The sequence below is a fragment of the Bradyrhizobium sp. LeoB3 genome, assembly GCF_055456055.1.
In genome coordinates this window covers 1-57,671 of record NZ_JBVBEF010000044.1, presented here as the reverse complement: position 1 = coordinate 57,671, position 57,671 = coordinate 1, and the positions used below count along the sequence as shown (strand labels likewise).

Annotated in this window: 49 protein-coding genes and 3 pseudogenes (1 of these 52 running past the window's edge); 23 read left to right on the top strand and 29 right to left on the bottom strand. The window is 58.2% G+C overall.

The annotated features are described in order from the left end of the window. From ACZXDY_RS25595 to ACZXDY_RS25580, 4 genes are all read left to right on the top strand, one after another. On the top strand, window positions 1–1,942 hold the 3' portion of the coding sequence (locus ACZXDY_RS25595; protein WP_464347413.1) for a glycosyltransferase. 464 nt of this gene lie to the left of the window's left edge; the window shows 1,942 of its 2,406 coding nt (coding positions 465–2,406); its start codon lies off the left edge, out of view; it ends in the stop codon at window positions 1,940–1,942. An 8-nt stretch (window positions 1,943–1,950) separates the two neighbouring features. Beyond that, on the top strand, window positions 1,951–3,084 hold the full coding sequence (locus tag ACZXDY_RS25590) for a glycosyltransferase (protein ID WP_464347412.1): 1,134 nt from the start codon (window positions 1,951–1,953) through the stop codon (window positions 3,082–3,084). 60 nt (window positions 3,085–3,144) lie between these two features. Next, complete coding sequence (locus ACZXDY_RS25585; RefSeq protein WP_464347411.1) at window positions 3,145–4,119, top strand: GDP-L-fucose synthase family protein; 975 nt, start codon at window positions 3,145–3,147, stop codon at window positions 4,117–4,119. A 1,599-nt stretch (window positions 4,120–5,718) separates the two neighbouring features. Then, on the top strand, window positions 5,719–7,506 hold the full coding sequence (locus tag ACZXDY_RS25580; protein ID WP_464347410.1) for a hypothetical protein: 1,788 nt from the start codon (window positions 5,719–5,721) through the stop codon (window positions 7,504–7,506). Window positions 7,507–8,096: 590 nt separating this feature from the next. Here ACZXDY_RS25580 and ACZXDY_RS25575 read toward each other — a convergent pair. The 11 genes from ACZXDY_RS25575 to ACZXDY_RS25525 all read right to left on the bottom strand — a co-directional run bounded on the left by ACZXDY_RS25575 (window position 8,097) and on the right by ACZXDY_RS25525 (window position 20,823). Further along, window positions 8,097–8,390: a glycosyl hydrolase family 28-related protein gene (locus tag ACZXDY_RS25575; RefSeq protein WP_464347409.1), complete on the bottom strand. Its 294-nt coding sequence runs from the start codon at window positions 8,388–8,390 to the stop codon at window positions 8,097–8,099. Between the two features lie 249 nt (window positions 8,391–8,639). Beyond that, window positions 8,640–9,758, bottom strand: a complete 1,119-nt coding sequence (locus ACZXDY_RS25570) for a glycosyltransferase (RefSeq protein ID WP_464347408.1) — start codon at window positions 9,756–9,758, stop codon at window positions 8,640–8,642. A gap of 5 nt (window positions 9,759–9,763) precedes the next feature. Next, window positions 9,764–11,566, bottom strand: coding sequence for a glycosyltransferase (locus ACZXDY_RS25565; RefSeq protein ID WP_464347407.1), 1,803 nt, complete (start codon window positions 11,564–11,566; stop codon window positions 9,764–9,766). Between the two features lie 549 nt (window positions 11,567–12,115). Continuing rightward, the gene (locus ACZXDY_RS25560; RefSeq protein ID WP_464347406.1) at window positions 12,116–13,468 is read right to left on the bottom strand and encodes an FkbM family methyltransferase; all 1,353 of its coding nucleotides are present in this window, start codon (window positions 13,466–13,468) and stop codon (window positions 12,116–12,118) included. A 261-nt stretch (window positions 13,469–13,729) separates the two neighbouring features. Then, window positions 13,730–14,707, bottom strand: a complete 978-nt coding sequence (locus tag ACZXDY_RS25555; protein WP_464347405.1) for a GDP-mannose 4,6-dehydratase — start codon at window positions 14,705–14,707, stop codon at window positions 13,730–13,732. 27 nt (window positions 14,708–14,734) lie between these two features. Further along, on the bottom strand, window positions 14,735–15,982 hold the full coding sequence (locus tag ACZXDY_RS25550; RefSeq protein ID WP_464347404.1) for a class I SAM-dependent methyltransferase: 1,248 nt from the start codon (window positions 15,980–15,982) through the stop codon (window positions 14,735–14,737). Between the two features lie 50 nt (window positions 15,983–16,032). Next, complete coding sequence (locus ACZXDY_RS25545; protein ID WP_464347403.1) at window positions 16,033–16,788, bottom strand: ABC transporter ATP-binding protein; 756 nt, start codon at window positions 16,786–16,788, stop codon at window positions 16,033–16,035. 4 nt (window positions 16,789–16,792) lie between these two features. Then, window positions 16,793–17,608, bottom strand: coding sequence for an ABC transporter permease (locus ACZXDY_RS25540; protein ID WP_464347402.1), 816 nt, complete (start codon window positions 17,606–17,608; stop codon window positions 16,793–16,795). Between the two features lie 230 nt (window positions 17,609–17,838). Continuing rightward, window positions 17,839–18,876, bottom strand: a complete 1,038-nt coding sequence (locus tag ACZXDY_RS25535) for a GDP-mannose 4,6-dehydratase (protein WP_464347401.1) — start codon at window positions 18,874–18,876, stop codon at window positions 17,839–17,841. A gap of 103 nt (window positions 18,877–18,979) precedes the next feature. Beyond that, window positions 18,980–20,071, bottom strand: a complete 1,092-nt coding sequence (gene gmd / locus ACZXDY_RS25530; RefSeq protein ID WP_464347400.1) for a GDP-mannose 4,6-dehydratase — start codon at window positions 20,069–20,071, stop codon at window positions 18,980–18,982. Window positions 20,072–20,586: 515 nt separating this feature from the next. Further along, window positions 20,587–20,823, bottom strand: coding sequence for a hypothetical protein (locus ACZXDY_RS25525; protein WP_464347399.1), 237 nt, complete (start codon window positions 20,821–20,823; stop codon window positions 20,587–20,589). A gap of 284 nt (window positions 20,824–21,107) precedes the next feature. Here ACZXDY_RS25525 and ACZXDY_RS25520 point away from each other — a divergent pair, with 284 nt between their 5' ends. Both ACZXDY_RS25520 and ACZXDY_RS25515 read left to right on the top strand, forming a co-directional pair. Further along, on the top strand, window positions 21,108–22,262 hold the full coding sequence (locus tag ACZXDY_RS25520) for a glycosyltransferase (protein ID WP_464347398.1): 1,155 nt from the start codon (window positions 21,108–21,110) through the stop codon (window positions 22,260–22,262). A 178-nt stretch (window positions 22,263–22,440) separates the two neighbouring features. After that, a complete protein-coding gene (locus ACZXDY_RS25515; protein ID WP_464347397.1) occupies window positions 22,441–23,745 on the top strand; it encodes a hypothetical protein in 1,305 nt (434 codons plus the stop codon). 229 nt (window positions 23,746–23,974) lie between these two features. Here the strand turns inward: ACZXDY_RS25515 and ACZXDY_RS25510 are convergent, their stop codons facing one another. Next, window positions 23,975–24,967, bottom strand: coding sequence for an NAD-dependent epimerase/dehydratase family protein (locus tag ACZXDY_RS25510; protein WP_464347396.1), 993 nt, complete (start codon window positions 24,965–24,967; stop codon window positions 23,975–23,977). Window positions 24,968–25,550: 583 nt separating this feature from the next. Then, the gene (locus tag ACZXDY_RS25505) at window positions 25,551–25,856 is read right to left on the bottom strand and encodes a hypothetical protein (RefSeq protein WP_464347395.1); all 306 of its coding nucleotides are present in this window, start codon (window positions 25,854–25,856) and stop codon (window positions 25,551–25,553) included. 1,070 nt (window positions 25,857–26,926) lie between these two features. On the opposite strand from ACZXDY_RS25505, the gene ACZXDY_RS25500 reads away from it, so the two are divergent. Then, window positions 26,927–27,400, top strand: coding sequence for a hypothetical protein (locus ACZXDY_RS25500; RefSeq protein ID WP_464347394.1), 474 nt, complete (start codon window positions 26,927–26,929; stop codon window positions 27,398–27,400). Between the two features lie 165 nt (window positions 27,401–27,565). Here ACZXDY_RS25500 and ACZXDY_RS25495 read toward each other — a convergent pair whose 3' ends face one another. The 3 genes from ACZXDY_RS25495 to ACZXDY_RS25485 form a co-directional block, all read right to left on the bottom strand. Beyond that, window positions 27,566–27,979, bottom strand: coding sequence for a hypothetical protein (locus ACZXDY_RS25495; protein WP_464347393.1), 414 nt, complete (start codon window positions 27,977–27,979; stop codon window positions 27,566–27,568). A gap of 53 nt (window positions 27,980–28,032) precedes the next feature. Then, window positions 28,033–28,482, bottom strand: coding sequence for a flagellar biosynthesis repressor FlbT (locus ACZXDY_RS25490; protein WP_464347392.1), 450 nt, complete (start codon window positions 28,480–28,482; stop codon window positions 28,033–28,035). Window positions 28,483–28,645: 163 nt separating this feature from the next. Next, complete coding sequence (locus tag ACZXDY_RS25485; protein WP_464347391.1) at window positions 28,646–30,208, bottom strand: flagellin N-terminal helical domain-containing protein; 1,563 nt, start codon at window positions 30,206–30,208, stop codon at window positions 28,646–28,648. A gap of 1,052 nt (window positions 30,209–31,260) precedes the next feature. Between ACZXDY_RS25485 and ACZXDY_RS25480 the strand changes: the two genes are divergently transcribed. The 5 genes from ACZXDY_RS25480 to ACZXDY_RS25460 all read left to right on the top strand — a co-directional run bounded on the left by ACZXDY_RS25480 (window position 31,261) and on the right by ACZXDY_RS25460 (window position 36,111). Then, a complete protein-coding gene (locus tag ACZXDY_RS25480) occupies window positions 31,261–32,445 on the top strand; it encodes a CgeB family protein (protein WP_464347390.1) in 1,185 nt (394 codons plus the stop codon). A gap of 117 nt (window positions 32,446–32,562) precedes the next feature. Next, entirely contained in the window at window positions 32,563–33,009 is a 447-nt protein-coding gene (locus ACZXDY_RS25475; RefSeq protein ID WP_464347389.1) for a cupin domain-containing protein, read from the top strand. Next, entirely contained in the window at window positions 33,006–34,127 is a 1,122-nt protein-coding gene (locus tag ACZXDY_RS25470) for a DegT/DnrJ/EryC1/StrS family aminotransferase (protein ID WP_464347388.1), read from the top strand. Before ACZXDY_RS25475 ends, ACZXDY_RS25470 begins: the two co-directional genes overlap by 4 nt. Next, window positions 34,124–34,897, top strand: coding sequence for a class I SAM-dependent DNA methyltransferase (locus tag ACZXDY_RS25465; protein ID WP_464347387.1), 774 nt, complete (start codon window positions 34,124–34,126; stop codon window positions 34,895–34,897). Before ACZXDY_RS25470 ends, ACZXDY_RS25465 begins: the two co-directional genes overlap by 4 nt. Next, window positions 34,816–36,111 carry a glycosyltransferase gene (locus ACZXDY_RS25460; RefSeq protein ID WP_464347386.1) on the top strand — a complete coding sequence of 432 codons (1,296 nt, stop codon included), beginning with the start codon at window positions 34,816–34,818 and terminating at the stop codon, window positions 36,109–36,111. The genes ACZXDY_RS25465 and ACZXDY_RS25460 overlap by 82 nt, the downstream gene beginning before the upstream one ends. Before the next feature lie 15 nt (window positions 36,112–36,126). Here ACZXDY_RS25460 and ACZXDY_RS25455 read toward each other — a convergent pair whose 3' ends face one another. Then, complete coding sequence (locus ACZXDY_RS25455; protein ID WP_464347385.1) at window positions 36,127–37,692, bottom strand: MATE family efflux transporter; 1,566 nt, start codon at window positions 37,690–37,692, stop codon at window positions 36,127–36,129. Between the two features lie 322 nt (window positions 37,693–38,014). On the opposite strand from ACZXDY_RS25455, the gene ACZXDY_RS25450 reads away from it, so the two are divergent. Next, window positions 38,015–39,208: a CaiB/BaiF CoA transferase family protein gene (locus tag ACZXDY_RS25450; RefSeq protein WP_464347384.1), complete on the top strand. Its 1,194-nt coding sequence runs from the start codon at window positions 38,015–38,017 to the stop codon at window positions 39,206–39,208. 5 nt (window positions 39,209–39,213) lie between these two features. Here the strand turns inward: ACZXDY_RS25450 and ACZXDY_RS25445 are convergent, their stop codons facing one another. From ACZXDY_RS25445 to ACZXDY_RS25430, 4 genes are all read right to left on the bottom strand, one after another. Further along, on the bottom strand, window positions 39,214–40,725 hold the full coding sequence (locus tag ACZXDY_RS25445; RefSeq protein ID WP_464347383.1) for a tripartite tricarboxylate transporter permease: 1,512 nt from the start codon (window positions 40,723–40,725) through the stop codon (window positions 39,214–39,216). Window positions 40,726–40,747: 22 nt separating this feature from the next. Next, a complete protein-coding gene (locus tag ACZXDY_RS25440) occupies window positions 40,748–41,290 on the bottom strand; it encodes a tripartite tricarboxylate transporter TctB family protein (RefSeq protein ID WP_464347382.1) in 543 nt (180 codons plus the stop codon). 69 nt (window positions 41,291–41,359) lie between these two features. Continuing rightward, window positions 41,360–42,457, bottom strand: coding sequence for an S-methyl-5-thioribose-1-phosphate isomerase (gene mtnA, locus ACZXDY_RS25435; RefSeq protein ID WP_464347381.1), 1,098 nt, complete (start codon window positions 42,455–42,457; stop codon window positions 41,360–41,362). Then, window positions 42,454–43,329, bottom strand: coding sequence for an S-methyl-5'-thioadenosine phosphorylase (locus tag ACZXDY_RS25430; protein WP_464347380.1), 876 nt, complete (start codon window positions 43,327–43,329; stop codon window positions 42,454–42,456). Before ACZXDY_RS25430 ends, mtnA begins: the two co-directional genes overlap by 4 nt. 100 nt (window positions 43,330–43,429) lie before the next feature. Between ACZXDY_RS25430 and ACZXDY_RS25425 the strand changes: the two genes are divergently transcribed. After that, a complete protein-coding gene (locus ACZXDY_RS25425) occupies window positions 43,430–44,071 on the top strand; it encodes a class II aldolase/adducin family protein (RefSeq protein WP_464347379.1) in 642 nt (213 codons plus the stop codon). Between the two features lie 30 nt (window positions 44,072–44,101). Here ACZXDY_RS25425 and ACZXDY_RS25420 read toward each other — a convergent pair whose 3' ends face one another. From ACZXDY_RS25420 to ACZXDY_RS25405, 4 genes are all read right to left on the bottom strand, one after another. Continuing rightward, complete coding sequence (locus ACZXDY_RS25420; RefSeq protein ID WP_464347425.1) at window positions 44,102–45,049, bottom strand: Bug family tripartite tricarboxylate transporter substrate binding protein; 948 nt, start codon at window positions 45,047–45,049, stop codon at window positions 44,102–44,104. A 408-nt stretch (window positions 45,050–45,457) separates the two neighbouring features. After that, window positions 45,458–45,583, bottom strand: coding sequence for a hypothetical protein (locus tag ACZXDY_RS25415; protein ID WP_464347378.1), 126 nt, complete (start codon window positions 45,581–45,583; stop codon window positions 45,458–45,460). A 669-nt stretch (window positions 45,584–46,252) separates the two neighbouring features. Further along, the gene (locus ACZXDY_RS25410) at window positions 46,253–46,384 is read right to left on the bottom strand and encodes a hypothetical protein (protein ID WP_464347377.1); all 132 of its coding nucleotides are present in this window, start codon (window positions 46,382–46,384) and stop codon (window positions 46,253–46,255) included. A gap of 170 nt (window positions 46,385–46,554) precedes the next feature. Continuing rightward, window positions 46,555–47,028 carry a hypothetical protein gene (locus tag ACZXDY_RS25405; RefSeq protein WP_464347376.1) on the bottom strand — a complete coding sequence of 158 codons (474 nt, stop codon included), beginning with the start codon at window positions 47,026–47,028 and terminating at the stop codon, window positions 46,555–46,557. Between the two features lie 84 nt (window positions 47,029–47,112). On the opposite strand from ACZXDY_RS25405, the gene ACZXDY_RS25400 reads away from it, so the two are divergent. The 4 genes and pseudogenes from ACZXDY_RS25400 to ACZXDY_RS25385 all read left to right on the top strand — a co-directional run. Further along, window positions 47,113–47,238, top strand: coding sequence for a hypothetical protein (locus tag ACZXDY_RS25400; protein ID WP_464347375.1), 126 nt, complete (start codon window positions 47,113–47,115; stop codon window positions 47,236–47,238). Between the two features lie 103 nt (window positions 47,239–47,341). Further along, entirely contained in the window at window positions 47,342–48,571 is a 1,230-nt protein-coding gene (locus ACZXDY_RS25395; RefSeq protein ID WP_464347424.1) for an AAA family ATPase, read from the top strand. A 1-nt stretch (window position 48,572) separates the two neighbouring features. Further along, window positions 48,573–48,818, top strand: a complete 246-nt coding sequence (locus tag ACZXDY_RS25390; protein WP_464347374.1) for a hypothetical protein — start codon at window positions 48,573–48,575, stop codon at window positions 48,816–48,818. A 345-nt stretch (window positions 48,819–49,163) separates the two neighbouring features. Then, window positions 49,164–49,562 (top strand): annotated as a pseudogene (locus ACZXDY_RS25385) (ATP-dependent DNA ligase); the annotation flags it as partial. A 174-nt stretch (window positions 49,563–49,736) separates the two neighbouring features. Here the strand turns inward: ACZXDY_RS25385 and ACZXDY_RS25380 are convergent. Continuing rightward, a complete protein-coding gene (locus ACZXDY_RS25380) occupies window positions 49,737–50,843 on the bottom strand; it encodes a porin (RefSeq protein WP_464347373.1) in 1,107 nt (368 codons plus the stop codon). Here ACZXDY_RS25380 and ACZXDY_RS25375 point away from each other — a divergent pair. Next, window positions 50,835–51,617 carry a hypothetical protein gene (locus ACZXDY_RS25375; RefSeq protein ID WP_464347372.1) on the top strand — a complete coding sequence of 261 codons (783 nt, stop codon included), beginning with the start codon at window positions 50,835–50,837 and terminating at the stop codon, window positions 51,615–51,617. The genes ACZXDY_RS25380 and ACZXDY_RS25375 overlap by 9 nt on opposite strands. Before the next feature lie 796 nt (window positions 51,618–52,413). Next, window positions 52,414–52,866 carry a MarR family transcriptional regulator gene (locus ACZXDY_RS25370; RefSeq protein ID WP_464347371.1) on the top strand — a complete coding sequence of 151 codons (453 nt, stop codon included), beginning with the start codon at window positions 52,414–52,416 and terminating at the stop codon, window positions 52,864–52,866. A gap of 124 nt (window positions 52,867–52,990) precedes the next feature. Here the strand turns inward: ACZXDY_RS25370 and ACZXDY_RS25365 are convergent, their stop codons facing one another. Beyond that, complete coding sequence (locus ACZXDY_RS25365; protein ID WP_464347370.1) at window positions 52,991–54,592, bottom strand: porin; 1,602 nt, start codon at window positions 54,590–54,592, stop codon at window positions 52,991–52,993. 416 nt (window positions 54,593–55,008) lie between these two features. Then, window positions 55,009–55,749 carry a hypothetical protein gene (locus tag ACZXDY_RS25360; protein WP_464347369.1) on the bottom strand — a complete coding sequence of 247 codons (741 nt, stop codon included), beginning with the start codon at window positions 55,747–55,749 and terminating at the stop codon, window positions 55,009–55,011. 91 nt (window positions 55,750–55,840) lie between these two features. Between ACZXDY_RS25360 and ACZXDY_RS25355 the strand changes: the two are divergent. Together ACZXDY_RS25355 and ACZXDY_RS25350 are read left to right on the top strand one after the other, a co-directional pair. Beyond that, a pseudogene (locus ACZXDY_RS25355) lies at window positions 55,841–56,149 on the top strand (SOS response-associated peptidase family protein); the annotation flags it as partial. 139 nt (window positions 56,150–56,288) lie between these two features. Then, window positions 56,289–56,429: a hypothetical protein gene (locus tag ACZXDY_RS25350; protein WP_464347368.1), complete on the top strand. Its 141-nt coding sequence runs from the start codon at window positions 56,289–56,291 to the stop codon at window positions 56,427–56,429. Window positions 56,430–56,569: 140 nt separating this feature from the next. On the opposite strand, the gene ACZXDY_RS25345 is transcribed toward ACZXDY_RS25350, so the two are convergent. Beyond that, window positions 56,570–56,953, bottom strand: a complete 384-nt coding sequence (locus ACZXDY_RS25345) for an NUDIX hydrolase (RefSeq protein ID WP_464347367.1) — start codon at window positions 56,951–56,953, stop codon at window positions 56,570–56,572. 258 nt (window positions 56,954–57,211) lie between these two features. Here ACZXDY_RS25345 and ACZXDY_RS25340 point away from each other — a divergent pair. After that, window positions 57,212–57,671, top strand: a pseudogene (locus ACZXDY_RS25340) (transposase); the annotation flags it as partial.

Here is a 57,671-nt window from a genome sequence, read left to right as displayed (position 1 = left end):
CGACTTGATCGCCTACCGTCCTGACTTGAACCCGGCACAAATCACGGTCATTCCGTTGGCAGCCGGCACTTGGTTCAGGCCGTGCAGCGACTTATCCGAAGTGATGAGGATACGCCAAAAGTACGGGATTCCAACCGCAGCTCCGTATGTGCTCAGCTTGGCGACCCTTGAAATCCGCAAGAACCTTCACCAGGTGGTCCAGTCTTTCCTGGCCTATGTTGAGCAAAACCAGGCGACCGACATGCATCTCGTTATGGTCGGTATGGTTGGATGGAAGACCAAAGAGCTCGATCGTATTCTTGCCAATGCTGGGCGCTGGCGTCACCGCATTATTCTTGCGGGCTTCGTGGAAGACAACGACCTCTCGGCAATCTATAGCGGGGCAACGAGCTTCATTTACCTTTCGCGCTATGAGGGCTTCGGCTTACCCCTGCTAGAAGCGATGGCGTGCGGGACGCCCGTCATCTCAGCCAACAATTCGTCGTTGCCTGAAGTCGTTGGCAATGCTGGTTTGATGTTTGACTGCGATGACGTGGACGGGGTTGCTAACGCGATCGACAAACTGGCCTCGTCTCCAGAATTGCGGAGGAAGCTCTCCGCGCACGGTATCGAGAGAGCTCGACTGTTTAATTGGGACCGCTGCGCCGACATTATTTGCAATGTTCTTTCTCAAGCTCACCGTCGCCGTGTCGAGCTGCTACAAGAACCACCGATCGCGAAAGCCAACGAAGCAGGCACCAAATACTGGCCTAGAGACAAGAATGGGTCGATTCAGGCGAGTCCGCTTGGATACCTGAACGGATGCGAAGGGCCTGAGTTTCCAAGGCGCCGACCTGCAGTCGCAACCGAATGGCCAATCTGGCGAGATCAACTCCCCGTGCCCGCAACCAATAGCAAGCGGATCGAAGGCGGCTTGCGAATTCGCAGTCAAATGAAGGAGGGAACACCCGAGAATCCATTGGTGAGTTACGTTACCGTCGTTAGAAACAATACCGAAACTCTCGCCCGAGCTCTCGAAAGTGTTCAGCGGCAGACTTATAAAAACGTCGAGCATATCATCCTCGATGGCGCCTCAACCGATGGGACGCTGGCGCTCATCCAACGCTACGCTGATCGGCTTGACTATTTTGCTTCCGAGCCCGACCGAGGTTTGTACGATGCACTTAACAAGGCGATACCGCTGGCGCGCGGGCAATTGATTTGCGTGCTGAACTCGGATGATTGGCTTGAGCCATCCGCGGCTGAGATTGCCGTCCAGCGATTACGAAATCGACAGGATGCGGCGCTTTTGTTCACCGCGGCAGCCGTCAGTTTATCCGACAACAACGCAATCGTTTGGGCTCCGGCTTTCGTGCACCCCGGCAGCTATTTTACCTGCGCGAATGACTGTCACAACGCCATCTATGCAACGCGAACAGCGTATGAAGCCTCGGGCCCGTATGATACATCGTACAAAATTGCGGCGGACTTCAGGTGGATAATGAGCTGCCTAGATGCCGGCGTTCGCAACGTTTACACACGAGAAGTTACCGTCAATTATTCACTTGGTGGAGTATCTAGCGATACTTACGTTCACTCGATGGAGTGCATTCGAATAGTTCGAGAACGATTTCCGATGCTGCTACCTGCTGAAGCTCACGGGCTTCATCATAGTTTTTTTGCGCTTCACAAGCAGATCGCCCACCTGATTCCGAACCGCCCACACGACGCCAATGAATTCATTTCCAAGTTACTGACGAAATATTCGACCTCCGAAGATCTTATTGGGTCGCTGACCTGGGCTCTTGTCGGAAGCGAAGTATTCAACCGCCTCGAGGTGACTGGCGCTCCTACCTCGGATATTCGGCGGGCATTGAAAGCTTTACTGAAGGCTGCGCTGCAAAAGACTCCAAGGGCGTATGCGCTGGCGAGGAAGCTATACCCGTTGCTCAAGAAGAGGTAACAACGTTGATGCGCGCCGCCTATGTCGATCATTCATTCCATCAAAAAACGCGCTCGACGCAGTTTTTGATTGATGTGATGAGGCGACACGGACTCGTTGTGGATTGTTTTTGGGACAATTCATGGCAAGGCGGAGCCCCAGTGGCTTGGGAAGACGTATGCACTTACGACGCCGTGATAATGTTTCAGGCTTTCTGTCCGATTTCCGCATCGCACTACAGAACATTACACCCGAACGTCACATATATCCCGATGCTCGACCAATTCGGATTGTCGCGCGGACCCATGTATAACTTGACGGGTTTTTGGGAACCCTTCCAGGGTTCGAAGATCCTGAACTTCTCGATCGGCTTGCATTCGATGACCCTAGCATTTGGTATTGCAAGTTACCTTGCACGGTATTACCAGCAACCCAAAGCGCTGCCTGCGTCGTTTGAGGGCGGTCTTCACGGTTTCTTCTGGCTTCGCCGCGAGCGCGAGATTTCATGGTCGACGATCAGGGCCCTGATATCTCGCAATCAGCTTGCAAGCCTCCACCTACATCTCGCAGCCGATCCAGGTAGCCCACCTCCCCAGCTTCCTACCAAAGCGGAGATGGATCAACATAACATGACGATTTCAACCTGGTTTGAAGACAAAGCAGACCTCAATCGTTTGCTTGAAAGGGCAAATGTATTCTTTGTCCCCCGAGCCGAAGAAGGTATCGGTCAATCGTTTCTTGAAGCGTTTTCACGCGGTCAATGCGTAGTGGCGCCGAGGAACGGCACGATGAACGAATACATAATCCCGGGTGTCAACGGGCTTCTGTATGATCTCACAAATCCTGCTCCACTGGATTTTGCGTCGGCCGCCGAAATGGGACAACTGGCAAGGAAAGCTTCGGCGGTTGGTTCGCTTGCATGGACAGCCTCGGAGCGACAACTAATCGATTTCATTTTAACCCCGAGCGAAAAACTCTATGTCGGGAAGTATAATCATCCAGCGTTAGCGCGCGAACACCCATCTAAGATAGAGCAAGCACGGCGAAAGCTGCTTCACCGACTTGTTCAGATATCGCGCAACAATCAAGTTTTTCGCGCTACGCGAGCATTTTGGTACCCTTTGATCAGGTTCGCACGGAACCACCTCGGCACAAGAAACTAGCTTCGCTCTTTGCTTACGCAAGAAATGAAGGCCGAGCGGTACCGAGCTCGCGAGATCGGAATGGAGAGGCTGTTGACGCCGAAGAAAGTATTTGTTGCGGGACATAATGGCCTTGTTGGATCGGCAACACTGCGCGCTCTTCGCGAGCGAGGTTGTTACGACATTGTCACTTGCCCACACGAACAGCTGGATCTGGAAGATCGCGAAGCAACGTATGACTTCTTCATGCGATCTCAACCGGACTACGTGGTGATGTGCGCCGCCAAAGTTGGAGGGATTCTCGCCAATTCAATTTATCCGGTAGATTTTCTACACAATAACCTGCGGATCCAATTAAATGTCTTCGATGCAGCTTACGCTAGCAACGTACACCGGATGATTTTCCTTGGATCGTCCTGCATTTATCCGCGAGACTGCCCGCAGCCGATACGGGAAGAATATATTCTGACCGGACCGTTGGAATTGACTAACCGCGCCTACGCTCTTGCAAAGATTGCGGGAGTTGAGGCCTGCCAGTCATTCAATCGTCAATTTGGCACTAGCTATCTCGCATTAATGCCAACCAACCTGTACGGTCCAGGGGATAACTATGATCCTCAGAACTCTCACGTCATACCAGCCCTCATTCGGCGATTTCACGAGGCTAAGCACGCGTCGGACTCCTCCGTGGTCGTTTGGGGTTCTGGCAGGCCACGTAGGGAATTCATGTTCTCGCTGGACCTTGGCGATGCCATAGCACACCTACTCGGCTTGCCCGACGAGCAGTTCGATAGACTGGCCCACCCTGATGTTACACCGTTACTCAATGTCGGAGTGGGCGAGGATATGACGATCGCGACGGTTGCATCATTGCTCCGATCGATCGTCGGGTTTGAAGGTCACATCGAATTCGACACCTCGAAGCCCGACGGCACACCACGCAAGCTCTTGGACATAAGTAAGATGTCGCGGCTGGGCTGGAAAGCAAAAACCGGGATCAATGCGGGCTTGACGCTCGCTTACGAAGACTTTTTGCAGAAGACCTTCCGGGATTGAAGGCCACGGGTACCAACGCTCTTTCGAAGGACCTAATGTCCTGGCATTTGCGATTTCGGCGAATTCGGATCGGGGCCGAATGCAACAGTGGTGGCGGGTGGCTGCACCGGGTCGTCGACGCTGGTGCATACACGGTCTGACCTGAGTCCCTTCTTTCATCCAGCGATGAGCTGAGTCCCAGGTTGATTTGAGCCCATTTGTTAAGCACCCGGACGGGGTGCGGAGCCCTCGGTGTAGCGCAGCGTCTCGTCCCATTCTGTGTCGGTGCGCTGCGGTGGCGTGTGCGCATCCGGCGACGGCCCTTAGTTGGAGTATTCCCGCCCTCCCGCCCCACATGGCGCCGGTTTTTTTATCCGATTGATACTGGATCAGTCATAGGCACGGCTTCGTATTTGCCCGGAATGGGCATTGAAGCCGCGGATCGAACTTCCGTGGGGGAAACCGGATGCCTGGATGTTGGAGTGCTTACCCCTTATGCAGGGGTTAATTCTCGGCGAGGTCGTGGGCTAGCTGTCGACGATCGATCGGCTGGGAAGCCCATCAATAAATGTTCGGAAGACTGCCTGTTGTTGGCGCGACCAAGCCATTTCGACTGGCACAGATGCATTCTGCCGCCGCTCGGTGGCCGCGATCTCCACGGCAATCGGCTCGCCGGTCGGGCAGGTTTGGCAACGTCTCGATTGCGACGGCAGATGGCAATACAAGCAGGATGAGGCAAGCGAACAGGACTACATCGACAACGCCTGGTGGCCGCGTCGGCCATTGCCGGGAACTGGCATCGAGGGGTTGCTCGGGGTGGTTGTGGCGGTATTATTGTGTGGAACTAGTCCGCCGCCCGCTTGCGCGGACCGGTTGTGGCCGATAGGGTCCGCACCGTCCGAAAGGGAGCAATTGGAAGTGGTTACACAGGCAGAGCTTGACGCCTTTTCATGGCACCACACGATAGATTTCGGTGGTGGGTTCTCTCAAAAGGAAACTGCAAGCTTGACGTTCTGCAGGCCCAGGCAGATATCTACTTTGATGGCACAATCCGCGGCAAAAGCTTCCTCGATATCGGTTGCTGGACGGCTTCAACAGTATCGAAGCATCGAGGCGAGGCGCGAGCCGGGTTCTCGCAACCGATCATTTCGCATGGTCTAATCAGTGCTGGGGTGACCGGCGCGCATTCGAGTTAGCCCGCGCCAACACCGACCCATTGATTGATGTCAAAGATATCGAGCTTCCCGATCTTTCCCCCGAGACAGTTGGCACATTTGATACCGTTGTTTGCCGGTGTGTTCTACCATCTCCGCCATCCTTTCCTCGCGCTTGAAAATCTAACGAAGATAGCGAAGGAATGGTTCATCATCGAAACCCACCTCGACGCTCTGGATATCACAAGGCCGGCTATGATCTTTTATCCCACAACAGAACTAGCCAACGATCACACCAATTGGTGGGGACCGAACCAGGCTTGCGTGGAAGGGATGCTTCGTGATTGTGGCTTCTCAACAGTCACGTTTACGGCGCATCCAATGTACCACAATCGAGGCATCTTCCACGGTCGGCGTTGACATCATTTCTTGGCGGTACATACGCCGCCTCGGGGGTGCACTTCAAATGAAGGCGTGGCGCGATATCGCGGATAGGTCTCACCGCGCGTCAGTTATGGTGATGCCTCACCCCTGCTTGATTGATCGTCCGATGCTCTGGTTGTGCGTCGGCCTAATCGGATCGTTAGCACTTCTTGGCTTTCAAAGCCTGCAATTCGGAAGACCGATATCCTTAGAGGGGGATCACGTTTTTGCGCTGAAGGTCGCCAAAGAAATGATGGATGGCACCTTCCGCTTCAATACCAAGCTCGGCGCACCGTACTTCAACGACAATCTATACTTTCCGCAGTTCGATTTTTCCTACAAGGCCCTGTCGTGGATCTTCGGTAGATTCACATCGAACATTTTCATCGTGATCGACGGCCTCTATCTCGTCGGCGTCTCTCTGATCTATATCTTCGCGTTCTGGTCACTGCGAATGCTTGGCATTGCCCCTGCTCTGTCTTGCATAGCCAGCATTGCGTTTGTGGCGTCGCCATTTTTCGTGCTTCGCTCATTTAACCACGACTATCTATCGCTCTACTATGCAGTACCGCTCGGTGCCGCCTTCCCTCTCGTAATGGCACGACATCCATTTACAAAATCGGCACTTGCCTTTTTTCTAACGACCGTCCTGATCGTGGGCACATCCGGCGTATACTATGGAATGCTCACCTGCATATTCGTAATGGTCGGAACTATGATGCTCGCGGCAGAGCGCAGAAGCTGGACGCCTCTGCTTGTTGGCGGCGCCACATCACTCGCAATTGTCGCACTTTTAATTCTGACCACATACGGACCATGGACGCTCGGACTATTGACTGGATCAACGCCTAGACTGCCCGATCGAGGCGCGGTCTCTCAGCTCTACCATGGATTACTACTGAGTAACGCCATGTGGGACTATTATAACCTGGGGCTCTGGACCGAGAAATTCACAGTCTATCTTAATGACCCGTCGCTCAGCACAACTCCCGGAGAATCCTATGCGCCTGAATGGCCTGGTCCACTGCTAACCACCACAATTCTTGCCTCGGTCTGTGTCGCTCCAATCGTCGCGTTCGTTCGCCCGCAGAATCTTGGCGACGCCGGGATGACGGTTGCGATGAGCGTGCTGCTTATTGCCTTCGGAGTAATTTTCTCGCTGCGTGGTGGAATTGGCTACATCTTCAATTTCATGGTGTTCGGCGGCATTCGAGCCCAAGAGCGAGTGCTGCCATTCCTTACGTTCTACGCGATGGTGATACTGTGCGTGTCCATTCAATCGTTGGCGGTTCGCCGCCTCTGGGTTGCGGTATGCGCGGCGGCTATCATGGTGATTTGCCTCATTCCTGGGGGCAGATCAGCATTCCAGATAATTGCCAAGAAACAGGCCGCCACGCTCAGCAATCCAGTGACAACAGGCAGAGAACAATCTGTGCTGGATCTACTTGCAGCAAAAGATGCAGCTGCGCTCAAAACCGTCCTTCAGTTGCCGATGATTCCGTGGCCGGAATACCCACACGTCCATAATTTCGATCCGTACTATCACTTTCTACCGTACCTCCTAGATGCGAAAGCATCTCCTACAAGGTGGAGTTACGCGTTGTCATGGTGGCAAACTGAATTCCATGAACTTGCCGGTGCAACAAAGAGCGACAACCCGGCGCTGCTTCGCCGTGCGATTCAGTTTGGGTTTGACGGCATCCTGATCGAGAAGACCGCATATACAGCGGAAGATCTTGCGACCCTAGAGGCGAACATCTCGTCGGCAACATGCCGAATTTACAACGACGCCTCCAGAGAACTCTTCACGCTCACGGCTTGCTCGCATTGAGTCGGTTCTATTTTTTTGCGCGAACAAAATCAGTTCAGGTTCGCGGGCAACATAGCTCATTCAGTGTATGAACCGAATGTGGGTCCGTTCCACCGAACCCGCTGATGCCCGGCACCCCATTTGGGGGCAGACTAACCGGGAAACAACACCAGAGGCCACAACCATGGGAAGGATGCTGTTTCCGTTAACCGACGCCCCCGTGATAGTGCCTGCACTCACCGAAATATAAGCCGTCTCCGGAGTTGACCCGAACGGGCGAGTGACGCCGTCCCAGTTGCAAACAACACTGTCAAGCTCCACGGCAACGCCGCCGTTAAGGCGAATGCCTATGGTGTTCGAGCTTATCGACCCATCCGAGACGTGGACGCCAGAAACATCCTGGACAGGAATAGCCCCTGGTAAGCTCTGAACATGAATATTTTTTTGAGTCGAAAGGAGGAGGCTAAGACATTGATGTAATTCCCGCCAGTCCGCGTCACCGACGAATTAAATTGAATATTCTCGATCGTCACGAACCCGTTGAAAATCGTCAGCGCATCGCTCGTTGCTGACGTAGTTCGGATGGTGGTGTTGCTTTTAGATTCTCCGATTCAATGCGCCGCAGTAGCCGTTGTCAGCGCGCTCGAAACGTTGTACGTGCCCCCAGGGAAATAAAGCGCCTTACCTAACGAGGCTGCGATAGCGTCAGCCATCACGATGGCCGCTGTATCATCGATCGATCCATCGCCCTTCGCGCCGAAATCCTTGACGCTGAGAACGTCGCGCGCCTTATCCTGGAACGATCGCGAGACAGCGTCGGCTCCGGCTTGGATGAATGTGCCAGCATAACCTTTGAGGGTCGATCGCGGATTGAGCGGCAGCGGCGGCCGATGCTTCTGCAGCATCTCCGCATCGAGCGCGTCATTAAGGACCCAGACGCAATCTAAGATCTGGCACTAGACCCTCAATCTTGCTGCCACGAGAGCCTCGACAACCTTACGCCCGCCAACGTTTACGACCAGGCGTGGCCGGACCATCCTCTAAATGCCGTCGTTCGATTGTCCAAGCCGCCTCATTCCACCAAGCTTTTATGACCGCGCGAACTTCATAGACCTCCCCCCGACAAGGTTCTAGAAGCACACGCTCCATACCAACTACTCGGATTGCATCCAATCTGCGGCCTGACGAGCGAAGGCGTCCCAACTGACCAACGTCAGCTGCCCCGCCTCGTCCCAGAGCCGTGCGGCCGCGGCATCGTCGGACAACATCAGTACGGCGTCGGCGATAGCCTCCGGCGTCATCTCAGCTAGTCGTACTTGGCCAGCGGCGGGCAGGTCGGCGAGCGAAGGCAGCGAAGCCGAGCAAATCACCGGTAGTCCAACATGTAGGCTCTCAATCGGCGGAAGTCCGTAGCCCTCGATTTCCGAGGCATAGATCGTGCCGCGGGCGGCACCTAAGAGGTTGCGTACCTCCTCGTCCGCGGCGTGGCGGAGCCAAGAGAACATCGGATGTGAGCGCGCCTCCTCGAATTCAGATACATCTAGCTGCGCAAAAGCATTGCCTACGATGGTAAGCGGGACCTGATGCCCTTGTCCCCAGATCATTTGGAAGGCGCGCAAAACGCGGTCTTGATTTTTGCGTCCGTCGATCGAGCCTATGCACAAGAAGCCGCGCCGATCAGGCGCGAACGTCTGCCTCGGCAACCCGAGCCCATCACATCCAAGGGTCAAAACCGGCCCATCCACGCCCCGCCCCCGCATCACACGCCGCAAATAGTCGTTGCGTGTAGCTTTGCTGATAAAAGAAAGGCGCCGAGCCGAGCGCAGTAGCCTGAGATAAGGCATCAGCGGTGCCGATTGCCTCACGCCGATGTGAGCCGGATACAGCCATGGAATGAAATCATAGACGATGAAGCCTACGGCGTTAGGATCAGCTCGCAGCCGAGCTTCATGGTAGGCACAACGGCGTTCCTCAAAGAACACCTCTGGCACGAAGATACGGCCAGCAATCGGTAGCTCTGTCGTATGGCGGTCCAGCTCGCGGCCTAACCGAAGCGCAAGTTCGTTAGCGGGTAGCCCCGCAACGTTCGGTGCACGATCGGTGATGAGTTCAATCGCGGCATGCGATACCGCGACCAACCTGTCGGCGCCATTGTAGCGCACCACCTGCATCGGGACGTCTTCCGGCCATCGAGAAATCAACTCGCGTACAACCCGTTGGATTCCGGTGCGAGCAGGGTTGCTGACAAGCTCAGTGACATCAAGCACAACCATCATGCTCATCCAAAGCCGAGCGCCGCGAGTAGTTGGCGGCTGTAGTTATCGAAGTTGCGTAATTCCAACACGTCATGCCGTTCGGCCAACGGCCGATCCAGATGACCGCCCTCGTCGACGATGGCAGCGATGGCCTCAGCTAGAAGCACCGCGCTAAGTGCATCGGGGACCCGCGCAACATAGTTCGGCGCGTCCATCGCCGCAGCGAGGTGTTCGTTGCTCACCGTAGGGAGCCCTGCGGCGATGCAGTCGAGCAGCGCTCCAGACAACCCACCTAGTCCGTACGTGCGGAGCTGAACGCCCACATCTGCGCCGATCAGCCAGTCGCGATACGTGCCTTCATCGCGACTATTGTCCACGATCGAGACATAAGGCGCGACCTCGGCGTCTCGAGCGACGTCGGCAAGCATCCGCGCTACGTGTGACGTTGCTTCGCCCACGAACGCTAGATGCGCTTCGAACCCCCAGGCGCGAAGCTGGTCGACCGCCCAAATCAATTCGAACGGCGCGCGGTCTAGGGAGACGTTGCCGAAAGTCGCAATCACCAGGGCTTCTTTTGATAACCCGAGCCGGACGCGAACCTCCGTACGTGCCACAGGAGATAGCTCTGCGTCTGCAAACTTGCGGTATGGTGCAAAGGGCAGCACAGTGCTGGATCGTCTGTAGAGCTGCTGTACCAGCGTTTTCGTAATTGGCGAATGGATCAGCAGTGGCCGCGAGGCGGCTGCGATCTCGCTGAGAAACAGTATAGGAAGCTTACCTGGATTGCCCAACCAAGTCTCAAGTTCGTCGTTGGAGACGGGTCGTCCCGCTTCGATCGAAGCAATTTCGCGAGCGCGCTCGCGGCCAAGCAGGTGACAGTAAAAGTCCAACATGCGGGCGTCGTGAGCGATACATGCACCACCGTTCTCAAGCAGCAGCTCAAACTCGCGTTTGTGAAAATGCGAGTTCCCAATAACGCTTATCACCGCATCGAAGGTAGCCGCGAGATGCGCTAACCGACACGGCTGGCCAATATGTACTACGCCCGCAGGAACCGCGGGCCGTTCGGTCTCAGTGAATAGTGCAATCTGCGCGTGCCGGCCGAGGCTTTCCAGGGTGGCGGCCGAATACTCCGCACAACCGGACGGCGTCGGCGGCATGGGCGTGAGAAAGGCTAGAGACGGGCGCCGCCCGATAGACACATAGGCGCGAGGCAGCTCTACCCGCGCCTGTGCAACAACGTGGGCAGCAAGTACGCCAGACCAGAAGCGTTCGCTCACCTGTTTCGAACAGAAAGGCTCCCATATCTTCGCCTGGCGTTGCCGACGCATCTTCCGAACCGATTCGTCAGCCAGCGCCTCTTCGAGCAACGTCTGCAAGCACTTGGCATCGTCGGCACCAAAGCGGTCACGTGGGTCAGGAACGAGTTCGCAATGAGCAGCACAGTCACTTGCCAAGATCGCCGCGCCCTGTCCGCTGGCTTCCACTATTGGGATAGAGAATCCCTCGATACGCGACGGCACCACTACGGCGAAACTTTCACGATATGCTTGCCGGAGTGCCGCATCGTCAAGAAATGGCATGAACTCCAGCAAGCTGGGCATACCCCCGCAGCTGGCAGCGAGGTCACGCAGAGCCTGCTGTTGCCGAGAGCCATGCAGCCCGGTTATCCTCAGCTTGACATCTGATCGCTGCAGGACGGTACTAGCAGCGTGCGCCCGCACCACAACTTCGGGATTTTTGCGCCAGTCGTCCCCCGCCGTGACTAGAATAAATCTACCATCACCGATTAATCCGTCCACATCCGGTCGCATACTGTCGCGCAAGGCGACTCCAGTCACTACGACCCGCCGCGTCGCAGCTGGGACCACAGATTCTAGTCTCGCACGCGTATACTCCGAAATTGGAAATAAGACGTCGTAGTGCCGCAAACGAGCTAACCGAGCATAGTACGCTATTCGCTCGGCCGCTCTATTCAGGTAACGAACCGGCTCATCATGAGGAATGAAGTCATACACAACTGCTACTGCAAGTCCTCCAGGCCGGTTTTGCAACCGCGCTACGAAGAATGGATCATGCGTCATGGGTGAGGGCGAAAAGAACACAGGTCCTGGCTCGATTGTATCGTACCCGACACTTCGCAGTTCGGCGAAGAGAGCGCGATGATCTGGTGACAACGCCGGTAATGTTCGATCGATTAACCCCACGAAACGAAAAGCGCGACTCACCTCCGCCATCTCTTGCCCGCCTGCGAGTAGCGATACAGCATGACTTCCAATCCCACGCCGAGAAAAGGCGTGATCCTGCAGACAGCGTGCATCAACCAGCAGGTCAGTTGGCACGAGTGCCCGGTCAGACAAAAAGGACATTTAGACCTATTCCGCGTTCGGTCGAGAATCGAGCGCGATTGTGAGCAGTACTGTTTCCAACATGCGCGCAAGATCGCGTAGATCCGCCGCATCGGCACCGTCCTTATAGGACATATCACGCGAGGATAGGGCGGCGCTGATTCCATCCAGTTTTGCTGCTACCAGTGCCAGCTCTGCGCGGACTTCGCTCGTCATAAAGCTGCGTATACGTAAGGCAACTGGCCGCGATACGGGGCGCGCCGAGCGATGAAGCGCGCGCGCTAACTGTTTAGCTGCTGCTTTTACAGGCGACGCCAAATTCACCGGGATCGGTGACGACAACCCGGGCGCCGTCTCAGCAGGAGGCGCTGGCGCCGTCGTTGGAATTGGCGTCCTCGCCATCCAGCGGAGCAGCCGGGCCATTGGCAGCACAGACCTCAGCGCGGCCGGACCGTCTGGCCAGCGTAGTTCGTACATAAGCTTGTCCAAGAGCGCTGCCCGTGCAGCCAATCGTCCATTCTGTTCACGCTCGGCCGTCAACGCCGCAGTGCGCTCCGATAACGTCAACTTAACCTGACCCTCTCGAGCTTGCGCAGCCGACAGGTCAGACTTGGTCACCTCCAATTCGCCGCGCAACACGTCAGTCTCCGCGCGCAATTGCTTTAGCTCAGCATCGAGAGCATCAAGCTGCTCTTTCAATTCGATACGGCCGCGGTCAAACGGCACCCAGTTATCGAGCACGTTAATCGGCAGAGCGAAATGGTGCAAAAGATCGTCGCGTTCTGCCGGAAGATAGAAGCAATTGATGCCATCAAACCAAACGCGCTTGTAGTCATGAGCCAGTAGTATCGGCTCCCAATCTCCGTTCGCAAGCTCGTGCGTCCAAGGATACGTTGCCTCGATCACCAGCACCGTGGGTCGAATAGCGCGCCAGTCAGTGCTACGCACAATGGCGGTCTCGGACCCTTCAACATCGATCTTAAGAAAGTCAATTTTCCGGTCGGGCGCATGCATTTTCAGGATGGCGCTTAAAGTATCACACGGAACTTCTCGGGTTATGCCACCAGTCGGTCCAGAACCCTGCACAACGTACGATTGCCCCGCATCGACACCGTGCTGCACAAACGTCACCGTCCCATTTCGATCGAGAACAGCCATGCGCAAATTTGTGTCACGCGGACGGGCCTCCGCCAACCGCTCGAATATGTCGCCGGGCTCGACGTTAATCCCGCTCCAGCCGCGATCCGAGAATGCCTTGCTAACTGATCCTTCTATGGGATCGTATGCCCCGATATCGACATAAAAGCCGTTTGCTGCGCCAGCAAATACTCGGTTCAGTAGTACGTCCTCACCGTTCTGCGCATAAGAGATAAATTGCATCTGGGACGTCTCGAATGATTCTAGATTTCGGCTAGACGGAATTTCGCGGCTCGCCTTCAGCAAGGAACCTAGCCGCAGACGTTACACGGCTCCAAGCACACCCTGCAAAGGTCTCTGCACATGGCGTTGCGCTCCGGACGACTTCACGCTCGGCTAGTTTAGTATCACGACTTGTTCGGTCGCTACAGACGTCCGGTACGCTATCGAGCTTGCTCGCTTAGCGCATTTCTGGCTGAGACACCGATAGCGAACCTCGTCTCTTCAGAGTGTTTGTCCCCTATGTTCGTGGTTAGGGGCCGCAACCTGTCGAAAAGAATTGAGCACGTCTCCCAGCGTTTCATCAATGTGGAATCGAGGCGACCAAGTCAGCAGATGTCGCGCCCGCGTTGCATCGCCCCAATATCGTGGGGTATCATTTACTCGCATACGTGTGGGATCCTGTTCGATGCGGATCGCACACCCGCTGAGATTTATCAACTTATCTAACAACTCGCGAATCCGAATCGGAACACCGGACGCGATATTGAGAACGATATCGTGGGGCAGATGATTCGAGACTTGAATTGCAGAAACATAGGCGTCGACAACATCGCGCACATCGAGAAAGTCTCGCTCAGCCTCCAAGTTCCCAACCTTCAGAATGGGCGGCAGCAGGCCAGATTCAATATCTGCAATCTGTTTTGCAAAACTGGGAATGACAAAACGTTCCGATTGTCGAGTCCCTGTATGATTGAAAGGGCGCAACCGAATCGACCGCAATCCCTTTTGAGCCATCGCGCCAAGCGCGAGATCTGCTGCGGCTTTTGTCGCGGCATATTCACTTAGTGGCGCGAGGATCGCCCCCTCGTCGAGGGCCAGGCCAGATCGCGCAGTTGCCCCGTAGACTTCCCCAGAACCAACAAAGAGAAATGCACAGTCCGGCGCAAGCTCTAGAATTGCATTCGCAAGATTCAACGTGCCGAACAAGTGGATGTTCCAGGTCGCATGATAGTCTGCCGCCGCGGCGGCCAAAGTGCTCAAGCCGGCCAGATGAACGACATGGGTTGGCCGAAATTGGCTGATCGCGTTCCGAGCTGCAAGGGCATCAGTTACGTCAAGAGGATCGAGCCGGTAGCCATCACGCGCCGCCCTTGACCGCAACGCAGTTGCGCAGACTTCTGCATCTGGAAGCCGCCTCCCTAACGCCTCAATAAGATGACCTCCAACGAAGCCGCCCGCGCCGGTGATTAGAATTTTCAACCTAGGCATTTTTTCGAGCCGTGATGCTCAGATGATCTCGATTTCGGGGAAGGGAAAAATCATCTTTCCGCCGCCATCCAAGAAAGCCTGCTCACGCTTGAGAATTCCTTCCTTGAAATGCCAGGGCAGAACCAGAAAGTAGTCCGGGTTCATGGAGCGCGCTTCCACCTCCGAAACAATAGGAATCCGAGTGCCGGGTGTAAACGCACCGAACTTGTCAGGGTTGACCTCGGCGACGGCGCAGACCTCTTTTTCGGTAATTCCACAAAACTGCAAGACAACATTGCCCTTAGTGGAGGCGCCATACCCAACGATGCGCTTGCCGTCCGCCACTAGCGATTGCAGCAATCGCCGCAGGTCCTCACGGTGGCGATAGACGCGATCCTCGAACTCACGGTACGGCCGCGGCGTATGCAACCCCATCCGCTCTTCCTGCTCGAGCAGCCAATGAATGACGGCATCATTCGCTTTGACCGCACTTTTCTGTTTAGCGGCTGTGACCGCGAAACTTCCACCGTTGATTGCATTCATCTGGACATCGACAATCCTTAAATCCGCAAGATCAAGAATTCTCTTGATAACGGACAGGGAATAAAACTCCAGATGTTCGTGGCAGATTGTATCGTAAGATGTCATACGAAGCATCGACGGCATGTAGCTTTGTTCAAAATGCCACAAGCCATCCGGCGCGAGAATGCTCTCGACATCGCGAGCGAAGGCCACCGGATCTTCGAGATCATAAAACATCGCAATCGACGTCACGATCTTTGCTGGTGCCTGGCTGACACCACGAAAGGTTTCCGCAGAAAAAAAGTCCGGCACGAGTCTCACGTCGTCGGGATAGTGACTTTGAAATTTTCGCCCGGTCGGATCGATGCCGATGCGAGTCAGTGCTGCCACAGGATAGGCCCTCAGCGAGGTACAATCGTTCGAGCCAATATCGAGTACAGTATCACCGGGCTTGAGATCTGCCCTCCGCGACAGCTGACCGATTTTCCGTGTGAGGTGATCGACCATCGACTGGTTAAGTCCCGAGCGGTAGCCGTAGTTTTCGCCATACATTTCCTGCGCTTCGAAGGAGTGCGCGAGCTGCAACAACCCCGAGTCCGGACACCACACCAGTTCCAACGGACCCGAAGTGAGGTTCTCGTCCCGATGCCTCGGAAACACGCCAGTGAGCTGCTGATGGCCAAGATTGAGGACCGAAATAAGATTCCGACTGTTGCTAATCCTGCAGCAGTCAATCTTTTTGTAACCTGGCTTTCTAGAATTCATCTGCGCATCCCGGCTCGAAATCTACTGACAAGGTCCCGATCTAAGGTGCATTAGATCGCTGCCGCTTGATAACTCTCAATTACACTCGCAATCTCGCCAAATGATCGAACCTGGCCCTGCTGCAGCCAGAGCCCCTTATTGCACCACCTGCGGCAGACGTCGAGGTTGTGTGATGCCAGTACCAGAACGCTTGCCTTTTGAACAAAGGAATCGATGCGCGCTTGCGCCTTGTCCATGAAATGCGCGTCACCGGCAAGGATCCACTCGTCCATTAGCAGAATCTCCGGCTCAAAGCAGGTCGCAACGGCGAAGGTCAGCCGCAGCGACATACCCGATGAATAAGTCCTCACGGGCATGTCAAGATAGTCACCCAGTTCCGTGAATTCGGCGATACCAGATAACAGCCCATCAATCTCGCCTGACGACAATCCTAGCAGCAGGCCACGCAGGCGGATATTGTCATAGCCACTCAGATCGGCATCAATGCCCAGCCCGATATCGAACATCGGCGAAATGCGCCCGTGCACAGTCACAGTGCCGGCCACAGGCTCGTAAATGCCTGCCATTACGCGCAACAACGTGGTCTTGCCAGCACCATTCGCCCCGATCAGCGCAAGTCGATCACCGCTATCGAGCGAAAAGGATACATCGCGCAGCGCATCGATCGTAATCCGATCGTTAGCGTCACGGGCGATCCGGCCCGCCGAGCTGCGAGACAGGAGACTTTTCTTCAGCGATCGCGAGCCGCCATGGTAGACTGGAAACGAGACGCTGACGTGATCAAGACCGAGAACAGGTAACGGCATCAACTCAGACCCAGTACGAGATACGCGCCCGGAAGCGGACGAAAAATGCGGCAGCTAACAGAAAGTTGGCTGCCGTGATGAGGATTGCCGCGATATAGTTGATTGTAGAAGGCCCTTGGCCCAACAGCGGCGCACGAACCAATTCGACGAGATGATAGAACGGATTCAAGGTCATCAGAACAGAGCCGCCCCCGAGCAATTCTGGCTTCCACATGATCGGCGTCAAAAAGAAAAGGATCTGCACCACGCTGGCAATAATCTGCGGAACGTCGCGAAAGCGCGCCGAAACCATGCCGAGATAAAGGCTGGTGAGCGCGCCGTTGAATACCACCACGAGAAATCCGGGAATAGCAGAAAGAGCAGTGCCGCCCGGCCAGATCTGGAAGTAGAGCAGGATGCCAAAATAGATGACAAAGTTGTGCGCGAAGATGATGACTTTGGCCCAGATGAAACGAAAGACGTAGACTGAATACGGCAGCCGGATCTGCTTGATATAGGATTCCGCCCCCGTAAACAGCGTTCCCGCTTCGATCAGCACGGAGCTGACGAGTCCCCAGACTAGCAACCCCACGCAAAGAAACGGCATGAAATCGTGCAGCGCGATCTTGAAGATCTGCGCATAGATGACCCCCAGCGCCACCACCATGATCGCCATGCTGGCAGTGAGCCACAGCGGGCCGAGCAGCGAGCGCCGATAACGTTGCAAAATATCGTTCCAGCCGAGCTTGGCCCACAGCGGCCACAGCGCGGCGCCATCGATGACGTCCTGGATCGCAAGGTGCAACTGCCCCTGCCCTTGTGCGATCATCGGCACTGCCATCTCAGTTTGCGATCTGCTACCGCTCATTTGCCTTGATAAAGTTGTCATGGAACCGCAGGCCGCCTTAGCAGCTTCCCTCCAGAGCGTCTGCATCGGTTGCAGAAAAACTGATTGATCTTATCCGGCGCGTTCGCGGCCGGCTGCACCTTTCCAGCGAGCCAACTCTGACGTCCGGCAGATAGATCCTGAAGGTGCAAAGAACACGCATCGAGACATCCATCCGCGATATATCAGGCCAGCTTCATACCCGGATTGTAAGATCGCTCCAACGCCATATCATCCTGAACCCTCTTGACCTGCGCCTCGACCATCGTCGAGACGAGCTCCGGGAATGTGACCTTCGGACGCCATTTGAAAACGGACCGGAGTTTCGCCGGGTCCGCATGCGTATAGTGACTGTCCGTCTTTCGAATAAGTTTTGGGTCGACGCTGACATAATCGGTCCAGTCCAGTCCGACCGATTGGAAGGCAAGCTCGCAAAACTCCTGGATCGAGTGATCCTCGCCGGTGCCGATCACATAATCATCCGCCGTCGGATGTTGCAGGACCATGTGCATGACTTCGGCGTAATCCCCGGCAAAGCCGAAATCGCGCCGTACGCCCAGATCGCCGAGCAGTAGCTTACCACCTGAGAGGATAGGACGGCCGCGCTCATCGAGTTCGGGCGTATCTTTCAGCCCGCACGCCGCGGCGGCGGCCGCGTAAGCGATCTTCTGCGACACGAATGACAGCGGTCGATAAGGGCTCTCGTGATTGAACAGGATACCCGAGCAGGCATGAAGGCCATACTGCTTCCGATAGGCACCGATAATACGATGGCCGTAGAGCTTGGCGACAGCATAAGGCGATTTCGGCACACAATGGGTCTGCTCATTCTGATGCTCGCTGAAGCCGTCGCCAAAGATGTCTGACGACGACGCCTGGAACAGCCGGCACTCCGGCTTATGCTTTAGCAGTAGCTCGCAGATGCTCTGCGGCAAGAGGGCATTGAGCTCGGCGGTCTCTCGCGGAACCCGCCACGACATGATCGGCCGCGAGACCGCGGCGAGATTATAGATCTCGTCCGGCTGCGTGTCGGCGATGAGCTGCTCGAGAAATGCGCCGCTCGTGAGATCGCCCACATGCCATCTGACCCCGTCACCGGTCGCGCCGGGGGGAGGCGCTCGCCGCGACTGTGCATGCACGACATAGCCGTACCCCCGCAGCAGATCGAGGAGATAGCGGCCATCCTGTCCGGTCGCGCCAGTTACCAATGCGATTTTCGCCAACGAATTGTCCCCATCCGCCTGTGTTAGTTCCTTGGCCCGCCCGCGCCAGCTCGCGCACGCTGCGATCACAAAACCGTCTCCACTTCAGCGGACTGAGCGGATTCTACTCGTGATAGTTGAAGTGGCTGTAGCCGTGCTGTTTGACGAGCTCATCACGTTTCGCGGACTTCAAATCCTCCTGCATCATCTCCCTCACCAGCTGTGAAAACGATGTCGAGGGTGACCAGTCGAGCTTGCGCTTCGCCTTGGACGGATCACCAAGCAGCGTTTCGACTTCGGCCGGCCGGAAGTAGCGCGGATCAACCTGCACGATGCACTTGCCGGTGGCTGAATCAAAGCCTTGCTCCTCGACGCCGGCGCCTTGCCAGCGAACGGAGATACCGGCTTCCTTCGCAGCGACTTCGACGAATTCGCGTACCGAGTGCTGCTCGCCGGTGGCGATCACATAATCCTCCGGTTCCTTCTGCTGCAGCATCAGCCACTGCATTTCCACATAGTCGCGAGCGTGTCCCCAGTCGCGCCGCGCATTGAGGTTACCGAGATAGACTTTCTCCTGCAGGCCGAGCTTGATGCGCGCCAGCGCGCGGGTGATCTTGCGGGTGACGAAGGTCTCGCCGCGGATGGGCGATTCATGATTGAAGAGGATGCCATTGCACGCGTACATGCCGTACGCCTCGCGATAGTTCACCGTGATCCAGTAGGCATAGAGCTTCGCAACCGCATAGGGCGAGCGCGGATAGAACGGCGTGGTTTCCTTCTGCGGCACCTCCTGGACCAGTCCGTAAAGTTCTGACGTCGAGGCCTGGTAGAACCGCGTCGTTCTTTGCAGCCCGAGAATGCGGATCGCCTCCAACAGACGCAGGGTGCCGAGCCCGTCGGAGTTGGCGGTGTATTCCGGCTCCTCAAACGACACCGCCACGTGGCTCTGCGCCGCAAGGTTGTAGATCTCGTCGGGCTGCACGTGCTGTACTATGCGAATAAGGCTCGACGAATCGGTCAGATCACCGTGATGCAACGTGAAGTCGTGACCTTTTTCATGAAGGTCATGATACAAGTGATCGATGCGGTCGGTATTGAACAGCGAGGTTCGCCGCTTGATGCCATGCACTCTGTAACCTTTAGAGAGCAACAGCTCTGCGAGGTAGGCTCCGTCTTGTCCTGTGACTCCGGTGATCAGGGCGGTTTTCTTAGACATTCAGGTTTCAGTCCCTGGTTACAATGGATTATGATCTTCCGCGCACCTGTGGACGCATCGGCCCAAACGAAGTCCGGTCCCCAGAAAGGAGACCAAAGCATTAGCTGGTGCAGCGAGCATTTACAATTGCCCGCTGGAGGGTATCCCTTTGATAAATTTCGCTTGCGATTTCGGTCTATTAGGCGAGTGACGCGCAGGAAGGGAGTAGGAACTTTTTCACATAAAGCATTTGGGCGGGCTTTGTTGGCACAACGTGGGCGGAAAAGTGGCGAAAATGAGCGCGCCGTGGAAACCCCAGCGCCGCTCGCTGCTTTATGCCGTCTGCGAAGACCGGCCTGATGTTTATAGTCCGTGCTTTCTTTCGCGGTGTGGAGCATGGCGAGCGGACACCAAAGTAGTTGCTTCCGCCAATGACGCTTCAGGTAGTTGAGGCTCACGATCGCCGACCTGCTTGCTGGTCACGTAGACAAACAAGATTTATTGGTCTCTCCGGCGGCCGACACGTGCTGCAAGAGTTAGAAGGTGTGCACCGGGCTTTCGACTCGCACAGTGATGCCGTTCATTTCGAACTCATCGTACAGACTCAGACGAGCGACCTGGTTGGGCTCAGCTTCAATCATCTCGCGCCGAACCGCGTGTTCGCATTGCATTCCGCCATGGGCGTTCCTAAAATTCAATACGAGCGCAAAGCCTTCCTCGGGAATGGCGTTTGTCGCAAGCCAACGCTTCACCATGAGTGTCAACTCGTCCATTTCTCCCTCCCGACCTACTGGTCTCTTTTTCGCATGCGCGCCCCCCATCCGAATCACTCCGGCGCCGCGCGGTTTGCCGCGAGGCCCCTTGCTATGATCCGTGCCGACGGCAGCAAAATTCGCGCGGTAAGTCTAGCACCCCAGTTGAATTACGTATAAAATTGACAGGAATCCGTAGAAAAGACCTCCATTCCTCTGGCGTGAAGATCGGGAACGACAGCCGCGTTAACCGACCGTACCCTCAGTTTGCTAGGTCCACAGCATATGTACTACAGCTCGGACCAATGACGATTGAGCCGCTCAAAATTCTCCACACCTATAAGGTATATCGCGGCGACCTGGAGGGTGGAGTGCCCTCCGTTATCTCCGTTCTAAGTCGCGAATCCAGAGAGTCGATCGACAATCGCGTGCTCGTCGCCCGTACGCGTGGCCGTTTTCGGCGCGAGACCATCGATGGCACGCCCGTAGAGGCTGTGGGGTCCCTGGGTACATTGTTTTCGACGCCTTTGGCGCCGACCTACCCTTTTACCCTTCGTCGTCGTGCACCCGATTTCGATATCGTGGTTCACCATGCACCGTTTCCGCTTGCCGATCTTGCAATTTCGCGGCTTTCGAACCGTCTAGGCCTCGTCGTATTTTGGCACGCTGACATCACAACCTATCCTCAGCTGCTAATGCTTCTCGCTCCCGCCATCACCCGGACCTTGGATCGAGCGGATCGAATCATCGTTGCCGATCAGTCATCAATTGATAATTCGCGCTTTCTCCAGCCGTTCAGAGCAAAATGCGTCGTTGTGCCCTACGGGATCGACATCGATTATTGGTCATGCTGCTCAACTCAGGAGAAAACAACGGCAGAAGAGTTGAGACGGAAGCACCCGAGATTGATCCTGGCTCTGGGGCGGCTGGTTCCTTACAAGGGATTTGCTGTATTGATTGAAGCCCTCAAGGCCGTCGAGGGACAATTAGTGCTCATTGGAGAAGGGGCGCTTCGAAGCGATCTTGAAAGGATGGCCGTCGACTCCGGACTTTCCGACCGTATCACCTTCCTCGGCACCATAAGCGATAGCGAGGTTAAGTCCTACTTGCATGCCGCGCGAGCGTTCGCATTCCCTTCGGTAAGCCAGGCTGAAGCCTTTGGGCTGGTTCAACTGCAAGCGATGGCTGCTGGATTACCAATTGTAAATACGACCTTGCCGACCGCGGTACCGCATATCGCAAGACATAACTTAGAAGCCTTGACGATTCCGCCAAACGATCCCCACGCGCTCGCATCAGCGTTAACTGAAGTCCTCCAAGATCCTTCGCTAGCTTCACGACTGGGTCAGTCTGGGAAGAGGCGCGCCAAGGACCTATACGACCAAAAGATGTTCATGCATCGCATGAAGAGCATCTATTTTGATGTTCTAGGACGAACTGAGCCCAATTCAGTCGGTTAAGGCTACGACGACGTCCGAGTACCTTACGAAAGAATCGCAACGAAAGGCTGCACCGGCACGACTATGTAGTATATTGCCTTCCATCTCACGGCACACAGCGGCATGGCACAGCGCGCTTTGAGAGCCCAGCGGATTGCTGCTCGGCAGCCATCGTGACACAACGAAGTCTCATAGGAACATGATGTTAGATCGCGACAGACGTATCGTCATCGTTGGTTGTGTCATCGCTCACATAGCTGCAATCTGCCTGTCGTTTGCGTATGCCTCCGTCTACCGTCCAGAACTCACGGCCGGCGATCCGCTGCAGGGATCCGTGGGTTTGTGGTTGATGCTTGCAGCTCTGATCCCGCTTGCGTGGGCATTCGGATCAACACAATTCAGCTTCGGGTATGTCGTCGGATTCTATCTGTATCAGATGGTTGCCGGCTTCCTGTTTCTGAACGCTTTTACCAATAGAGACTACAATCATTATCTTGCTGGTGCGTCCGCGCTGATTTCTACCGTTGCGTTTCTGGTAGCCGCCCTGCTTCTACGTGTGCGACCAAAAGCGTGGTTATCGCTTGCGCCTCGTACTTTTGATCGCCTCTTGTTGCTCATCCTAGCATTGGGGATCGTAGTGATCCTTCTCGGGATGGTCTACAGTTTCCGTGCAGATTTTGGCAGCTTTGCAGATTTCCACAATGAACTACTCACCGCTCGGCTGCGAAATGAGCTTAAATTGCCGGTACTCTTGCGATATGGCGTTGGTATTCTCTCAAGTTCACTTATCCCGTTCGCTTTTGCTTGTTTTCTCTTGCGGCAACAGTACTTGAAGGCTGTGGCGTCACTCGTCTTGCTGGCTCTCTTTTTTCCGATCACGTTAAGCAAGAGCGCTCTGTTCACACCCGCATGGCTCTTGTTCATTGCGTTCCTCGGCAGACTTTTCGAAATCCGATTGGCCGCCATACTTAGTCTCGCAATACCGCTTTTGATTGGCGTTTTGGCAGCGCTCATTGGACAACACGAGAATGATGCCTTCCGTCTTTTTGCATTTCGAATGATCGATATCCCGTCGGCAGCTTTGGCGATCTACAATGAATTTTTCGCCCGACATGAGCCAACCTATTTTTGCCATCTGTCGATCGTGAAGTCGCTAGTGAGTTGTCCTTATCAGGATCAGCTTGGTGTAGTGATGGCGCAAGCATATGGGCTGGGAAACTATAATGCTTCCCTGTTTGCGACCGAGGGCATCGCCTCTGTCGGAGTGAAACTAGCACCATTGTCAGCTCTCGTTTGCGGCCTCGTCGTTGCGCTAGGCAACAGCGCTTCGGCACGGTTACCACCCTCACTGGTTCTCATCTCGAGCTCGGTTATGTCCCAAGTGATTCTCAACGTACCGCTATCCACCGCCTTCATCACTCATGGTTGTGGGTTATTGTTTTTACTATGGTACATCAGTCCGCCAGAGGTCTTTTCGAAAGAACCAGGTACTGACCTTCATTGATCGGAGCCCCTTCGGTCGCAGCGCCGTTACCGACGGCACCTAGACTTGCTTGCCCGACGAAGCAGCTTTCACGCGCGGCTCAAAGCTGGGTGGGTGCGCTGGATCGTCCCGCCTCCCTCTCTCGGCGGCGCTGCGGCGCGCCATCCGCTGCAAGCACTTCGGTAGGTCGATAGCTATGCTCCGACAGGCCTGCTTATCCTTATGCTCGGCCGAGCGCTAACAGCGCTGCTCATCTCAACTTGGCGTGCTCACCATGGGCTGGTCGAACAGCGATGGAAAGGCCCTCGTCCATCGTAAGCACTTGCTGCCACTGGGTAGCCATCAGCTTTGTTAGATCAACCTCCAGGCCGCCAACAAGGCTGTCACGGATTCGGGGCCTGCCACTTGCGCGCAGAAGGAGCTCCAAGGCTTTGCGCGGAACTGGGAAAAGCCGCGCCTTTCTGTCCATCGCTCGCGCCAGCCTGCCAATGAATTCCGGAGTTGAGACTTGCTCTTTGTCGGCTACCAAAAATACATCGAAAGGCTTTTCGTTGTGCGTAAGCCTGTTTGCGATGAAGGAGGCTAAGTTCTGCACGCCCACGAAAGCGCGTCGATTATGAACCGCACGGAACGGGAGTGGAGTTCCCGAGCGGACCGCTCTGACCAAGAGATGGAAATTGCCCACAGCCCCTGGTCCATAGACTAGCGGCGGTCGGATAACGGTGAGGCTCATCGGCAAATCCGAAGACAATTGCTTCAAGCCAAGCTCTGCCTCTGCCTTCGAAACCCCATACACCCCCCGCGGCGCAAGTTCATCGGTTTCTCGAAAAGGAGCGCGGTCGTCGGTACAACTACCATTGACCAGCATGGTACTCACAAAGATAAACCGCTTGACGCCTGCCTTTGCGGCAGATCGAGCGAGCTGTAAGGTACCTTCAACATTGATCGTTCGGTAAATGTCTATCGCGCTCTCTTCGTTGACTTGGTGCACTCGCGCCGCCAGATGAACGACGGCGTGCGCTCCGGTCAGCGCCTCTGACCAGTCGGTCGAAGGGCCGATCGGTCCGACAACGGCTTCATCATCGATGGATAAACTGGAACCCCGGACGGCGCGCCGAACTCTCCAGCCTGCTTGTGACAGCACAGGGGTTAGGTGACGGCCGACAAAACCATTTGCTCCCGTTACCAGTACAATTGGCCGAGATCCAGTTTCTGATGTGGATTTCTCATCAAGCATGATCATCGAGTTGGCTCAGACCGCTACCTGCCGCTCCCGCAACTATCTTGAACGCGGCCCGCCTGGCCGCGTGCGTCATTCGCGGTAAGTTCCCTTCCGAAACCGCATAAGCAGAATGTATTTCGTCCGGCGCTGGACTTGATGGAGAGCGAAAGAGCATGCAAAATCAATGAACTTGACTAAATCTATCAGAGCAAATCGATGGTAACCGAAAGGGCCTGCAACCTTTGGTTAATTTCCTACAATAACTAACCCGAACCCATTGCCAGCACAACACCCTTCGTTGATGCCTGTCCGGTCTGTGTTGCAAGTGTTCTTGCGTTAACAAAAGACCCTGCCTTTCTTTGGAACAAACCTCTCTTCGCTAAGCACAACAGGCAGGCCCGCCATTGATGCTTGGCCCGCCGCTCGATGGCCCAACTCTCTGCTAACTTTCGTCGGGTCCCGTCGACCGTTAGCGACAGCCGTCGTCACAATCTTCGTGCCCGACAACCTCGGCCTCCCCGCGCCGGACTTCGTAATATCCGGAGAGGTGAGTTCCTTCCTCTACGACCGACATTTGAGCGCGACCTCCAGCTGAGCGACGGCCTCAAGTCCGCGATCGAGACGATGCACCGGGAATACCTTGTTCTGACATCTTCAAAAGCTCGTCTACGTAGAATTGGAGGGCGTCGTTGAATTCCTTTGCTATGCCCTCCTGTTTGTTCTGCAGATCATGCGAAAGCAGATCGGCTGTTCGCATGGCGAATGCCGAAACGTCTTCAGGTGTCAATAATCTCTTTTCCGCCAGCGTAATCATCAAGCTCGTCACCGTCGTCATCTGGGCCGTTAGAATTGCGCGCATTACGGCACCCGATGTGACATTCAAGACTTTCAATATCTCCTTGTCGTTCAAATTCATCTCCTCTTGGTTGCGTCAGGTTTCGTTTCAGCATGAACCGCCCCCCTGCTCGCAGCCCTGGGAATTGACTGAGAGGCATCCTCGAGGAATTTGATCGGAACAGCGTCAGCCATGCTTCTGTTACCGTCCCAGATAATGCGGGCTCTGGTTTTATCTTTGGTGACCGTTGCGACTGTTCCAATGCGGCCCTCCCATTTGGGATGCCTCCGCTTCGGAGCGCCTTTATTGGAGACGTAGAACCTCAAGCCCAGCTCATTGAGCCGGACCTTCTGACCCTTGGCAATCACCGCTCCCCCACGCAATAAAAACGGCTGCCGTTTAAACGGCTTATCGAGTGTCAATTGATCCAGATTGATTGAATTGCCTTGCCGTGTCATCACATTCTAAAGTAGCAGCCACCGGCCGGCATTCGGATCATTGTCGCCGCAGCACACCCCGCGACCTTCGCCAGAGCGGCAAAGACAGAAGGTCCGCAGGTTAGCTCCCTAGCCGAATGGCTTGCGCTTGGTTTGCGGTTGGATAGAGTGCGGTTTGTAGCCGAGATAGGCTGCCCAGGAGGGGGCGTACGGTATGGATGGGCTCAGCCCGAAAGATTTCGTTGCGAGATTTCTGTTTTCAATTGCTGTGACGACGTTTGTGGTGATCGGATCGTTCGCAATCATTCGCTACCTTGCCCGCATTTAGGGTTGCCTTTAACGCGCGGCAAACGATGCCCAAGCTTGGCTTGGGCGTGGGGCTATTTGAATCCAAACACGGGGCAAACGTGCAGAACTCTGGCATGCCCAGGGGAGATACCGAGTTCGCCTGGAGGCCAGGCACGTCGCCTCCCATCACTCGCGAAGAATTGACGGGGAGCGCAAAGTAGATTTGGGTCCGGCGGGTCCGATGAATATGGTGCATCCAGCTTCTTCATCGCTTTCAAAGCGAAGAGGAAAAAGCAGCCGTTGCCAAGCAGAAAGCGCTGCCGCTGGCAGCCGGCAATCGGCCGATCTAGGGCCTTGCGGCCGTCCGGAACGAGTTCTACCTAATTTGTTAGCCGCATCGCGCCGCAATCGGATACACGCATGATGACCAATCCAAATTCCTATGCCGATCCGCATCAGCGCCGGTCGTTAGTGCCGTGGCTGGCAATCGTGCTTGTAGCCGCCATCGTTGCTGGGGGCGCCTTCTGGATAAATCATGAAGCCGCAAGCGAATCGACTGGCCCGCAACAAAAGGCCGAGGTGTCGGTATCCCCAGACCCGGCTATCGAGCAAATCAAGCAGACCCTTTCCTCGCTGAAGCAAACTGTACAGGACGTTCAGTCTGCCCAGCAGAAGCTAACGGAGGATCTGCAGGGCATTCAATCTGCCCAGAAGGAGCTGGCGGACCAAATCAGCGACGTTCGGCAGAAGGTATCGGCGCAACAGGGTGAACGTAAGATGTTATCCGATCAGTTAAGCGCACTAAGCGCGCGCGTTGACACGCTAGCTTCAGCCAACGCCGAGAGCACGCCAGCAGCGCCACAGGCTCCAAAAAACAGGCGCGGCAAGCGATAATGAACGCCGATATTCGGTCACTTCCAAGCCGGGCCTTCAATCGCGCCCCACAGATCGCCAAATGTTGGTGGGTGCCCCTGTGGTTTTGCAATCGCGCCGACGGCAATGGCTGTTTTAAGGTCGTCTGCAGGGCCGCCCGGGATGCGGGCGCGAAAACGGCTGGACCTATCGCTTTCTCTTCGCGGCTTGCGGAGGTGGCGAGCCGGATGTCTCGGCCGCCTTTACGCGCTCTGTAAGCGCATTCACCTGATCTGTCAGTAACTTGCGCTCACCTTGCTCGGCGGATAGCTGACGTTGCAGCTCGCCGAGCTGTGCGGCAGTGCGTTGTTGCGTTGTCCGGAGGTCTTCGATCGTGTGCTGGAGACCAGCTATCGCATCATTTGCTTTGTCGAGCGCATCCGACGGCACAACACTAGGCGCAGCGGCCGGCATGAGGTCATGCGCAGTCCATCGGATTGACCAGACAACCGCACCAGCTCCTATTGCCCCGATAGCTACGAACAAAAGAAGGAGAACAGACGGAGAGAAGCCGGTTCGCGGCTCGTTAAGCTGGCGTTTTTCGGACGAGGTGTCACTCATCTGGCGCTACTCGAAAGTTGGACTGAACTCCATCGAATAGGGTACGCACAGCGCTAGGAAGCTCGGGTGCCGCCCACGGCAGGCTTCCGTCCTCCTGCGCGCGGCATATAGCCTTCCGGTGGGGTTCGATCGACTAGAAACGCTTGCGTCTTGATGAGCTTCTTAAGCAGTTTGAGCGCTCGGTAGTACTCGCGCGCACGCACCAACTCGTCTGCCGCTTGCACGAGAGGATAACGATCGGGTGATTCCTCGACCGCCCCCACCCTCAAGGCCAAGTACGCCCCTTGGTACTTGCCTGGAGCCTCTTCCAGATACATCTGCTGGACGCAGCGGTAGAGTTTTTCGACCACAGCGTGCGCTCGTTCGGCCGCCAGGAAGTCTTTTGACCGCAGGATCGGGGTTTCGCCCTCGACGACGAAGCAGGCTCGCTCGTGAGAATTTCTGATGACGCTTTTACCAATATGAAGCACTTCAAACGGACCTAAATCAAATCGTAACGGCATGAATCGGACCTCACGGGGACGCAAAACAATAAAAATAAGACGGTTAATGCAAGCTTAACATCTACTTTCACTGAACCCGGTCTTCCCGGGCTTACCTAAAATGAAGACGGCGGGGTTTCCCCCGCCGGCCTCTTGTTGCTTTTGCTTGTGCTGACGCCGCTGCTTAGCGGAGCAGCTGGAGCACGCTCTGCTGGCTCTGGTTGGCGAGCGCCAGCGCGGACACCGCGATCGACTGGCGGGTCGACAGCGCCTGGCTGTTGGCCGCTTCCTCGTTGGTGTCGGCCAGCGTCAGATTGGACGAACCGGTCTGCAGCACGTTGATCAGGTTCTTGGAGAAGTCCTGACGGATCTGCACGACCGACAGGTTCGAACCGAAGGCCGACGCCTGCGAACGCAACGTGCTCGATGCGTTGTTCAGCGAAGTGAGCACCTTCTGGGTGCTGTCGTTGTCGATGAAGTCGGTCCCAGACGTCAGCGACGCCAGGCCGAGGCCGGCCGGATCGTCGGTCACGCCGTTGATCGTCAGCGACGACTTGCCGGTTTCGTTGAACACCAGCTTGAGCTGATCGCCGTTGAGCAGGTTGATGCCGTTGAAGGAAGCATCCTGCGCAGTCGTCTTGATCTGGTCGATCACAATATTGTACTGGCGGACCAGGTCCGCGCGGGTGTTCTGCGCATTGACGTCCTTGACCGGCGCGCTCGTGGTGAGGGTCCCGAGCAGACCGCCGGCACCCGTGGCGCTACCGGTGATCTTGCCGGTCAGATCGACCGAGGCATCGTCGTTCGCGGTGGTGATGCTCAGCTTGCCGTCGCTGGAGAGCGAAGCCACCAGGTTGCTGTCTGCCAGCTTCTTGTTCAGATCGTCGAGGGTGTTGACCGAACCGGCACCGGTTCCGATGGTGATGGTCTGCGCCGCCTTGCTGCCGATCGCGGCGATGCTGAGGACCTGGTTGTCCTTGGTATTGGTCGGCTTGGTCTCGCCGGCCGTAAGACCCAGCTTGGCGAGGGCGCTTCCACCGAGGGTGATGCTCTTGGTCGTATCGGTGGCGGCATTGCTGATGGTTAGGACGTTTCCGGCGCTGATCGACGATGTACCACCGGTAATGCTATCGATCGCCGCAAGGACGTCGCTGACCTTGCCGCCGGCGGTCGACGACAGGCTGATCGTCACGTTGCCGGAGGCATCGGCCGTGAATGCAGCGTCAGCCGCGGCACCCGTCACAAAGCTGATCGTCTTGCCATTGACGGTAAAGGAATCGGTATTCGTGAAACCGGCAGCCGCCAGCGTTTCGGTGCCGGCCAGGTTGGTCACCGCAGTGCCCGACACGGTCGCCGCCGTATCGGCGTTGCCGAGCAGGTTCGTGGCGGTCGCCCCTGTCACGGCCACCGACGTGGCGGTCGATTTGGAGGAATAACCTGAGGTCGCCTGCAGCGCCTGGTTGGCGATCGACTTGGCGCTATCGACCAGCTTCTGCAGCGAGGTGATGCCGGTGTTGGCCGCCTGCAGTACCTGCACGCCATTGCCGATGCCATCGAGCAGGTTGTTGATGTCGCTGGCGCGGTTGTCGAGCGAGGCGGCCGTGAAATAGTTGGTCGGGTTGTCGAGGGCCGAGTTGACCTTCTTGCCGGTCGAAAGGTGGCTCTGCGTGGTGGCGAGCAGATCAGCGGTCGACTGCAGCGAGAGCAGGTTCTGGCGAACCGAAGCCGAAAGAATGATGCCGGACATGATGGTTTCCTTCTGGTTGAGGGGTCAATTCTTTGACCCTGCCAGACCTATCGGACGAGATTTAAAATTACCTGAATATCGAGCGTCACAATTTGCTGACGTTCACTTCGCCGCTGAGAGGTTAACCAGAAGTAAATAGGTTTAGCTAACAAGCGAGCTGATCTCACCGAAATATGCTGCTGCTCGCTGGTCTTGGTATAATGCTTCACAACGTCTGTTAGCGTCCAGATAGGAATGAGTACGGACTGGGTTGCCGCATGACCCCGGACAGGATGCGTTGGCTCCCGTGCCGGAGACGTAGTTGCTAGCAGCGAGCTACTCAGACGTGTCGGCCTGCCTCGGGAGTAGCTGCAGATGCGTTAGTCGCGGCGCGCACGCAGGTAGTCCTCATCATAGTTGTACACGAGCCAACCACCGCCTGGCAGGATGTTGTCCGTTCACCTGGTTGGACACCGTGCCGAGATGCAACAGGATGGGATGCCGACTAGAGGTCCCTGCTCTTCGCATCGGTTTCCCGAATACGGCCCCTCGAAGTTGGTCAATTGTAATCTTCCGTACAAGCAGCGCCGCTGCAGAAAGTAGGCTTTCCCCGCCTCAAGCAGCCAATCACGTGGATAGGCAGCGGCGCCGTCGCAAACAGATCGGCCCACGGCTGACATAGCCGACTCGATCTGGAGACCCATTCAAACGATCGATGCGGATACGTGTCGAGACTTCAACGCGCAGCCTCCTCACGTCGGACGCGAAAACCGGCCCTAATCGATCGGCAGCTCTCAGGGCACCCCCCGAGGTGAGCCGATCCGGATCGAAGCCTTTGTCTTGCCCGATCTGCCGGTTTGTCGAGGTAAGTTGCCCACCATTGATTTTGCCCGTGGTATCTGTTCTGCCCATGCCACGCCCTTTTCTGGACAGCAATAATCAACTGACTTGATGGAATCTTCGTTCTGGCTACTCAAGCGTGTGTTGATCGTCAAGAACCGACACATGCGCGGGCGGTGGCAACAACCGCTTGCTTAGAGACCTGTCAGGCAAGATAAAGCTACCGAGAAACCATGCGGATACTCATCCTCAACGCGGACTACCCACGCTTCCTGACGCGGCTCTATCGCAAGCAGCCCGGACTTGAAGATGCGCCCTACGCCGCGCAAATGGTGGCGCGCAATGCCAGCCTGTTCGGGGTTGCAGACTTCTACTCGAGGAATTTCAACGGCTGGGGCCATTCCGCGGCGGAAATCCACGTCAACAATCCCTGGCTGCAGGCAGCCTGGGCGCGGGAGCACGGCATGGCCGTGACAGTTACCGGGCCAACGATGGGCGCGGACGCCGCCAGCAGGATGCCGGCCTGGCTGCTGCAGGCGGTCGCGCCGTTCAAGCCGATGTTGAGGCCATTCGCCCGGAAAATCGGGCTTAGCCCGAAGCTCGATGCGCAGGCGGAAAAAATCCTGCTCGCCCAAATCGAGGATTTCAGGCCGGACCTGGTGCTGAACCAGGATACGTTTCACATCGATACGGCGCTGATGCGGCGCATCAAGGGAATTGGCAAGCCCATATTGGTCGGCCAGATCGGGATTTCGCCGACCCGTGGCGAGGACTGGCGGGTCTATGATCTCTTGATCTCCCAGCTGGCAGCCACGGTCGAGTTTTTCCGCGGCGAGGGCGTCCGCGCCGAAGTGAGCCACCTCGCCTTCGAACCCTACGTGAACGATGCGTTACCTCCCGCACCGGCCAAGGACATCGACATCTCATTCGTCGGCACCGTCTCGGCTGATCATCAGCAACGGATCGCGCTATTGGAGGCCGTTGCCGCGCGCTTCGATCTCAAACTGTTCGGCAACATCGCGCCGGGCCTCCCCGCCTCCTCCCCCCTGCATCGCTGTTTTCAAGGCGAAGCCTGGGGCGCTGAGATGTACCAGGCCCTGCGGCGGTCGCGCATCACGCTGAACTCCCACATCGACATGGTCGGCCGCGAGGCCGGAAATGTGCGGCTGTTCGAAGCGACCGGCGTCGGCACGTTTCTGCTCACCGACTTCAAGGACAATCTGCACACGCTGTTCGACCTTGACCGCGACGTCGTGGCATGGCGCTCCATCGACGAGTGCATTGAAAAGATCGACCGATATCTCGCGGACGATGCGGCACGAAAGGAAATTGCTGCGGCCGGTCAGCGCCGCACGCTGACGGCGCACAATTACCGCGAACGAACCCGCGCAATCCTGGCCGCCGTCGAAAATTCGTGACCACTCCGGCGCGACGGGATCGACGGAATATTTCCTTGACGCCGGGGGGCAAAGCAGCCACATTGCCCTCAAAATAGCCGCTTTGCGGTTGATTTTACTCACCTTTTTGGTCAGCCGATGGATAGCGTCGAACACTGTCGCTTTAACGATCAGCTCTACGCGATCATCGTTCGCGCCTCCTTTCGGGAACCGGGGATCACGTTTTTCTCCACGCCCGAATTGTCGCAGCAGCTTGCCTATATGAGCCACCCCAAGGGCAAGAGCATCGCGCCGCATCGGCACAACAAGGTGACGCGCGAGGTTCACTACACCCAGGAAGTGCTGGTGATCCAGAAGGGCAAGCTGCAGGTCGACTTCTACACTGAGGCCGAAGAATATCTGGAGAGCCGCGTGCTCTCGGCCGGCGACGTCATTCTTCTGTGCAGCGGTGCCCACGGATTCGAGGTGCTGGAACCGCTCGAGATGATTGAAATCAAGCAGGGCCCCTACGCCGGCGAAGGCGACAAGACGCGCTTCCCCGAGGCGCCAGCGGCTGTGAGGCGGATCAAGGGCCCGGTTGCGTGACGCAGGATTTCGTTCCAGTCAACACGCCGCTCCTGAACGGAAACGAAGCTGAATATCTCGCCGAGTGCGTTCGCACCGGATGGATATCTTCGGAAGGCCGATTCATTCCGCGGTTTGAGGCGGCGATGGCGCGGATCGCGGGACGGCGCCACGGCATTGCCGTCACCAACGGATCCGTTGCGCTCGATATTGCCGTTCACGCGCTTTCGCTCGAGCCGGGCAGCGAAGTCATCATCCCGACGTTTACGATCATCAGTTGCGCATCCGCGGTGATCCGCGCCGGACTTGTTCCCGTCGTGGTCGACTGCGATCCGAACACCTGGAATATGACCGCGGACGCAGTAGAAGCAGCGATCACCCCGAAAACCCGCGCAATCATGGTGGTGCACATCTACGGCCTGCCGGTCGACCTCGACCCGATCCTTGAACTTGCGCGCAAGCATGACCTTCGCGTGATCGAGGACGCTGCCGAGATGCACGGCCAGACCTATCGCGGCCAGCCCTGCGGCAGCTTTGGAGACGCGAGCACGTTCAGCTTCTATCCGAACAAGCACGTCACGACGGGCGAAGGCGGCATGATCCTGACCGATGACGCGCAACTCGCCGACCGGCTGCGCAGCCTCCGCAACCTCTGCTTCAAGCCCGAGCAGCGTTTCGTCCATGACGAGCTTGGATGGAACGCGCGCATGACCAACCTGCAGGCCGCGCTCGGCGTCGCCCAGACCGAACGGCTGGGCGAGATGATCGACATCAAGCGCCGGACCGGCCGACGCTATGACGAGCTCCTGGAAGGGCTCGATCTGATCCAGCGCCCTATCCCCCGCACCAATTACGCTGACAACGTCTATTGGGTGTACGGCGTCGTCCTGGAAGACGCGGTCGAGTTCGACGCCAAGGAAGCGATGCGCCGGCTTGCCGGCAAGGGCATCGGCACCCGTCCCTTCTTTTGGTGCATGCATGAACAGCCCGTCCTGCGCAGAGCCGGCCTGTTCGCGAGCGACGCGCATCCTCACGCGGAGCGGATCGCGCGCCGCGGCTTCTATCTCCCGAGCGGCCTTGGATTGACGGACGACCAGATCGTGCGATCCGCACAGGCGCTGAAGGAGATCCTTGCTTGAGCGCCTTCGAACGCTACGCGCCATGGTATGACCTGCTCTATCAGGAGAAGGATTATGCCGCGGAAGCATCCTTTGTGGACGAACAGCTCCGTCGTCATGGCGCGACGCCCGGTACGTTGCTCGATCTCGGTTGCGGCACCGGCGTACACGCCCATGAATTCGCGCGCATGGGATGGACAGTCACCGGGGTCGACATCAGCGCAGACATGATCCGCCGGGCCGAGGCGCGCACGGGAGGCGGTTCGGAACACGTTCGATTCCGGCAGGGGGACGTCTGTGAATCCGGCCCGGAGCGGGATTTCGACGCCGCGGTCGCCCTGTTCCATGTGGCGAGCTACCAGACCAGCCGGGGAAGACTTCAGAACATGCTGGCGAGTGCGGCCATCGCACTCAAGCCGGGCGGTATTCTCCTGTTCGACTATTGGTATGGCGGCGCCGTACTCGCGCAAGGCGTTGAAACCCGTGTCAAGGTCGTTGAACGCGCGCCCCTGCGCGTCACCCGGATCGCGCAATCCAACCATAATGAGGCCAGCGCGACCGTTCAGGTCAACTACACGCTGTTCTGCGAGGACATTGCGCAATCGACGATCCATCGGATCGACGAAGCACACCACCTCCGCTACTGGTTTCCGTTCGAGGTCGAGGCGCTGCTCGGCGCGACCGGTTTCGAACCAATCGGTCACTATGCGTGGCTGTCGACGACCAGCCCGCCGAACTCGCGAGACTGGGCGGCTTATTCCATCGCCAGAAAAAAGACGGTTCAACCGTGAGGCAGTTTCACGTTGGCGTCGTGCTGGAGTTGCCGCTCGAGGTTGGCGGCGGCTTCCAGCAAGGGCTTAGCGATATCACATGGCTGCGCGGCTGGGCGAAGACGGCCGACATTGGTGTGACGGTCTTCACTACCCAGCCGAACAATATCGCCATCCTGGCTGAACTCGGCATCGAGGCCAAGCTGTTGCGGATTGGCTGGTTCGACCGGTTGTTCCTGTTCCTGAAATACTGCGGATGGTTCGACCTCCTGCAGTACGCGTTGCATCTGTGTCCGCCCTTTGAAAAGCGGCTGATCCGGGAGCAGGTCGACATCGTCTACTTCCTGACGACGTCGAACTGGCAACTTGTGCTCTACAAGCTGCCTTTCATCATCACGATATTCGACGGTTGCCACCGCGATTCGCCGGAATTCGACGAGGCGCGCGAATTCGCCGAGTTCGAACGCCGCGAAATCGTCTTTCGCAGCGCCAGCACCAAGGCAGCTTTGGTCGTCGCCAACGCCAAAGAGGTGATTGATGCGCTGTGCCGTCGCTATGCGATGGAAAGGAATCGCGCGGTTTGTATCCCGTTTTCGCCATCGCCTTATGTGACACGGTCGAGTGAGGCTGGCGAGCAAACGGATGCGGACGGCGCGATCCTGCGCAAGTACGGGCTTGAGCCCGGCTATCTCTTCTACCCCGCCCAGTTCTGGTCTCATAAAAATCACGCAACCATCCTGCTGGCGATGAGTTTGCTGCAGAAGCACGGGGTACAGACGACGCTGGTGCTATGTGGATCGGATCGCGGTTCGCGTAGCGCAATCGAAGCCTTAGCCGCGCAACTCGGCCTTGGCGACCGCGTGCGTATCCTCGGCTTTGTTCCCTCTATCGAACTCGGCCCGCTCTATCGCAACGCAGCGGCGCTGGTGATGGCAAGCTACTTCGGTCCGACCAATCTGCCGCCGCTCGAAGCCTGGTCGGTCGGCACGCCCGTGATCTATCCCGAAGCGTTCAAGGCACAAGCCGGCGATGCCGTCATTCTGTTCGATTACGACAATCCCGCTTCGCTGGCGGAAGCCATCGTCAAGGCCAGCCTGCCCGAGGAACGTGCCCGGCTCGCCACCGCGGGCAAAGAGAGGCTCGACTATTTTGCGCGCCAGATTGACGACGGACATCGCGAGTTCGCGCAGCACCTTCTGAGACTGCGGTACCGCCGCTACCCTCGGATCTATTGAGGACCGCGGACGCTCCTATCGGGGGATCGTCGCGATTATCTTTTCGCGGATATTTCCGATCAGCAACGGGATCGCCGCCACTCCTGCAACCACCAGCCAGATCGCACATTCCGCGAAGAAGCCCTGCATGCCGGTCCAGGATATCATGGAGCGGATCATAATTCCCAACCCCCAGCCTGCGAGTATCGTCGCACCCATTACCCCCGCCAGAAACGCCAGGTGACGGAACGGATGCATGAGCGTTTGACGCATGATGACAAGCGTCAACAGACCGAACTGAACCAGCAGATCGCTCGCCACGATCGCGGCCGCCGCGCCGAGCGGGCCCAGTTGAGGGATCAGCAGCAGCGATAGCACGAGAAAGACAATGAGCTGCAGCCCCTTGCTGCGTACAAGAAGATCGGCCCGGTTGCTGTAATTGGCATAGCTTAACGCCAAGATCGCGGGCGCGGCCACGCTGGTGCCGATCAGCATCGTCTTTGCCAGCAACGGATCGTAGGGAATGGCGCCGCGGGTCCAGAGCACGAAGAAATCAGGCCAGAACGGCAACAGTCCCGACACGACCGCACTGGCGAGCACCGCGACAAATACCGAACCGCGGGCATAGAGCGCGCGCAACCGTTCGGTCGCACCAACAGCATAGTCGTGGCCGAGTTCAGCAGCCAGCGGAAGAGTTACCTGCAGGCAGAGCGCCCGCAATAGCCCAGCCGCAACGCGGATCAATCCCCATTGTGCGACAGCGACGCGATCGGCTACCAGCGCGCTGACCAGGAGCACCGGGAGGTTCATCAGCGCCAGCTCGGTCGCGCCAGCGATTCCGAACGGCGCCGCCTTGCGTAGCTGACCGACCATCCAGCGCATGGGACGTCTGCCCCGCGCCTTGCGCAGGAATGGATGCAAGCGCGGCGCATCGATGGTGATCAGATAGACCGCAATCGATATCTGCATCGCGACATAGGCGAACGTGACGGCAAACAAGCTCGCTGTCACGACAATAGCAACCAACTGCGCGACCTGTCCGATCAGCGTTCCGAAGCTCTGCAACCAGACAGCGCGGCCGTACAGGCCCCGCGCCCGATAGAGTGCCGACACCAGACCCGCCGGAAGCGTGAGCAGCATACCCGCCGTCATCGCCACAAAGGCAGCATCGAAATTCTCGATCGCCTCGAACCGGAACACCGTGGACGGCGAAACAGCCAGCGCCGCTGCCAGCACCAGACCGACGAGCACGACGCTAAGCCAGAGGTAGAGCCGCATTATCGCAGCATAGAATGTCGTGGTGCGGCCGTCGCAATCAACGCTGGACTTGAATGAGAAGAAGCGATTGATGGCACGAAGCTGCAGGCCGGCATCAGCAACCAGCACAAGGTTGCCGATCGCATAGATGACGAACCAGGCGGCCAGCTCCTCGCCGCTCCAGAAATGCAGAAAGATAGGAACCAGCGCGACCTGTTGGATGATCCCGAGCACCATCTGGAAAATGCTGGCGGACCAACCCGCAAGCAGCCGTCGTGCCCGGGTCGGGGGCGAAATGCCCGCGGGGACGTTCTCTCTGCCGCGCGCGTTTGGCTCTTCGATCAAGTCCGGGGACCCCTTTGGCGTACAGAGGGGGCTAGCAGCAACCCGATGGGATGTCGATACTTGGCCCTCGTGCCAAAACATGCGGCAAGCGGCCTCTCATGGACCACAGAGGCCACTGGCGCGGAGCAGCCACCCGAACATGAAAAGCGCACCCGGCCTTGCGGGGTGTCCCTAAAACAGATCCCGGCCGCCTTCCTGTACGATCCCCGCCAAGCCACTCAAAACATCAAGTCCGCCATGCCGTTGCTGGCGGGAGGCAGACCTTGCCGGGAGGTTGTCCGGCGCTATTGTAGCGCCGCCGTTCGATCCGGAGCTCCCCGTAATGCCCGTCCCGCATGCATCGCAAGCCCTGTCCCGATTCACCGTTCTCGACCTCACCCGCGTCCGCTCCGGCCCCACCTGTGTGCGGCAGCTCGCGGACTGGGGTGCCAATGTCATCAAGATCGATGCATTGACGGAGGACGCCGGCGGCGAGCAACCGGGCGGCCCACGGCATGGCTCGGACTTCCAGAACCTGCACCGCAACAAGCGCGCGATGACGCTCAATCTCAAGGATCCGAAAGGCCTCGAAGTATTCAAGCGGCTAGCCGAACAGGCTGACGTTGTGGTTGAGAATTTCCGTCCCGATGTCAAAGCCAAGCTCGGCATCGACTACGACAGTCTCCGCCAGATCAATCCGCGCATTGTCTATGGCAGCATTTCCGGCTTCGGCCAGGACGGGCCCTACCACAAACGCCCCGGTTTTGATCAGATCGCGCAAGGCATGGGCGGACTGATGTCAGTGACCGGCGCGCCCGGCGGCGGGCCAATGCGGGTCGGCATTCCCGTTGCCGACCTTGCCGCCGGCCTGTTCTGCGCGATCGGCATCCTCACGGCGCTCCTGGAACGCGACGTATCGGGTGAGGGCCAATGGGTGCAAACCTCATTGTTGCAGGCGCAGATCTTCATGCTGGATTTTCAGGCCGCGCGCTGGCTGATGGAAAAGGAAGTGGCGCAGCAGGCAGGGAACAACCACCCGACGTCGATCCCCACCGGCGTGTTCAAGACGTCAGATGGTTACATCAACATCGCTACGACAGGCGGACGCATCTGGGAACGCTGCGCACAGGCGATCGGGGCACCCGAACTGATCAGCGATCCCGATTATGCCACGGCGCCGGCACGCTCCAAGAACCGCGACGCGCTCAATGCGAGGATCAACGAGCTGACGCAGAAGAAATCCACCGAGACCTGGGTGAACGAGCTGAACGCGGCCGGCGTGCCCTGTGGACCGATCTATTCTATCGACCAGATGTTCGAGGATGCGCAAGTGAAATATCTCGGCATCGCCCAGGACGTGCCGAACACAGAGAACCGCCACATCCGACTGGTGGGCCAACCGGTGACACTGTCGCGGACGCCAAGCATCATGGCGGCGCGCCCGCCCGAATTCGGCGAGCAGACCGACGAAGTGCTGGCGGAGTTCGGCTTCAGCAAGGATGAGATCACCGATCTCAGGCAGCGCAAGGTCGTGTGAAGCCTTTACGCCTTCGCCGGCCGCAACCGGCGGGCGGCGCCGCTGAGCGCCTTGTCGATCAAGGGCCAGAACAACAGGATGATTGCGAGCGTCGTGATCGAGCCGACGAGGCCATTCGACCAGAACACCTTCATATCGCCGCCGGAGCCGATCATCGATAGCCGGAACGCATCCTCCGCACGGTTGCCGAGCACGAGCGCGAGCGTGAACGGCGCCAGCGGAATCCCGATCTTCTTGAAGACGTAACCGACCACGCCAAAGCCCAGCATCAGCCAGATATCGAACATGGCATTCTGGATCGCGTAAGCGCCGATCGCGCACGACACCACGATCATCGGCGCAACCGCCGCAAACGGCACGCGCAGGATCGAGGCGAAGATTGGCACCGTCGTCAGCACCAGGACGAGGCCAACGACGTTGCCGAGATACATCGAGGCAATCAGGCCCCAGACGAAATCCTTGTGCTCGACGAACAAGAGCGGCCCTGGATTAAGCCCCCACACCATCAGGCCGCCGAGCAAGATGGCGGCGGTTCCCGATCCGGGAATTCCGAGCGCAAGCATCGGGAGCAACGCCGAGGTGCCTGACGCATGCGCCGCCGTTTCCGGCGCGAACACACCCTCGATACGGCCCTTGCCAAAACTGTCCTGGTCCTTGGCAAAGCGTTTGGCGAGGTTGTAGCCCATGAACGACGCAGCGATCGCGCCGCCCGGCGTGATTCCAAGCCAGCAGCCGATGAAGGACGACCGCGCCAGCGTCACCCAGTATTTCGGCAGGTCTCTCCAGACCGACAGCACCACGCGCAGGCTGATGCCGGCAGCATGGCCGCGCAGCGCCAGGCGCTCTTCCATTGTCAACAGGATTTCGCTGATGCCGAACAGGCCGATCACCGCGACCAGGAAGTTGATGCCGCGGAGCAACTCGGTAGAGCCGAAGGTCATGCGGAGCTGGCCGGACACGGTATCCATGCCGACGCCGGCAAGCAGAAGACCAAGTGACATCGAGATGACGGTCTTGTGCTTTGCCTCGCGGCCAAGGCCGACAAACGAGCAGAAGGTCAGGAGATAGACCGCAAAGAATTCCGGTGGCCCGAACTTCAGCGCGAATGACGAGATCATCGGCGCCAGAAACGTGATCAGGAGCACCGCGACCAGCGAGCCTATAAAAGACGAGGTGAAGGCCGCCGTCAGCGCTTCCGCCGCCCTGCCCTGCTGCGCCATCGGATAGCCGTCGAAGGTGGTCGCTACAGACCAGGCTTCGCCGGGAATGTTGAACAGGATCGAGGTAATGGCGCCGCCGAACAGTGCCCCCCAGTAGATGCAGGATAGCATCACGATGGCCGAGGTCGGGTCCATCGTGAACGTCAACGGCAACAGGATCGCCACGCCGTTCGGCCCGCCAAGCCCAGGCAGTACGCCGACGAAAATGCCGAGCACGAGCCCGACCATCATCAGTAACAGCGTTTTCCAGGTGAGGAGAACGGCGAAGCCGTGAAGGAGCAGACCAAAAGCTTCCATGACTGAAAGTCCCGCCGATCGATTAGTAGCCAAAAGCCGCTTCGAGCGGTCCCTTCGGCATGATGACGTCGAAGGCGATGTCAAACGTCACGAACATCGCGGCGGTGAAGATGAAAGCGGTGAGCAGAGACTTCCACGCCGCGATCTTGCCGACAAAGCGCATGAAGCCAGCGATCAAGAGGAAGCTCGCAACATAGAGCCCAAGGAATTGCGTGGCGAGACAGAACAAGACCGTCGGCACGAACACCGCCATGACCCGGCGAAGCTGTGCCCGTGTCACAAAGATCTCGGAAGCTTCCTTGCGCGAGAAGATCGCTGCAAACAGCCCGTAGAGGCTGGCGCCCCCAAGAACGATCGAAAGGTAGAACGGGAAGTAGCCCGGCTCGGGGCCGGTCGCATCCCAGGCCGCGCCCGTGCGCCAATTATCCCATCCGAGCGTGACGGCAAGCGCGAGCAACACGAGCGACACGACAGCGTCCACGACGCGATTGCTGGTCACCGCGGGTGAATTAGCTTCCGGCGCAGTCGGATCGTCGACGACGATTTCGATATCGGTGTTGGACATGGAGGCAGACGGTTCGGACGGGCGCTCCAGCGTGGATACGTGCTGCCGCAACCGGCGTCAATCTAGCGCTCAACGCCTGCCGGTCCGCTCCGGGAACGCGCTCGCAAGTGCAGCATGATCGGGCCGGACCACGCCGCGTTCGGTGATCAAACCAGTCACCAGGCGCGCCGGCGTGACGTCAAAGCCGTAATTAGCGATCGGCGAGCCCTCGGGGACCACACGCACCATCTCAATTCGTCCATCCGCCGTACGCCCACTCATATGCGTCACTTCGCTTGCTGCACGCTGTTCGATCGGAATTTCCCGGCCATCATTGATACTAAAGTCGATAGTCGGCGACGGCAGTGCAACATAGAATGGCACGCTGTTGTCGCGCGCGGCGAGCGCCTTCAGGTAGGTACCAATCTTGTTGCAGACATCACCATTGGCTGCGACCCGGTCGGTTCCAACGATCGCCAGATCGACCATGCCGTGCTGCATCAGATGGCCCCCCGTGTTGTCGGGGATGATGGTGTGTGGGACGCCATGGTGGCCGAGTTCCCAGGCGGTGAGTGAGGCCCCCTGATTGCGCGGACGCGTTTCGTCGACCCAGACATGAACGCTGAGTCCCATGTCATGAGCCCGGTAGATCGGTGCCGTCGCCGTCCCCCAATCGACGGTAGCCAGCCAGCCCGCGTTGCAGTGCGTCAAAATGTTGATGGTGCCGCCGGCTTTCTTGGCAGCGATCGCCTCGATGACTTCGAGGCCGTGGCTGCCGATTGCCTGGTTGATCCCGACGTCCTCATCGGCGATCTCGCCGGCGCGCTTGTAAGCCGCCTCGCTGCGCACGGAAGGCGCAAGCGGACGAAGCACAGCCTCCATCTCGTCGAGCGCCCATTTCAGATTAATGGCCGTCGGCCGCGCCGCGACCAGCAGCCTATACGCGCGATCCAGCGCCGCATCGGACTGATCGGCGCGCATGGCCAACGCTATGCCGTAAGCCGCGGTTGCGCCGATCAGTGGTGCGCCACGGACCAGCATCGTTCGGATCGCGTCCGCGCCCTCCTCGGCGCTCGTCAGGCGCGCGATGACAAACTCATGAGGCAGCCGCCGCTGATCGATAGCCCCGACGGACCAGCCGTCGGGCTCGAGCCAAATGCTGCGGAAATGCCGGCCATCGACTTTCATGAACGTAGGATCCGCGCTGCTACCGCGTCGAGCTTCCTGAGCAGTTCCGGATCGCGCGCCTCGGGCGCCGTGATCAGCGCGGTCTCGAGCGCGCGGTCGGAGCCGATCGGGCACGGCTCATGCTCGCGCGGAAAATCCTTTGCCAGGCGCGCCACCAGCGCCTTGGCTTTCTCGGCATTTGAACTAAGCACGCGAATGATGTCTTGCACGGTCACCGCATCGTGATCCGGATGCCAGCAATCGAAGTCGGTCACCATCGCGACGCTCGCGTAGCAAATCTCCGCCTCGCGAGCGAGCTTCGCCTCAGGCATATTGGTCATGCCTATCACCGCGTAGCCGAGTTCCTTGTACGTCAGACTTTCGGCAAGACTGGAGAATTGTGGGCCTTCCATGCACAGATAGGTGCCGCCGCGGGCGAAGGGAATGCCTTCGGCCTCTGCGGCGGCCGCCAGATGAATGCGCAAGCGCGGCGATACCGGATGCGCCATCGAGACATGAGCGACGCAGCCTTTGCCGAAGAACGAGCTTTCGCGCTTGTAGGTGCGGTCGACGAACTGATCGATGATCACGAAAGTGCCAGGCGGCAATTCTTTCTTGAACGATCCGCAGGCCGACAGCGACACCAAATCGGTAACCCCCGCCCGCTTCAGCACATCGATATTGGCCCGGTAGTTGATGTCGGAGGGGGACAGGCGGTGCCCCTTGTCGTGCCGCGGCAGGAACACGATCGGCAGGCCGGCAATGGTGCCAAAGCGGAGCGGCGCGGAGGGCTCGCCCCAGGGGCTCCTGATCGCCTCCTCGCGGACGTTTTCAAGACCCGGCAAGTCATAGATGCCGGATCCGCCGATAATGCCTAGCACGGCGCTGGTCATGGCCTCTCCCGATCAGACTTTCGAAGTAACGTTCGACTATACTGCGACGCAATAATCAAGCATTCTCAAGGGGCCGTAAACGGCGTTTGATAGGTTAACCATGAACGACAAGGAAAAACGCCAATCCATCATCGATGCCTGCCTGCGCATGAATGCGCTCGGCATCAACCAGGGCACTTCGGGCAACATCAGCCTGCGGCATGAGGCCGGCCTGCTGATCACTCCGACCAGCGTCTCCTATGAGACGATGCGGCCCGAGCAGATCGTCTATATGGGTCTCGACGGCTCATTTGATTCGGCGCAGCGGCCATCGAGCGAATGGCGCTTCCACCTGGACATCCTGCGCGCTCGCCCGGACGTGAACGCCGTGGTTCACGCCCACCCGACCTATTGCACGATCCTCGCCATCATGGGTCTGGAGATCCCGCCGATCCACTACATGGTCGCCTGCGCCGGTGGCGACACGATTCGCTGCGCGCCATACGCAACGTTCGGCACGCAGGAACTTTCGGCGCATGCGGTCAAGGCGCTCGATGGAAGGCTGGCCTGTCTCCTCGAACATCACGGCATGATCGCCGTCGGTCCATCGCTGGCAAAGGCCATGTGGCTCGCGGTCGAGGTCGAAACGCTGGCACGGCAGTACCACGGCTGTCTGCAGATCGGGAAGCCGCGTCTGCTGCCGACCGAAGAGATCGAAAATGTGCGTGTCCGCATGGCCGGCTACGGCCACGCGGATAAATGAGAGCGGGAAGCCGACTGCTGCCGTGACGCGTTACTTGGCGACGAAGCCCGCTTCGTTCATTAGCGAAGCGTTGAGCTTGTCGTCTTCCTCCAGGAACTGCACCATGTCCTTGCCGGTGAGGAAGATCGGCTTCAGCGCCTGCTTTTCCATATAATCCTTATATTCCGGCGTTTGCGTTACTTTCTGAAACAGGTCGACATAGAATGCCTGCTGCTCGGCCGTGACTTTGCCCGGCAGGAACATCGCCCGCAGCATCAGGTATTGGACGTCGAGCCCCTCTTCCTTGCAGGTCGGGATGTCGTTCCAGGATTGCGTTTCGGTCACCTTGGTCTTGTAGGAGATGCGCTCCTTGTCGAACACACAGAGCGCGCGCACCTGGCCGGCGCGCCAGACTTCCAGATTCTCAGAGGGATTGTTGACGTTGGCTTCGGTGTGATTCCCGACCAATTGCGTCGCCGCCTCTCCGCCCGACTTGTAAGGAAGATAGGAGAATTTCGCACCGGTCTTCTGCTCCATGAACACGGTGAGTACATGATCCTCACGTTTGGAGCCGGTGCCGCCCATCTTGAACGGTGAAAATGCAGCCTTCGCCGCCGCGATGAATTCCTTCACCGTCTTCGGACCCGATGCGTTATCCCACAACACGAACTGATCCATCGCGACCACCGACACCGGCGTGAGGTCACGCCAGTTGAACGGAATTTTCGCCGACAGCGGCAGCATGTAAATCAGGGAATAGGCGATCAGCACCTTGTTTGGATCACCCTCGCTCGATTTCATGTACATCAGCGCTTCGGCACCCGATGCGCCCCCCTTGAGCGAAACCACCATCGGCTGCTTCATCAGATTGTTCTTCTGAATCGCTGCCTGCATCATGCGCGCCATCTGGTCGGAGGCGCCGCCGGCTCCGGCTGCAACGACAATCTCGACCGGCTTGGTCGGCTCCCAGGCAGCAATGGCCCGCGCGCTCGCAAGCATAACCGCCAGTGAGGCCGTAGCTTTGAGGAAATGTCCCACGTTTCTTCCCTATGTCTTTGTGTGAATTGTGAAAATGGGCAGTTTCGAAATACTATTGTGCGAACAAGTGAGGAGGAGTTCAAGCTTCGAACGCGCCGCTTGCCTATCACTTTGGAACGAGATGTGGTACTCTTACACAAGAATGGTTGGCTGCCACGGAAGGCGCAGTGGATTCCGCCGGCAGCAGTCCGATGCCGATGCGAAAGGCTAGACAGGAGGTTTCGCGCTCGCAAACACCAAGATGGGAGCGACAGGCTAAGGCACCAGCCACGTGAGGCACGGCGGCCGTCTGGCCAACTGCAAGCGGGCTTTGCGACCTCAAAGACAACAACGGCCGAGGCTTTTCGAGGCAATTGGGCCGGCTACTTGTTATTCGGCTTGCAATATTTGAACGCCGGTTGACAGCCATGCCGCATCTTTCTCGAGCAGGATAACCTGCTGCGTGGAGACCAGCGGCATCACCACGCGGTAGCTGGACGCAATCGAACCGACCATCGCGAAGCGCCGGCGCGAGCCACCCCGCTAGCGCGCCGGGGCCGAGGTCGTCCAGGACTACCGCGGTCACGGGTTCTACCGCATCACCGCATGCCCTGGCGCCGATGACGATTCCGAGATCCGGGCCTTGGCGCCGCAGAGGCCCGCCGGGATCACCAATCGGCCCCTGTACAAATGCACCCGCGACGTAGATGGCCCGCGCCTGGGGCGCACGCCGGCAGAGCGCCAGCGCGCGATGAAGGCAGTTTAGCCCACCGTTTGCCGCCTGGTCGAGCAGGCCCACGAACGCGGGCGGCTGATCGAAACCCCAAATTCAGCGTCACAAAAGGGGGGATGTAACGGGGGCGTTCGCTGAATTTGGCGTACGTGTGACGGCGTTACGCGTATGCACAGTGTACGCGAGGTGTAACACAGAGTGCGATAGTGGGAAGCTAACTCGACATAGCTTCCGTGAGATGCACTAGAAACCAGGTCTCGCCGCGAGCGCGATCCGATCGGAGGCCGCCGATCCAAGCAGCAGCAACCCGCGCCTCAACGGCTCCATTCGGCCACGCGCTACTCGGCACCGAGCCCAATCAGGCTGATGCCCCATGTCGATTCCAATGATGGCAAATTGGCTGGAAGGGGTCAGTCCTGCGGGACCTGCTTGAGCATCTCGAAGTGCCCTGCTCAACGATCCATGGGATCTCGCGTCTTGCCGAGAGAGAACGACCGAAGCGCGCAGAGGACGAACGCGGCGGCCAGGCGGAGCGAAATTAGCCAGCGGGCCGGCCACATCATCATGGCTGCGATCGTCTCCATGGCGCCCTCCAAATTAAACCCGGCGGGATCTATGCCGCTGACCTCGCGCGTATCTGAGAACATTACGAAAGTCGTAACGTCACAATTCGAGTCTTGTAACGTGATGCGAAGCGCTCGAAATCAAGCAAGATATTGAAAACTCTGCGAACGAGATTCCAAGAGTCGAATTGTCATCGTCGCTTCTTCAGTCGATGCGAATGGTCGACGTCACGGTCGGCGGGATCGTCCGGCTCGTCCATCGGCTCGACGTGGCCGCCGACCGGCGCCGGCCAGAAGCCCTCCGGCTCGTCGAGGTATCGGCGCGGCGCCGGGTGGCCGAACAGCAGGTCGTGGGCCTGCGAAAATCGCTGGAATTTCTCGGCCGTCCGTAGCGGATCCTTGGTGCGCAGGTCGAACGGCGTCTCGGCGCCGGGGACGAAGCGGCCGTTTTGATCCATGCGCGGGTTTCGCGGGTCGGCACCGAGCCAGCCGACCAAAAGCTTTTCCACATATTTCGACTTCGACACCGCTTCCTCGCGGCTCCGCAGCTCAAGGATCCGCTCGATGTCGGGATGGCAGCGCAGCGCGACGCGTCCGGAGCGCGCCAGTTCGGGCCGCGGCTCGGGACCGCGACGGACCGGAAGCTTTGACTGTTTGATAACCATGGTCGGTTCGAGTCCCTGAATTTTGGGCAACTTTGTTGTACTTAGTTTTCCAATGATGGCAACTTCGTATGCGTGGTGACTACCATGGATAACAAGGATTCGTCCACCTCGGAGGACCCGTACGATTATTGGATGGTGACCCTGCTCGAGGACCGCGCCGAGAGCGCGCCGCCGCCGGCCGGCAGCCAGCAGCCGGAGGACGAGCGATGACCGAGGCCCTACTGGCGCCTGCGCTCCACATGCTGACGTCTCGCGCTGGAACTCCGCGTTGGCTTGGCTGAAAGTCGAGACCAGGAACGCCGGCGTGCTCGGCATGATCGACGTGCCGGGTCCGGATCGGACGCACGATGGCGCGCGCCGCCAGGCGCTGCGGATGGCCGATGATCTCTACAGTCGGCGCAGCGAGAAGCTGGGCGAGCTGGCGCTGTGCTGGATGATGCTGAGCGTGGATCCGCAGGCGCCCCACACATTCTGGCCTGTGGTGCCGCAATTGCAGTGGCTTCTCGACCAGGCCGATCTCGATGACAAGTTCCGCAGCGACTCGGGAATCGATCTGCGGATGCACGGTTGGTGGCGCGCGGCATCTGGCGATTTCGTCAGCACGAAGCACAACCTTTCCATTTTTGCGCTGGAGGCTGCCCAGGACGACGTCATCGTCGATCCGCCAGTTGACGATGGCCCTGGCGTCGTGGTCATGCCGAAAGACAAGGCGACGAAGCTGAAGTCGGATCACGCCGCCGCGTTCAAGGACATGCTCGACGCTAAGCTGCCGCTGGTCGTCGCCAAGGACGTCGCCCGCGTGCGCCGGACGCTGCTGACCGAATATCCGCACGCCGCGACCGCGGTCGATTTGTTGCTGCGCGATCTGCGCGAAGGCGAGCCAGTGAGACTGAATCCGATCCTGTTGGTCGGGCCGCCTGGCAACGGCAAGAGCCGGATGATCAGGCGCCTCGCCAGCCTCCTCGGGCTCGGCTGCTATCGCTTCGACGGCGCATCCAGCGCCGACGGCGTAGGATTCGGCGGTACACCACGCGGCTGGAGCGAAAGCACGCCGTGTGTGCCGGCGCGCGCCGTGCAGCAGTACGGCCAGGCCAACACTATCGTGTTCGTCGACGAGTTGGAAAAGGCGTGCGTCAACCCCCGGAACGGGGCCCTGTTCACTTCGATGCTTCCTCACCTCGATCGAGAGACGTCCGCCAGATTTCGGGACGTGTCATTGGATGTGGAGCTTGACCTCTCATGGGTGAACCACGTCGCTACCGCCAACTCGACGGAGCCGCTTCCGGAGCCACTGCGCGACCGCTACCGGATCGTGCGCGTGCCGGCGCCGGACCTGACGCATCGGCCGCTGCTCGCCGGCTCGATCGTAGATCAGGCGCTGCTCGATGGCGACGAATGTGCGGGATACGCGGCGCCGTTCGCGCCGGACGAGCTGCAGGTCATGGCGAAGGCCTGGAAGGCGACCGGATTCTCGATCCGGAAGTTGCAGAAGATCGTCGCCGCGACCCTCGAGGCGCGAGATGAACACGCGATGAGGCACTGACATGACCGGGACCAAGCGACTGAAGGAGCCGACGGACGCGCTGGAGGCGGACATGAAGTTCTACGCCATGGGCGGCGTGCCGTCCGACGCCGAGCTGGCGACGCGCAGCATCATCAAGGACTGGCACGTCGTGGTCACTGAACATGGCGGAGTGCATCAGCTCGGGTCGATCGCCAACGACCCTCTGGATCGCATGACCAAAGCGGGCTGCTGGCCCCAGAACGCGCCGTTGCTGGCCGAGGCGTAGACGACGCCGGCCACCCGCTCAACGCCGCGAGCCGCTCTGCGTACCCAATACCGAATTTTCCGCTTCGCCGCCCAGAGCCACGTTTCCGCCGACGACAGCGAGCGCCAATCGACCGGACCGGCATATTTCGCTACCTGGACGGAGCCCCTTCCGGCGGACGGGTCCCGCGGCCAGACAGTTCTGCGAGCAGAGAGCGCGCCTGTTGCAACTCTCGAGCCGACAACTGTGAACCGTTGGCGACGGCATGGTCAGCCGAAACCGCTGCATCGGCCTCTCGTCCCAGACCCGCCTCGACCACTGCTTTGAGATACCAAGCCCTCGCGTACCCTTCGTCAAGGCGCACTGCGCGTCCCAAGCGGCGCCAGATGGATTCACGAGATCAAGTTCGACGGCTACCGCGTCCAGACCCATATCGTGAACGAGGCGGTCAAGATCTTTACCCGGCGCGGCCATGACTGGACGCATCGCTTCCGCAAGATCGCCGGCGACGCTTGGCACATTTCCGCCAGCAGCGCGATCATCGATGGTGAAGTGGTCGCGCCCGCCGCCGACGGCACCACGGATTTCTCGGTGCTGCAGAACGAGCTGAAGGGCCGCTCCAAAAAGATCGCCCTGGCCTTCGACCTGCTGTACCTCGACGGCCACGACTCGCGGAAGCTGCCGCTCTCCACGCGCAAAGCCGCCCTCAAGATACTCATCGCGGACACCGACATCCAATTCAGCGAGAGCTTCGAGGTCGACGGGGAGCGATGTTCGAGCATGAACGCGGCGTAACTAGACGGAGAAGGCCAGGCCGCACACAGGTTTCTTGGACGCCCGCGTGCGGTCTTTTTTCGTGCACAAGCGAGCGATTTCTTGAAACGCACAACCCCCGACAGTTTCCTGCCGGGGGCTTGGATTGCGCAATCGAAGTGCAGATCAGAAGTTGCGCTGAACGCGGACGTTCAAGCTGACCGTATCCTGGTCCTTGAAGTCGTACCGGGCGGTCGGCAGCGGCGCCGTCGGAGTAAGGATAGCCGAGCCAGTGAACTTCTGGTCCAGGTGGAACCACATGACTTCGGCCGAGAACGTCAGGTTCTTGACCGGGGTCCAGCGGGTGATCACGCCGAGCTGCGAGACATTGAAGTCGGGGTTGCAGCTAAAGTTGGCACTGGTCGCCGAGAGGCGGGCGGCAGTGAAGGTGGAGCAGATGAAGAACTTCGCCGTGTTGTCGTAGCTGACCGCCGAGTAGCTGCCGAACAAGCTGCTCGACCAGTGGGGATCCCAGTTGTGGTTGAACGCGCCACGGACGCCCCATGCTGTCGTGAGATGGATTTTCCCGTCGGCACCAAACAATGGGCCCGCAAGGCCGGCCGGTGCCCAAACTCCGTCGGTCACCGCCCCGAAGCCGAGGCTCCGGTAGGAACCGAAGCTGGGGCTACCGAAAATCGAGAACGGGTTAGGCGATGTCGCCGACGTCGAGATCACCTGCTTGGTGTTACCCTTGGCAAAGGTCGCATCGAGCTTGATGTCGTCGCCGGGGCCACTCGGGATGTTCTTGATCTGCAACGCGGCCATCACCGCACCACCCCATTTGGTGTCGGGGTGACCGGAAAGTTCCGAGAAATTGTTTGGCGCCGCACCCGGCAGACCAACCGCACCGGGAGGAGCAGCGGTCGTGTTCAGGACGTTGTAGGAGCCGTTGACTTCGTGCGCCGAAGCCGAAATCTGGAACAGACCCCAAGCCTGATCGATGCGGATGTTACCGACGACGTCGGGCGCATGCACACCGGCATAGGCGTTGGCAACAGCGCCTTGTGAGGTGAGCGGCACGGTCAGGTTGGCCACGACGGTGCGGTCGAAGACGGTCGGATCATCGAGGCCGATGGTGCCCGACACGCCGTTGCCGAACTGCGCGGTGTATTGGATGTTGTTCACGCCGGTGACGGTGTCATGACCGCCGAGCAGGAATGACGAGTTGTTGCCCGGATAACCATGCCACGGCGTTGCGAACGCCGAAGCCGACTTGCCAACGCCGTGGACCACAACGAAGCGACAAGCGCTGACCTCGACGTGGTACTGCGTGCTATTCCTTATGAGCTGCGCGCTCAGTATCCGCTTGCACTCAAAGCGCTGGAAAACCTCAAGTTCTACTTGGACCGCAAGGAGGGGGATCAGGCGCCGGCTATCGACACAGCATCTGTGCTGTGGGGTGCGGGTGCTCCAGAGCACGCAAAACAGATCAGAAGCCTTCGTGGAGCGTTGAAGGCTACCGCCTTTGACCTCACGCTGTTCAATGACGAAGCGCAGGAAACCGTGGACGCCATCCTTAAAGACGTTGAAGTGATGCTGGACGGCTATGCGTACTACTACCGCAGCGGCGCTCAACACTCACTGAACTCCTCCCGCTATCTCATACCGCGCGACATGCCGGGGCTGGTGATCCTAGACGCCACCGCGAACAGCAATGTGCTCTATGAGCTGCTGGAGGGGGCCGTGTACGTGGTCCCGGTGCCCGGTGGTATTCGCGATTACAGCAACGTCACGCTCCATGTGGCGCGCACCACCGCAGGGCTGGGCAAGAGCAAGATGAAGGACACGAAACATCTGCGCATTCCCCGGCTTGTCCAGGAGGTGGCGAATGAGGTTGGACAGGGCCGCAAGGTGTTCGTGTGTGTCCACAAGCTCTCAAAGGACCTCCTAGCGACCTTCAGCACACCCGAGATGCCCCTAAACATAGGCTGGTGGGGTGCTGTGGATGGGAACAACGATTGGGCTGACTGCGATGTGGCGGTGATTTTCGGGCTTCCCTATCCATGAGGTGCCATGGGACTTTGAGCCTGATGGACCGAAGGTGTACGTGCCACGGTGCAGCTCAGCGAACAAAGCTGTAATTGGCCTCATGCAGGACCGGAAGCCCGGAGCCGTGCCGATGCCTCACGTTCAGAGGGAGCTATCCTTGAGCAAGAGGCAACTGGCACGACTAAAGGAGGAGTTGTCGAAGGCCACGAGCAAGATCACGGCCGCTCTGCGCGAGATTGGGGTGATCTATAGGGTGGAGGGTAGAGGCAGAGGGGCCAAGAGCTATCTCGTGAAATTGGCCTAGCTACCATAGAAGACATTAGCCGCACACAGGTTGTCCCCCGGGAGCCCGCGTGCGGCCCTTTTTTCATCTCGGTGGCTGCTGGCAGGCGAACTTGTAGATACCGCCGTTCGCTTCCTGCAGGACTCCGGGCCGCACTCACTGCAAGTAGTTGCGCGTGAGCTAGGCCTCAAACCGAACGCCAAGAAGGAGCTACAGAAGAACCTTCGTAACGAAAACCAGCCAACCCCATTGGCTCTGCAGTCCATCGGGGGTTACGTATTGTTCGGAAGGAAAAGGGCGAGGATCTAAGAGTTTCCTGTGAAGGAGGTGTAAGCTCGTATGGAAGAGAAATGCCGTACGCGCGACCGATGCGGCCTTTCCCTCTCGGGTTCAGAAAGGCTGAGTCAGTCGGCGAGCTATAACGAAGGTGCCTCCCCGCGGCACTTTGATCGGGAAACCAAATCTCCTTTACAAAACCAGAGCGTGAGATCAGTATCTTCACACGCGTAGATTTTACGTTGGCAGATGTCCATGAGAAACTACGAAGCGAGCCGCAGGTTCATCTCGGAAATCACCGCTACAGTGAATCGCCTCGAGGCAATTCGCCACTATTGGGCGCGGCATCTAAACATAACCGACGCTCAGTGGATGATTATTGTTGCGTTGGCTTCTTTGGAAGAAGGCGATGGTTTATCAATCGAGGCCATAGCGCGGACGCTACAAGTAGACACGTCTTTTGTAGTGAGGCAGTCAAATCTGTTGAAAAGAGCGGGTCTCCTTCAACGCAAGCCTTCTTTGGTGAACACTCAGCTAGCAACCCTTTGCTTGACTGACACGGCCCACTCGCATCTGGCGATGCTGTCGTCTGAACAAGATGCGCTACACGAACTCATTCTGGCTGCGTTTGGGCGCCCTGACCTCGACAGGGTGGTCGATAGGCTCGCCAGTTTGAACCATCAACTTGAAAACGCAGTGGCTGAATAGGCACCGCTCCCTTCGTAGTGCCCGAGCCACGTCTTCACTGCACCGCTTAGTAAACGTTGTCGCGCAAACAAAACCCCCGACAATCGCTTGCCGGGGGCTTCATTAGGTTCGTTTGAACCGACGATCAGAAGTTGCGCTGAACGCGGACGTTCAAGCTGACCGTATCCTGGTCCTTGAAGTCGTACCGAGCGGTGGGCAGCGGCGCCGTCGGGGTAAGGATAGCCGAGCCGGTGAACTTCTGGTCGAGGTGGAACCACATGACTTCGCCCGAGAACGTCAGGTTCTTGACCGGGGTCCAGCGGGTGATGAAGCCGAGCTGCGAGACGTTGAAGTCGGGGTTACAGCTAAAGTTGGCACTGGTCGCCGAGAGGCGGGCGGCAGTGAAGGTGGAGCAGATGAAGAACTTCGCCGTGTTGTCGTAGCTGACCGCCGAGTAGCTGCCGAACAAGCTGCTCGACCAGTAGGGATCCCAGTTGTGGTTGAACGCACCACGGACGCCCCATGCTGTCGTCAGATGGATTTTTCCATCCGCACCAAACAATGGGCCCGCAAGGCCGGCAGGCGCGTACACTCCGTCAGTCACCGCCCCGAAGCCGAGGCTCCGGTAGGAACCGAAATTCGGGCTTCCGAATATCGTGAAGGGGTTAGGCGATGTCGCCGACGTCGAGATCACCTGCTTGGTGTTACCCTTGGCAAAGGTGGCATCGATCTTGAAGTCGTCGCCGGGGCCAGTCGGGATGTTCTTGATCTGCAACGCCGCCATCACCGCACCACCCCACTTGGTGTCGGGGTGACCGGAGAGTTCCGACAGATTGTTCGGCGCCGCACCCGGCAGACCAACCGCACCGGGAGGAGCAGCGGTCGTGTTCAGGACGTTGTAGGAGCCGTTGACTTCGTGCGCCGAAGCCGAAATCTGGAACAGACCCCAAGCCTGGTCAATCCGGATGTTACCGACGACGTCGGGCGCATGCACGCCGGCATAGGCATTGGCGACAGCGCCCTGCGACGTGAGCGGCAGCGTCAGGTTGGCCACCACGGTGCGGTCGAAGACGGTCGGATCATCGAGACCGATGGTGCCCGACACGCCATTGCCGAACTGCGCGGTGTACTGGATGTTGTTCACGCCGGTGACAGTGTCATGACCGCCGAGCAGGAACGACGAGTTGTTGCCCGGATAACCATGCCATGGTGTCGCGAAGGCCGAAGCCGACTTACCGAAGGTGAAGCCTGCGAACTGGATGAACACGAACTCGACCGCGACATAGCCGCCGCCGGGGGTGTCAAGCAGGTTGGAGCTTGCAACCGGAAGCGAACCGTTGATCGAGTTCGGGTTGTAGGTGTTGTTGCCCAGCGTTGAGAACTGGAAGTCGGCCTGAGCGAAGGTGCGGACGACGCCATATTCCGTCGCGGTGCGGGTGTCGACCGTCAGCGCCATACGGGAGCGGGCGGCGAAGTAATCTTGATAACGGTTATGCTGACCCGGATCACCACTCCACGCCGGCGCGTTGTAGATGCCGCCGTTGAACGTGGTGTCGACACGCAGGTAGCCACCGATCTTCATGCAGGTGTCGGTGCCTGGGATGTACCAGAAACCGGCACCGTAGAGCGAACAGATCCTCACGTACTCGACCGCTTTGGCCTTGACGGGAAGATCTGCAGCCTGTGCCCCACCCATGGCGATAAGACCCGCCGCTGAGCCGAGGATAAGGCTCCTAACCATCTTCATGTTAACCCTCCAAGTAAACGCTTTGTACAAAGCACCGTACAAAGCTGATAAAGCTCGCCGCCAAAATCCTAAGGATTTCAACGGATCCTCGTAGCGTTGATGGACTTAAGCGAACCACCAAGAACGGGACGACTTCGGGATGCCCCCCTCCGTCGCTGTTCCATAAGAGACACGAAGCCCCCCAAACACGCAACAAAAGACCGCCCCGTTTCAGACAGCCTCTAGCTGTTTTTGGGCAAATGTTGCACAAATATCACGCGCCCGTGAACGCGGAGCCATAGATAAATAATTGATTTCGCGATGTTTTTCTGACCGAAATAGTCGAACCTCACGTAGAGGCAGTTTCTGCCGGAACACCGCACGGCCGACACAGATAGCGCTATGCTTGTTCTTGAGAAATTCGACTCGGTCGAGAATCATTCGTGCGATTCGGCTTCTGTCAGTGGACGGAAATGAGCCGCTAAAGTCATTTCGCTAATGCCAAACTCCGCACAGAGATCGATCAGTTGCGCCGTCGCCCTGATGCGGACAACTCTCCCGCTTTTGGCGGCAGGGGCGTCCAACGCGAGCGCTGCGGGGTATCCGACGAATCGCTCTATCAATTGCCCGCGTTCGAGCGCCGCCAGCAAATCACGGAATATTCCCGAGCCTGCCCCGAAGCCGGGTGCGCGAATCCGCGAGATCGCAATGCTAGTCCATTGGTCCGATTTGGATCCGAGCCTTCGACTCTCGAGAGTTGCATTGACGACAGTGCCAATCACACGTCGAACATGTGGCCGGCAGCGATGTGCCTGACGCTTTCCGACCAATGCTATCCGATCGAAAATATGTTGGATCAACGCAGCTGCATCAAGGCTGACTACGTCGCAGGCGACGATCGACTTGTGGCGCAAATCCGATGGTGCCGTCTCGTCGCTCGCAAAATCGCGTGCTTCGCGAGCAAACGAGCTTGTGGAAGCTTGTCTGGCGAGTTTCTGATAGCGGTTCTGAACAGACGAATAGCTTCGCCTTAGCACTGCCGCGATTTCTAGCCAGCTCATACCCTGCGCAACCAGCGCCAGGAGTCGGTGATCATCATCGGATGCCCATCTTTTTCCGCTCCTAGCCCTCACCTCGCCTGAGAGAGCCGTCTGACCTTCGGAGGTGCTCTTCAACATTCCCTGAACCATTCTTTTGGAGCCAGCGCTGTTGAACGCATCTTATCTCTTTTTGTTGCCTGAGTCCGACAGGACATCCGTCGTATCATGCGAGTACGCGCCGGAGCCGAACCCCGAGACGAAGAAAAAGGACGTGGTCTGGTTCGGCCTCAATGACGACCGGCCGCTGACGTGCTTCGACGGGATCTGGACCGAATTCAAGGGCGACCGCGGCAGCAAGTCGAAGCCGGTCCCCGGCCCTCACCTCGTCTACGGCTTCCTCACCACTGAGCCGAACGCTGTCGTCGCACCGGTCCATCCCATGGCGATGCCGGTAATTTTGACGACGGGTCCGTTGCCGGAGCATGCGCTCAAGATCGTTTTGAGAGGGCCGGACAAAGAAGACAAGCTGGCAGCCTGACACCGGCCTGCGGTTTGGCCCGCACCATGTTTTGGTGTCAGGCAACATCAGCATAGTGGCACCTACCCTGTTGGGATGAGGCGGCTGGCCTTGATCTAAATCAACGGTCGCGCTCGATCCTCGACGAAGGATCAAACCCATGACGAGGTCCGAGGAACCAGATCGACAGGCGTCGTCGAAGCCCAAGCCGTCACCGTTAGAGGAAGCACTACGTATCCTTGAGGAGTATGCGCGCGACCTGCGCGAAATCATCGAGAAGCTGCGCCAGCGGCTCCATTGAGCGATGTCGCCTCAAAGTAAAAGCTGAGGTCCAAGGCTAGCTGCCACTCGGCCGCTCACATTCGCCCGCCGTTCTGTCGGCCACAGAAAGTCCTACTAGCGATCGACGAACCAAAGCGCACGACGTGCCTGCCAGCTTGTTCAATCTTTTTCTGGAAAGAGCCGGTCGCGAATGTAGCGCGACGTCGGCGTCAAACGGACGGCTCCCGGCTTGTGCCAGGCTACCCGATCGATTTCCTTTTTATCACCGATCGTCAGCTTCCCCTTCGCGTTCTTGGCGACAAAGATGGCGTCGCTCATTTTGCGGCCGGACCGCTTGTTCTTGGCCTTCAGTTCTTTCCAAAGACGCACTCTGCCGACCTTGATATCTGGAAGCTCCTCCCTGAGCTCTCGTCGCAGACACTCCCTTTCGGTCTCGCTCGTCCGCTTACGGCCGCCTGGAAACATCCACAAACCATCACGTCGCCGCCTCACCAGCAGAACTCTGCCCCGCTTTGCTGCGACGAGTTTAGACGACCTGGCCATCCTCAGCTCCCAGACTAGCCTAAACCTGATGCGACAGCGCCGGTGCGCGCGAAGTAGGAACCACAATTACATCAATTGGTTCTAGGCCGCATCACTGGATAAGGAGATACCTGATGAAGGCGAAACTTACGTTAATTTGCGATTGCGATCGCTGCAGTCGCCGGCTCTAGTTTCACTGCGGATGCGAAGGGCAAAAAGCAGTATCGGGACCCGTCCACCATGGGCGCATCCTCAAGCATGGCGAGGGATGCAGATCGGATGGAAGTGCTTGATGCGCAGATGCGCAACACGCCGGATCAACAGATATCGCTCACCGATCCGGATGCCCGTTCGATGGCCACCAGCGGACGCGGATCGGGTGTCGTCGGCTACAATGTCCAGGTCGCGGTGGACACCGAACACCATCTGATTGTTACGCACGAGGTCATAAACGTCGGCAACGACCGTGGGCAGCTTGCTCGGATGTCGAAGCAAGCCAAAGAAGTGCTCGAAGCGGACAAGCTCGAGGCGGTCGCCGACCGTGGCTACTTCGACGGAGAGGAGATATTAGCCTGCGAAGAGGCTGGCGTTGCAGTCACCTTGCCCAAGCCCATGACGTCGAACGCCAAGGCGGAGGGCCGGTTCGGCAAACAGGACTTCGCCTACCTGCCTGATGAGGACGTCTACCGCTGCCCATCCGGCCAGCTGCTGCCCTATCACTACACCAACATCGAGCATG

Excerpts from the sequence above, each read along its gene's own strand:
- ACZXDY_RS25415 (WP_464347378.1), bottom strand. The coding sequence starts at position 45,583 with ATGGTCGGTTCGATTGCGTCCAGCTACCGCGTGGTGATGCCGCTGGTC.
- gmd (WP_464347400.1), bottom strand. The coding sequence starts at position 20,071 with ATGTCTAAGAAAACCGCCCTGATCACCGGAGTCACAGGACAAGACGGA.
- ACZXDY_RS25395 (WP_464347424.1), top strand. The coding sequence starts at position 47,342 with ATGATCGACGTGCCGGGTCCGGATCGGACGCACGATGGCGCGCGCCGC.
- ACZXDY_RS25345 (WP_464347367.1), bottom strand. The coding sequence starts at position 56,953 with ATGGCCAGGTCGTCTAAACTCGTCGCAGCAAAGCGGGGCAGAGTTCTG.
- ACZXDY_RS25475 (WP_464347389.1), top strand. The coding sequence starts at position 32,563 with ATGGATAGCGTCGAACACTGTCGCTTTAACGATCAGCTCTACGCGATC.
- ACZXDY_RS25545 (WP_464347403.1), bottom strand. The coding sequence starts at position 16,788 with ATGCCGTTACCTGTTCTCGGTCTTGATCACGTCAGCGTCTCGTTTCCA.
- ACZXDY_RS25560 (WP_464347406.1), bottom strand. The coding sequence starts at position 13,468 with ATGCAATTTATCTCTTATGCGCAGAACGGTGAGGACGTACTACTGAAC.
- ACZXDY_RS25550 (WP_464347404.1), bottom strand. The coding sequence starts at position 15,982 with ATGAATTCTAGAAAGCCAGGTTACAAAAAGATTGACTGCTGCAGGATT.
- ACZXDY_RS25520 (WP_464347398.1), top strand. The coding sequence starts at position 21,108 with ATGACGATTGAGCCGCTCAAAATTCTCCACACCTATAAGGTATATCGC.
- ACZXDY_RS25485 (WP_464347391.1), bottom strand. The coding sequence starts at position 30,208 with ATGTCCGGCATCATTCTTTCGGCTTCGGTTCGCCAGAACCTGCTCTCG.
- ACZXDY_RS25540 (WP_464347402.1), bottom strand. The coding sequence starts at position 17,608 with ATGGCAGTGCCGATGATCGCACAAGGGCAGGGGCAGTTGCACCTTGCG.
- ACZXDY_RS25575 (WP_464347409.1), bottom strand. The coding sequence starts at position 8,390 with ATGCTGCAGAAGCATCGGCCGCCGCTGCCGCTCAATCCGCGATCGACC.
- ACZXDY_RS25570 (WP_464347408.1), bottom strand. The coding sequence starts at position 9,758 with ATGGTTGTGCTTGATGTCACTGAGCTTGTCAGCAACCCTGCTCGCACC.
- ACZXDY_RS25525 (WP_464347399.1), bottom strand. The coding sequence starts at position 20,823 with ATGGACGAGTTGACACTCATGGTGAAGCGTTGGCTTGCGACAAACGCC.
- ACZXDY_RS25350 (WP_464347368.1), top strand. The coding sequence starts at position 56,289 with ATGACGAGGTCCGAGGAACCAGATCGACAGGCGTCGTCGAAGCCCAAG.
- ACZXDY_RS25390 (WP_464347374.1), top strand. The coding sequence starts at position 48,573 with ATGACCGGGACCAAGCGACTGAAGGAGCCGACGGACGCGCTGGAGGCG.
- ACZXDY_RS25445 (WP_464347383.1), bottom strand. The coding sequence starts at position 40,725 with ATGGAAGCTTTTGGTCTGCTCCTTCACGGCTTCGCCGTTCTCCTCACC.
- ACZXDY_RS25585 (WP_464347411.1), top strand. The coding sequence starts at position 3,145 with ATGGAGAGGCTGTTGACGCCGAAGAAAGTATTTGTTGCGGGACATAAT.
- ACZXDY_RS25365 (WP_464347370.1), bottom strand. The coding sequence starts at position 54,592 with ATGAAGATGGTTAGGAGCCTTATCCTCGGCTCAGCGGCGGGTCTTATC.
- ACZXDY_RS25580 (WP_464347410.1), top strand. The coding sequence starts at position 5,719 with ATGAAGGCGTGGCGCGATATCGCGGATAGGTCTCACCGCGCGTCAGTT.
- ACZXDY_RS25490 (WP_464347392.1), bottom strand. The coding sequence starts at position 28,482 with ATGCCGTTACGATTTGATTTAGGTCCGTTTGAAGTGCTTCATATTGGT.
- ACZXDY_RS25400 (WP_464347375.1), top strand. The coding sequence starts at position 47,113 with ATGGATAACAAGGATTCGTCCACCTCGGAGGACCCGTACGATTATTGG.
- ACZXDY_RS25430 (WP_464347380.1), bottom strand. The coding sequence starts at position 43,329 with ATGACCAGCGCCGTGCTAGGCATTATCGGCGGATCCGGCATCTATGAC.
- mtnA (WP_464347381.1), bottom strand. The coding sequence starts at position 42,457 with ATGAAAGTCGATGGCCGGCATTTCCGCAGCATTTGGCTCGAGCCCGAC.
- ACZXDY_RS25500 (WP_464347394.1), top strand. The coding sequence starts at position 26,927 with ATGATGACCAATCCAAATTCCTATGCCGATCCGCATCAGCGCCGGTCG.
- ACZXDY_RS25480 (WP_464347390.1), top strand. The coding sequence starts at position 31,261 with ATGCGGATACTCATCCTCAACGCGGACTACCCACGCTTCCTGACGCGG.
- ACZXDY_RS25420 (WP_464347425.1), bottom strand. The coding sequence starts at position 45,049 with ATGCTTGCGAGCGCGCGGGCCATTGCTGCCTGGGAGCCGACCAAGCCG.
- ACZXDY_RS25450 (WP_464347384.1), top strand. The coding sequence starts at position 38,015 with ATGCCCGTCCCGCATGCATCGCAAGCCCTGTCCCGATTCACCGTTCTC.
- ACZXDY_RS25425 (WP_464347379.1), top strand. The coding sequence starts at position 43,430 with ATGAACGACAAGGAAAAACGCCAATCCATCATCGATGCCTGCCTGCGC.
- ACZXDY_RS25360 (WP_464347369.1), bottom strand. The coding sequence starts at position 55,749 with ATGTTGAAGAGCACCTCCGAAGGTCAGACGGCTCTCTCAGGCGAGGTG.
- ACZXDY_RS25440 (WP_464347382.1), bottom strand. The coding sequence starts at position 41,290 with ATGTCCAACACCGATATCGAAATCGTCGTCGACGATCCGACTGCGCCG.
- ACZXDY_RS25410 (WP_464347377.1), bottom strand. The coding sequence starts at position 46,384 with ATGGAGACGATCGCAGCCATGATGATGTGGCCGGCCCGCTGGCTAATT.
- ACZXDY_RS25590 (WP_464347412.1), top strand. The coding sequence starts at position 1,951 with ATGCGCGCCGCCTATGTCGATCATTCATTCCATCAAAAAACGCGCTCG.
- ACZXDY_RS25370 (WP_464347371.1), top strand. The coding sequence starts at position 52,414 with ATGAGAAACTACGAAGCGAGCCGCAGGTTCATCTCGGAAATCACCGCT.
- ACZXDY_RS25405 (WP_464347376.1), bottom strand. The coding sequence starts at position 47,028 with ATGGTTATCAAACAGTCAAAGCTTCCGGTCCGTCGCGGTCCCGAGCCG.
- ACZXDY_RS25495 (WP_464347393.1), bottom strand. The coding sequence starts at position 27,979 with ATGAGTGACACCTCGTCCGAAAAACGCCAGCTTAACGAGCCGCGAACC.
- ACZXDY_RS25515 (WP_464347397.1), top strand. The coding sequence starts at position 22,441 with ATGATGTTAGATCGCGACAGACGTATCGTCATCGTTGGTTGTGTCATC.
- ACZXDY_RS25510 (WP_464347396.1), bottom strand. The coding sequence starts at position 24,967 with ATGATCATGCTTGATGAGAAATCCACATCAGAAACTGGATCTCGGCCA.